This window comes from Streptococcus criceti HS-6 (genome assembly GCF_000187975.2).
Lineage (GTDB): Bacteria > Bacillota > Bacilli > Lactobacillales > Streptococcaceae > Streptococcus > Streptococcus criceti.
In genome coordinates this window covers 288,036-345,706 of sequence record NZ_AEUV02000002.1, presented here as the reverse complement: position 1 = coordinate 345,706, position 57,671 = coordinate 288,036, and the positions used below count along the sequence as shown (strand labels likewise).

Below are 57,671 nucleotides of genomic sequence, written 5' to 3'. Positions count from 1 at the left end.
ATAACTGAAAATTGCTCATTTTCTATAACAACTGCGGTCTGATTATCAATCGGTAGTAAGTCCAATTTTTTAGAGTAAGTCTGAATAGTTTCAGCGGTACTTTCTATGAAGGGAAATTCATTATTATGAGGGAGCAGATACTTATTCCAGAGATTGAGGCCAGTGTAATCTTTTAACGCAGTCGCACTACTTGGGTTATCCAAAAAGCGACTATATTCAATATCCTTGGAGGTGATAATTGCCCCAGCAGACTCTCCTATATATAGCATTCCTTCTCTTATTCTTTGTGTAATAAGTTCTACCAAACTCTTCTTCTCTAATTCCTGTAATAGATAGAAGGTGTTTCCACCTGCTATACAAAGACAGTCACAAGAGGCAATAGCAAAATCACAATCTTTCTTGCTTTCTTGAGCTATGTTTAAGATATCGAGAGTAAAACCAAGATTGTTAAGAGTTTTTATCCCTTCGTCAATATATCCTGTATATTCTTCCACATTGCCTGCAGTTGGAATAAATAGAATTCTTGAACTATAATCTTTCAAAAAATCTTTTAATTGCTTCTCTGTACCAGCTATGTAAGATGTTAGAAAAAATTTCATACGATAACCTCCATTTTTGGATACATTTATTGAAGATATTATAACACACATTTTGTCGTCTACTCTCAATCAGACAAAATTCCATTTTGAGCAGCAGAAAAAAACTAGAAACAGCGATTTTATGGCTTTTTGCTTCTGAAAAGAGCTTGGGACTGCTTTTGTCCCAAGCTCTTTATTCGTGTGAAATATTATTATTAAAACAATAGAATCTATAGTTAGTTTTTCTTAAACGCTCCTGCTTGTGCATAAAGCAACCAAGATAAAGCAATCATGATAGCTGCAAATATGGAAATTCCTGAGAATCCTGTAAAAGTTACAAAGAGAACTCCTCCAATAATGCCGGCAATTGTTTCTCCAAGGTACATAGCTGCATTTGACAATGAAGAGATAGTACTGCGTGCATTTTCGACAGTTCCTTGTAAAGTTGTCATGAATAATGGAAAGACAAAACCATTATTAACATAAATGATAGTTAATAAAATTTCAGCAGTCCAAAAATTCTGTGCGAATGGTAATATTAAATAAAGAATAGTGAGTGTAATTAGCTCTGTTCTGAATGTCTTTTGCAGACCGAAACGTTTAACGATTTGGCTGCCGAAAAGAGAGCCAAGTAAGTTCCCTGCCCCAATGGCAATAATAGCTGTACTGATGGTTGTCAGACTCATATGAAAATCATGTGTAAACCATGTTGAAATAAAGGTGATAGCTGTAAATGAACCTGTTTGGAATACAAAATAAGCAACAAGATAACTCACAGATTTTCTATTGGTTAAAATATTTTTATAGGCCTCTGTAAATGAAATTCTATTAGACTGACTGATTTCAAGTTTAGGCAGATAAACATGAATTAAAATGAGTAATATAAGAGAAGCTGCTGCAATAGTATAGAATGGTGTTTGCCAAGAAAAGCTGGCAAGATAACCGCCAATTGGGACACCAGCCATTTGAGAAACAGATAAACCTGCAGTCGCATAACCCATGACTTGAACAATATGACTTTTATCTACTACAATCGGAATAGATGCCCAAACCTGAGGAGTTACAAATGAAGCGCTGATGCCTGCAAATAAGCGGAAAAGAAGCATAAGAGAGAAGCTAGTTGCAAATCCACATAGAAATGTTGAGATAGCAAAAGCGGCTAATCCGTAAGTCATTACTTTCTTCCTATCTCTACCATCAGAAATAGGGCCTGAGATAAGCGCGAAAACAGCATAACCAATAGCGTATGCACTAACCATCCAACCTGAAATGGAGGAATCTATCCTGTACAATTTGGTTAGAGTTGGCAGCAAGGGAGATACTAAGAATGTATCTGTCCCAATGATGAACATGGTTAAAAAGAATAAAAGAGAGTATTTTTTCATGATTGACGACTCCGTTAAGACATTTTAAATTTAATAGTTAAAAAACTATTTAACCATCATGAGAATATTGTAGCATTGACAGATAGAAAATTCAATAGTAAAATAACCTTATGACTATTGAAAAACTATCTAAAAATCAAGATGAACAAAGAATCAAAATATTTAAAGCCTTGGCTGATCCTGCTCGACTAAATATTGTCAGACTTCTATACCAGAAACAAGACGAGTTGAATTGTGGTGAGATTGGTACTTTGCTGGCTATTAGCAAGTCGGCTGCCTCTTACCATTTTAGAACCCTGCGTGAAGCAGGTCTTACAAATACAAGGAAGGTGGGGCAAAATAAGTTTGTAAAATTAAATCAAAAAACGTTTGATATCTTATTGCCCGGCTTTCTGACTTCTCTTGAAGCTGAAGAATGAAAATGTGTAAGTTTATGGCTCATTGTCAAGTGTAGTGGGTGACTTATAGCTAAGCACGAGAGGAGACGAATTTCGTCTTCTCTTTTGTGATGTTCAAAACGAGGAAGATGTGTTTCTTGAAGTTGTCAAAGTTCCGAAATCCAAGTTTATTTAAAAACGAAGTCGATTTATATAAAAAAATCGACTTCCTTTATTGTCTTAATTATCATGATTTGAGAAATGTATCATTTCTTTTAAACTGACAATAACTAGAGCCAGTGTAATGCCCCAACCAATCCGAGTGGCTAATAAAAGATTATTAGACCAAAGGTTTAAGCAAGTTGAGCCAATAGCTGAACCAGCTGAAATGGCAACATTTTGTACCATTCGCTGTAAAGCTCCCGTGCTGCCTTGCATTTCCATAGGGCTAGCTTGCATGATACTAGCAATATTGGCAGGCTGGAAATAGCCGCCACCAATACCATAAATAAATAATCCTAAAGTTAAGAAGAAATAAGGTCAGCTAGGAGTGAGTAGCAAAAGGAAAAGCAAAGAAGCAATAATAATCCCGAGACCTAAATGACTAAAGGCTTTATTTTTGCTACCGTCATTGTACTTTCCTGATAGCCTTGAAAAGATTACTAATCCTGCTGGTGCGCCTAGCACAAGAAAGCCAGTCTGTCCCACTCCTAAATGGTACAATTGTTCAAAAATGAAGGGCGGAAGTAAAAATATCATGGCAGAGGCAAAACCAAAGGCAACTGTTTGAAAAAGATAAGAAATTACTTGTGGGTTGTTTTTTAATCCCTCAACATCAACAAGTGCCTGTTTATTCCTAAATTCAACATGGTAAAAGATAATTCCGAGGAACAGGCTGGATATGATTAAAATAAGGCTGACTAGTAATAGATGAGATTTGCTTAGCAAAGACAACCCTAATAAAAGAAAAACTAACATTAGAGCATTTATAAGAATTCCAAGATTATCCAATGTTCGTTCGCTAGTCTCCTCAGAGAGCTTATTAAGAAGATAATGGTTACATACTATTGCGAGGATTGCAAAAGGAACATTTAGCCAGAAGATAAAGCGCCAGAGATTTAAAGAAAGTAATATACCTCCTAAAGATGGGCCAAGGACAGGCCCTAGGCCAATCATAACACCTAAAATACTAATAGCACTGCTTTTCCGGTTTTCAGAAACTAAAGTAGTAATCAGAGCTGCTGAAGTAGCTTGTAGAGCGGCAGCCCCTATGCCTTGAAAAATCCGGCCAGCAATGAGCCAGCCAATACTATTGGCAAATCCACAAAATAACGAACTCAGTCCAAAAAGTACAAATCCTAAGTAGGAAATCTTTAACTTTCCAAATTTATCGCTTAATACTCCTAAAGGTAGGATAGAGATAGCCAATGCTAACGTATAGCCAGTTATTGTAAACGATGCTATATTAGTTGTCGTTTGAAATTGTCCCTTCAAAAAGGATAAGGCGACATTGATGATACCCGTGTCTAAAGTAGAAAGCAGCATTCCCATACCTGCGATAGCTGTTATCAGTGAATCTTGCAACCGTTTTGTCATTTTACTTCCCCCCTTTATCTCAAACTATGATACAATGAAGAAAAATTATAATCAATCAATTCTAAAAATATCGAATCGTTAGAAGGGAGTGTGCCCATGACTATTACCATTCAATTTAGCAATTATGCTCTAAAAACGGATGAGACCTTGACGCAAAGAATACAATTTGTCTATTCTCCCTTAAATGAGCTTTTTAGAAGTTTACATGTTTTATTGAATCCTCGTCACCATGGAACAAATATTGACTGGGTGATTGGGATACAAGACAGATTGACAGACGATTTCTATGAGAACCTTCACTATTTTCAACTCTTTTATGAACTCGGTGTTTCTCCTATCTTGCTTTGCAATTTTCGTTATCATGCGACAACGATTGAAGAAGAGATACAAAATCTAAAGAAATTTCTTAGTGAGCTGCCTGCTGCTCAGCTAATTGAGCATTTGGGAAAAGTAACTAGGGACCGAGAAAATTCCTTCATTCCGACATTAGCAAAGGGATTAGAATGGAAAGATTTTTCTTTGCATAAGGACAATCAGTTACTTAGTGACTTGAGAATGGATGCCTCCAGTGTTTACCAACATCTTTTTTCTTTTATTGATTGGTATAGACGAAAAATATTTGATAACACTTGGAAAGAGAAGGCTATTCAGCAGAAACTGCTAGATGAAATTCAGAAGCAATCTTCTTTTTTAAGAAAAAACGGTTTAATCGAAATGTTTAATCATTTACAGGTTGACCGCATCCATTGGAAAGAGGATGAGCTAGTCGTTATTAAGCCGTTTGAGCAAGAAATCCAACTGCAAGATAGTGATTCTATTATGTTGATCCCTAGTTATTTTATTTGGCCTCACCTCTTTGTTGAAACTTTCGACCAAGGGCTTGCCATTACTTATGATATTACTGAGCAGCCAAGTTACTATAACGCCACACCGGAAAATTTGATTACTATCTTTAAAGCTCTAAGTGATCCTGTCCGATTGCAAATTATGAATTATGTTATTAATAAACCAAGTACGACACAATCTTTGGCTCAAATTTTATTAATGAGTAATTCCAGTGTCTCCAGACATTTGCAAATTTTAAAGGAAGCTAACTTATTAACAACAACAAAAGCTAAAAAATTCGTTCTTTATGAGCCGACACAGCTCGTTACACAACTGATGCCAAACTTTTATCAATTCTTTAAGAATTGAAACTAATAGTCAACAAAAAAGCCTTTGAAATGTTGATTTCATAGGCTTTAAGTATACTCAATTATTTCACTTCAGTAAAAGTTAAATTATAACGCTGCAACTGTTGACTTTACAGCATATTTACAACTCTGTAAATATAAATGTAGAGTTACTGCTTATTCCCTAAATCCTCTTGTTTACTTTGAAATGTGCCAATTACTTCAAATTTTTATGTCGAGCTAACTCAGCATAGGTGTCCATAGTTGTAGTGATTGACTTATGCCTCATTCTGTCTTGGAGTTCTTACTGGTTTGTCTCAGCATTTAAAAGTAGAAGGGCAAGGAAAAAGCACTCAGTAATTACTCGCCACAGAGTGCTTTTGTTTTAAAAATGGAAAAGTTTTAAGATACGAGTGCCTAATCATCGTCATCGCTAGAAAACAAAGAAAGGATATCTAAGAAGAGGTTGATAAAATCAAGGTAGATATCAATAGAACTATCCAACGATAATGCCCACCAAGAAGCAAGACTATCAGGTATGTTGTCTCTATATTTATCCAGAAAACGTACTTTAATCATCTGATTGTCATACATGATATATAGAGTAAAAACAACGATATCAACAAGAGTCACGATGAAATCAAGTGTTGAATTATGAAAGTAACCTTGGAAAAGTCCTGCTACAATCAGACCCAAAAGTGCCCCGAACAAAGGAGGGCCCCATCCAGTTAGATTTTTTTTAGTAAATAATCCAAATAGCGCAGTTCCGATATAAATAGCTATAGTCACAGCTAGAGCTTTAAAGATAATCATCGGTTCATAAATGAAAGAAATTGAAGAGGATATGATACTAATTCCAGTTAGAAAGGCGAAAGCACTGATGCTTTTTATCAAAAGGTTTTCAGAAAAACCACAAATAATAATGCATAATAGCAGGAATCCCCACGATCCCCATATAGTCCAACTAGAATGGGTTATAAATTGTAAAATTTTTAAATAGAGGGAGGGGTGATAGTACAAAAACCAAATAATCCCACCCGTATAGACTAACATAAGGGCGAATATATTGTAGACCCGTGCTACATGTTTACGAAGAAAAGGTAGTTCTTCTTTAGTGGGTTCTATTTGAGATGCCTCTTTTGCAAATTTAGCCTTTTCCCAGTATGTAGCATCAGCTGAATCAGCATTCTCCATGGCTTTTTTCATTTGTCCAAGATTGATATTATTATTTTTATCCATTAGTTTTCCACTTCTAATTTTTTTTTCAAAAGCTTTACTACCTTCTTTGTAGTCAGTGCCCTTATTTACAGGCATTATACTAAAAATTCATTTCAAAATGAAGTCAACTTTCTCTTGATACTGGATAGCTGCTTTCTTTTTGTAAAACAAACGCAACCAAGCCGACTAAGCCGACTCAGTTATAGTAAGTACGATTCAGTGGATGAGTTGTGTCTGTCATTTTAATAGGCTATCAAATCAAAAAATGTAGAGAAAATATAGAGTTTGAATTTCATTTTTATGCATGATAGTAAAATTGGAAAAATAAAAAAACCCTGTAAAATCAGGGTTTCTGACGTTCACTGAATTGTAGTGAATGCCCTATTTAACTTCAGTGAACACGACATGTTTACGCAATTTTGGTGAGTATTTTTTCAATTGAAGACGATCTGGGGTATTACGTTTGTTTTTTGAAGTAAGGTACAAGCGTTCACCAGATTCTTTGTGTTCAAGTGTAATATTTACGCGCATGGTATCTCCCTTCTATTATTCCGCAGCGTTAGCTTTAGCGATTTTACGTCCTTTGTAGTAGCCTTTGAGGGATACACGGTGAGAACGTGAGTAATCTCCAGTAGTTTCATCAAATTTCACAGTTGGAGCTGTCAATTTGTAGTGTGTACGACGTTTATTTTTTTTCGCTTTTGACGTGCGACGTGCAGGTACTGCCATTTTTATGTTTCCTCCAATAGATTAATCTTGATTTTAAATCAACTCTAACAGTTTATCATATTATTTTTGTAAAGTAAAGTTACTTGACATTAACTCTTTAATTTTTTAAATGGAAGGAATAGCTGGCTAGGATTATATCCTGGTTCCATCTGAGAAAATAACGAAGACGAAGGTTCATCTGGTTGTGCAGTAGTGTTTGCCAACGCTTTCGTGGGACAAATTGTGGAATGATAACGGTCAAAGTATTGTTAGCAGCCTTGGCTTGCTTACTCATATCATTGACGAAATCAACAGTTGGCTTGATAATATCGCGATAATCGGAATAAATATTAATAAAGGTAGTATTTGGGAAATAGTGTTTGAATTCATCCCTAACCTCGTCATCTTTTATCTGTGTCTCGGCTGTTGAGACGTGCAAGGCGATAACATTTTTACTAAGAGAGTTAGCATAATTGATCGCTCCGACAGTGGCGTTAGTCATATTGCCGACGAGAACCAGAACCGTGTTACCAGAGTACTGGATAGATTTGGTTTGTTCAGAAATGCGTAACTGTCGCGCTACATTTTGATAGTGACGGTGAATCTTCTGAAACATAAGGATCAAGATGATGATAATTGGGAAAAAATACCAGATATCTGCTAAGCGGAAAAGTAAAAGAATGAGGATAATGCCATAACAAATGACAGCTCCTAACAGATTAGCCCAAGACCGCCTAAGGAAATGATCAAGCTTTTGTTTTTTCCAATAAGCCACCATACCAGTCTGTGCAAGAGCAAATGGAATAAACACCCCAATTGTATACAAGGGAATTAGCCGTTCGGTACTTCCCTTAAAGATAAAGAGCAGAAGAATGGCACCAAAGGCTAGGGTCATAATACCATTAGAATAACCAAGACGTGCCCCTTTTTCTAAATAAAGGTGGGGCATATATTTGTTTCTAGCCATATTGTAAGACAGTATTGGAAAGGCTGAGAATCCTGTATTAGCAGCTACAGCTAAGATTAGAGCGGTAGCAATTTGGAAAATATAAAATAGCACCTGACCGACCACACTAGCACCAAAAATTCTCTGAGCGATCTGAGACAAAATGGTTACACCAGATTGTGGAACTATGCCAAGCCAGTAGTTGAGGAAGGTAATGCCAACAAACATAAAACCAAGAATCATAGACATCATGACAAGGGTCTTAATAGCATTACTGATTTTTGGTTTTTTGAAAAATGGGACAGCGTTTGAAATGGCTTCAACTCCAGTCAAAGATGCCGAACCACTGGTAAAGGCCCGAAGGAGCAAGAATACGGTTAGTCCCGAAATAGGCTGACCGATATGGGCTGTTGCCGAGTAGTCTATATGGCCTGTGATGATTTGGAAAATACCAGAAATTAGCAGAAAAAGTGTGGAGATAATGAAGAGATAGACAGGTACAAAGAGCGCTGCCGCCGACTCTCTGAGTCCACGTAAATTCATAATCATCAGGATGAGGACAAGAGCAATAGAGATTTCCAAATTGAAGGCTCTCAGTATCGGGAAGGCTGATGTGATAGCATCAGCACCAGATGATACTGAAACAGCTACCGTCAGCATGTAATCGACTAAGAGGCTGCCGCCAGCCACCAGTCCTAGAGATGGTGACAAATTCTCAGTAGAGACCATATAAGCCCCGCCGCCGCTAGGATAAGCACGGATGACCTGACTGTAAGAAATGGTTAGACTGATTAAAAGAATCAGGACAGCTAGACCGATAGGTAGTGACCACCAGATAGCACCAGCTGATAGAGCAGTCAACACAAGAATAACCTGCTCAGGCCCGTAGGCAATTGACGACAGGGCATCGCTGGATAGCATAGCCAGAGCTTGTGATTTACCCAAAGAATGGTTATCCTCTTCTTCAGGATCAGATTTTAAAGGGGCCCCTAAAAGGAAATATTTGATATTAGAAAGCATCCCTTTCCTCCTCTAAATTTATTTGACAAGGCATTATAGTCCCATTTTTTTAGAAAATCAATAACTATCATCGAAAAAGCTAAATTGTAACCATTATTTAATTGAAAGCATGACCGTATATCTGTAAAAAACAGCCGCTTATCTTAAAAATATAGTCTCTCTGAAAAATATAGGTTATACTAAATTAAAAAAGAGGAGGAAAAGCAATGAAGCTCGAAATCATTAGAGACTCGCGGTTAGCGGAGACACTGATCAAAATTTATGCAACACATATTGACCGTAAGACCCAGCAGATTATCGACCTTGCTGAAGGGAAGTCAGACCATCTGCTTGGTGTATGGATGGAAAAAGTATACCTCTCAGCCCTTCCTGATATTATCCGTATTTACAGTGAGGATAAGAAAGTTTTCCTAGAGACAACAGATAAAGTCTATGCAACTAAATACCGGATTTATCAATTAGAGGAGCAGTTGACAAAAGATTTCATCAAGATTTCTCAAGGTGAGATCGTTAATATCAGTGCCATCTAAAAATTGGATCTCAGTATCAAAGGGACGATCAAGCTCACCTTGAAAACGGGCGGTGAGAGTTTTGTATCCCGACGCTCCCTCAAGACATTTAAAGAGAAATTAGGTTTGTGACGACTAGAAAAGGAGGAAATATCATGAAAGCACTTAAAAAGATGCTCGTTTATGCTTTAATGGGGCTAGGTATGGGAAGTTTAGCCACCTACCTTGCTAGCTTAGTGGTTGGTAGAGGTTTCTCACCAGCAGTCCCTGCCTTTATGGAACAATTTCAGTCTGATATCAGCGCGGTTGGTGTCCAACTTGCCATTTTTGCTGGTCTGGGCATAGCTCAGGGGATGGCTGGATCTGTCTTTCAACAGGCAGAAAAGTATTCCTTACTTTGGCTGACTTGCCTGCACTATAACCTCATTGTAGTACCGCTGCTAGCGGCGGGCTGGTATCTGAGATGGTTCCAATTTAGTGTGACAAGCCTGCTTGGCATGTTAGTTTTCATCAGCTTTCTTTATGCTGCTATCTATGTGTTTAATTATGTGATGATCAAAAGGGATATCGGCGCTATCAATACTAAACTGTAATAGTTTGATAAGGTTATTCAAGCTTCTGCTAAGGGGCTTTTGAAATGACTTAAACTGTTAGGGCAGCTGTTTTTATGGTAGAATAGAGGGAGCTATAAGTGTAAAGAAGAGCATTATAATCGATGCTGGTAGTGATACAGGCAGTGATTCAAGCTATCTTAAGAAATTGATTAAAATCTATGAAAGGAATTGAACACGGTCGAAAAGCTCGGAAAATAGACAAGTCAGTCTAGTTATCAGGAAGACTGACTGTCTTCCTGATTTCAGTCGCTTTCTTTTCGGCCTTTGTATCTTAATTATGAAACTTCAAAAACCAAAAGGGACTCAGGATATCCTGCCTGCTGAGAGTGCTAAATGGCAGTATGTGGAAGATGTTGCACGTGAAACATTTAAAAAGTATAACTACGGTGAAATTCGCACCCCCATGTTTGAGCACTATGAGGTAATTTCGCGCTCAGTTGGTGACACGACAGATATCGTGACCAAGGAAATGTACGACTTCCACGATAAGGGCGACCGTCATATCACTTTGCGTCCGGAAGGAACAGCTCCGGTTGTCCGCTCTTTTGTGGAAAATAAGCTCTTTGCGCCTGAAGTACAAAAGCCTGTCAAGATGTACTACATTGGTTCTATGTTTCGTTACGAACGCCCTCAGGCTGGACGCTTACGTGAGTTTCACCAAGTAGGGGTAGAGTGCTTTGGCTCCAGCAATCCAGCAATCGATGCAGAAACCATCGCTATGGCCTATCAGCTTTTTGATGAGCTGGGTATTAAGAATGTCACCCTGCACCTCAACAGCCTTGGTAATTCTGAGAGTCGCCTAACCTATCGTCAGGCCTTGATTGACTATTTGGAGCCCATGCGTGATCAGCTCTCAAAAGACAGTCAGCGACGATTGGATGAAAATCCTTTACGTGTGCTGGACTCTAAGGAAAAAGAGGATAAGGAAGCTGTTGAGCATGCGCCGTCGATCTTGGATTACTTGGATGAAGAGAGTCAAGCTCATTTTGACGCTGTCCGTCAGATGCTGGAGACCTTGAAAATTCCTTATGTGATTGACACAAACATGGTGCGCGGTCTGGATTACTATAACCACACTATTTTTGAGTTTATGGCTAAGGTTGGCGATTCTGATTTGACTATTTGTGCTGGCGGCCGTTATGATGGCTTAGTCGAGTATTTTGATGGTCCGCAAACGCCAGGATTTGGCTTTGGTCTTGGCTTAGAACGTCTGCTCTTAGTGCTGGACAAGCAGGGAATCGAACTGCCAATCGAAGAAGGTTTGGATGTTTATATCGCTGTTCTTGGCGATGGAGCTAACAAGAAGGCTTTAGAGTTGGTACAATCTTTACGTGTTCAAGGGTTTAAGGCTGAGCGTGACTATCTGGGCCGCAAGATCAAGGCTCAGTTTAAATCTGCAGATGCTTTCAAGGCTAAGGCAGTTATCACACTTGGTGAGAGCGAAGTTGAGAGCGGTAAAGCAGCTGTAAAAAATAATCAGACCCGCAAAGAAGTGATCGTCAGCCTCGAAGAAATCAGCACAGACTTTACTCGTGTTTTGGCTAAGATTGAAGGATAGAGCTTAGGCTTTTAGGAGAAAATTGTGACAAGTATTGAAGAGTTATTAAAAGAGGAGCAGACCTTTAGCCTGAGTTTTGATCGCAGCCAACCTATTTGCTTTCAAGAACAGTTTTGGAAGATGATTGCCTATTTGGATCGGCATGAAATCCCTTGGTTTAATGGTGAAAGGGCCGGCGACCACTTTATGTGTCAGCAGTTTCTCGGTCAGCAATGGGACCATGACTACCAAACAGTGGTCTTAGTTTTCAAGCCGACAGAGAGATTTCTTGGCTGGCAGTATGACGAGGAGACAGATGAATGGGGTATTTCTATTCAGGATGTCTATGGTTTTAGCTGGAATCATCTCGCTGATGAAGCGGATTATCGCTTTAACGAGATTGAAGAGTTTCAGGATGAATTTGTTGATACAAGTGATTTAGTCGCTCTTTTCGGCAGAAATAAGGATAGGTAGATTCTCTAAGTAGGAAAAATCGATAAAACCAGTGTGGATTTGTCTCAGACTAAATTCCGCTGGTTTTTAAAGTGGCTGATTTTAAGGCCCTTGTTTGTCTATTTCTAAAAAGTGTACACAAAAACACTCAATCTAAAGGCGTTTTAGACTAACTTCCCATTTGGTCATTCCATCGGAACTTACTTTGATAAATTTCAATTCAAATATTTTTACGAAAGCGTATACAAAAGATTAAAGCTATGTTACGATAATAGTGTAGATGAAGGTATGTCACTAATTTTCAAGGTTCCTACGTTACAATTTTTAAAAAGTAGAAGAAAGAATATTTTTGTCGATGCTTTGTACAAGTACGAAAGTTTTCCCGTGATGAAATATCAGGAGATTATCCGTGATTGTACTATCATTTGGATTTTAGTTTTATTGGCTGTTTTATTCTTCTCATACGCTTATTACTGCACATCGAGAGGGTATAACTTTACAGGAATGCTGAAATGGTCACCGACATTTGTTGAGATTGGATGCAGAAGGTAATGTTTAGTTTTTAGGTCCTTGAAAATTAGAATTGGGAGGCGCAGCCCTCCCTTTTTATATTTAGAAAGAGTTAAATAATGCTAAGGATACATAAAATTAATAAACGGTTTGGAAATAAATGTGTTTTAAAAGATTTATCAATAGAATTTTCCGATAAAGGAGTTGCTGTTATCGTTGGTTTGAACGGTTCTGGAAAATAGGATTACTGTCAAAAGATTCTGGAGAGATTACCCTAGATGGGAATGCATGTAGTTCGGTGTATTTTAAAGAAAGAATTTTTCTAATTCCTTCAGATTCTTTAATGCCAGAATATCTAACAGGAGAAGAGTATGCAGAATTTATCCTGTCACGTTATCCGAACTCATCCAGAGAACTGTATAATAGGCTAATTGATTTACTTGGAATGGATAAAGCTCAAAAAGAGGTTATGGAGTCCTATTCGTTTGGAATGAAAAAGAAAATTCAAATAGCAATTGCACTATCATTAAATATTGATTATTTGCTAGCTGATGAAATTTTTAGCGGTTTAGATTTTGAAACCGTTATACTGGTTCAGGAAATCATAAAACTTATCTCTAAAAGACACAAAATGATATTAGTGTCTCATGAGGAAAACATTATTAATTGCTTTCCAGACGAAATATATTTAATGAAAAACGGAAAGTTAAAGAGGTTTTCGGGGAATGCACAGAAATTATCTAAACTTCTAATACAGGAGGGTAGAGTACATGAAAGAGTCAATACGATTAAAGAATTTATATAGCCTACTCCATTACTATTTTAACGATATTCTAAAAGGAGCACTTGAGAGAGGTTTTCTAAAGAAAAGAATTAATCGTTATTCTTTATTTCTAGTCTGTTTTATTTCTTACTTTGCCTACTTTATTTCCAATATGAGAGCGACAGGGCAATTGGTGAAGACGGCCAATAACATATCAAACGGAACGGAGGCTTTGAAGCTATTAAAAATAACTATTATGAGTTATGCTGATATGTATATTATTTTATCAGTTGCCTTCTTTATTTTTCTAAATTCCACTATATCGCTTACTCAAAGCTCGCATTACATTACAAATATTCTTCCCTTTTCAAAAAAAGAAATTCTTATAGCACAAAAAGTATATAAACTTTTCATAGGAATAATACTTTTTGAAGGGGTACAACTTCTGGTCTTTCCGTTTTTAGGAAGCATTACCATTCTTACGATGATGGAAAAGTTTGCTCTGCTACTGTTATTTCATGTTGAGTATGTTGCTGTTTTCTTTTTGTTAGACACGATATACCAGATAATCTTATCAAGAATGGCAAACACGATAAAAGCTATTATTACTTGGCTTTTAGATATATTGCTTATTGTTTTTGCTGGATCCTATTTTTATATTTTTAGGTTTAAAGTTGAAAAATTAGTTGGGGAGGCAGATTATTCCGTACAAATAATAATTGGTACCCTATTAATATTTTTCGCCTTACTATTTATTATAAATTTTGTCTTAATGTTGAAATGCGATAATATTACAGTTGCTCAAAACCGGCAGACTTATATATTTAATAGGGTTCCTGCTTTACGATTGAATCTAGTAACAACTTTCCCGGTTTTTTATAGACACAAAAATTTTATATATAACCTATCCATGATTTTATTTTTGTCTGTAATAATGTATAGCCAAGGAGGGAGAAGGTTGGCTATGCAAACATTCTCAATTTATTACTTTGTCATACCTCTCGTGAGTATGTACTATGCAGATGCAACATCTGGTGTTAGGAAAATGTACAATTTTTTAAGAGTTAGCTTGTATAGGGAAATGAGTTCTCTTTTGTTGAGTTTAGCAATTATTCTATTGCCCCAGATTGTCGTTTGTTATTTGTTTGTTGGCCATTATGAAACCGTTCAATTGAGTATATTAGTCTTTGTGACTGCGTTACTCATGGGACTGCTATTTCCAAAATCGAGAGGTAATATAAATGAAGCTGTATCAAGCATATTAGTATTTCTAGTTATTATATTAGCTTATGCAGTCTTTAAAATTAATGACTTAATTTATCCAACAGTAGGACTATTTCTTTTAATAACTAGCATAGTATTAAGGCAAGAAAGGAGAAGGTAACTATGGCAATGATGGAAGTTTTTAGCTCTTTAAGACGCACAATCATTGGTTTCTTGGTTTTATTTACATTAGATCTCTTAGTTGAGCTATTTCAAATCAATCAGTCGGGTAAAGTTATTACACTGTTTGGTGTGGTTATCAAAAGCAAATTTACAAACACAGAATTACGACAAACATTCTCACTTCATTACCGAATGGTATTAGCTTTTCTTGTAATTCTCTTTCTAAATTTAATCTATACTTGGATTATACATCACCGTAAAATAAGCAAGAAAGGGAAAGAATAATGACATTAAATCCAGCAAGTGTTTTAATCCAAGTAATTTTACTCAGCACTTCTCTAGTTATACACGAATTGTGTCATTATCTAGCAGCCAGACTTCTAGGCTATCAGGCAAAATTTAATTTCGAAAGCTACCTTTATCCGACAATATCTTATGTAAATAAAGGAAATGCTGTAAAAAACATAATTATATCAGCTTCAGCACCGGTCGTTTTACTTTTTATTGGTCTGATGATTCCCAATAAATTATGATTCTCTCGCTATTTAAAATTGCCTGTTTATTAAATGTTTTTCATTTATTGCCCTTTTGCAATGATGGCCAAGTTATACTTGTGTCACTGCTTAGTCTAATAAAAAGAGGTGTAAAACAATGAAATACAAATTTTTTACCTACCTTGTTTTATAATTATATGTAGCTTCATATTTGGGTATTTTTATTTTGTTCCCTCTAATCAAACGCCCAACAATATCAATACAGAACAATATTATTACAAGGCTTCACCGCATGAAGTTATTTCTAAGCTTACCGACAATAAAAAGGGTGTATACTATTTTGGATTCCCATCATGTCCATGGTGTGCAGAAATTAGACCAGTTTTTAATGATGTACTAAAGGAATGTGCACAAAAATCATATACGGTTGATACAAAATCAAAGGAATTGAGTTCTCAGGATTATAAGAAACTTGAAACTTTTTATCATAGATTTTATAAGGATGAATTCACCGTACCTTTCATTGTCTCAATAAATAGTAGAGGGGAGGTTGTAACACATGTAGGAACATTAGAAGAACATAATGCTACAACTCGTAAGCTAACCAGAAAAGAGACAAAGAAACTTCGTAAATTACTGGTGAATCTAGTTAAACATACAAAAAATTAAGCCTACATAATATAGTATTGAATAAATGGCGAAAGCTTAAATAAGAGAAGTCCTAAAAAACTCCTCCCGAATGGGTGGGGTTTTAGTGTGCTTTTTGCTATAATAATAGGGAATGTAAAAACTCAGATAGAGAAAGGATAAAGCCCCCATTGGGCTTGGTATCTCAAGTATGAAACGTAGTATGTATGCTGGTCGCGTTCGCCGTGATCATGTTGGCCGTCAGTTGACGTTGAAGGGCTGGGTAGCTCGCCGCCGTGACCTTGGTGGTTTGATCTTTATTGATTTGCGTGATCGTGAAGGAATCATGCAGTTGGTCATCAATCCTGAAGCTGTTTCTAACGAAGTGATGGCAACAGCTGAGAGCCTTCGCAGCGAGTACGTCATTGAAGTGACTGGTACCGTTCAAGCGCGTGAACAAGTCAACGATAAGATTCCTACCGGTCAAGTTGAACTTCATGTCAGCGAGTTAACCGTTCTTAATACAGCCAAGACTACACCTTTTGAAATCAAAGATGATGCGGAAATGACGGACGATAATCGTCTGCGCTACCGCTACTTGGACTTGCGTCGCCCCAGCATGTTGGGAAACCTCAAGCTGCGTGCTAAAGTGACCCACAGTGTTCGTAATTATCTAGATGAGCTTGAGTTTATTGATGTAGAAACACCAATGTTGACCAAGTCCACACCAGAAGGGGCGCGTGATTATCTGGTACCATCACGTGTCAGTCAGGGACATTTCTATGCTTTACCTCAAAGTCCGCAAATCACCAAGCAACTTTTGATGAATGCTGGTTTTGATCGCTACTACCAAATTGTTAAGTGTTTCCGTGATGAAGACTTACGTGGAGATCGTCAACCTGAGTTTACACAGATTGATTTGGAAACATCCTTCCTTGACGATCAAGAAATTCAAGATATCACAGAAGGCCTCATTGCATGTGTTATGAAAGAAACTAAAGGCATCGATGTGACGCTTCCCTTTCCACGCATGAGCTATGACGATGCCATGAACAACTATGGTTCAGATAAGCCAGATACTCGCTTTGAGATGCTTTTACAAGACTTGACAGATCTTGTCAAGGGAATTGAATTCAAAGTATTCTCTCAAGCACCAGTTGTTAAGGCTATCGTGGTGAAAAATGCGGCTGATAAATACTCGCGCAAAGATATTGATAAGCTGACAGAAGTGGCTAAGCAATACGGTGCCAAAGGTCTCGCCTGGGTTAAGGTTGCCGCCGGTGAGTTGACAGGGCCTGTAGCCAAGTTTTTGACAGAGATTGCCACCAAGTTGACAGATCGTTTACAACTAGTTGATAATGATTTAGTGCTCTTTGTTGCTGATACGCTTGAAGTTGCTAATGCAACACTCGGTGGTCTGCGTACGCGTCTGGCCAAGGATCTTGACATGGTTGACAACTCTGCCTTCAATTTTCTTTGGGTAGTTGATTGGCCAATGTTTGAATGGTCAGAAGAAGAAGGGCGTTATATGTCAGCCCACCATCCTTTTACACTGCCAACGGAAGAGACTGCAGCTGAGCTTGAAGGTGATCTATCCAAGGTTCGTGCGGTAGCTTACGATATTGTCTTGAATGGTTACGAACTAGGCGGCGGTAGTCTGCGTATCAATCAAAAAGACTTACAAGAGCGTATGCTCAAGGCTCTTGGGTTTAGCCAAGAATCAGCTAAGGAGCAATTTGGCTTCTTGCTAGAAGCTATGGATTATGGCTTCCCACCACATGGAGGTCTGGCTATTGGCTTGGACCGCTTTGTGATGATTTTAGCAGGGGAAGACAATATTCGTGAAGTCATTGCTTTTCCTAAAAATAACAAGGCATCAGATCCCATGACTCAAGCTCCAAGCTTGGTCGCTGACAAACAATTGGAAGAACTAGCTCTGCAAGTGCAAGACCATGACTAAAAAAACACAGCCTAAGCGGCAAATCAAATATGCTGTTGGTAAGGCGGCTAAGAAGGTCGGCTTGCTCCATACAGTTCGCAGTATTTCCCGCGAGAAGTATGCTGAGAAGATTTCGGCTTCGCTCTTTTACGGAATTCTTTCTAGTATTGCGGTTAACTTCTTTTTTCAACCGGGACATGTGTACTCAAGCGGGGCAACTGGCCTGGCTCAAGTCTTATCGGCACTCAGTGACCGTTTGGTCGGTTTTGTCATTCCGGTTTCGGTAACCTTTTACGCCATCAACATTCCCTTGATGATCTTGGCCTGGTTCAATCTAGGCCACCGTTTTACTATCTTTACCTTTATTACGGTAACTATCAGTTCCTTCTTTATCCAAATCATGCCCCAGATTACCTTGACTAGCGATCCCTTAATTAATGCCATCTTTGGTGGCTTGGTTATGGGAACCGGGATTGGTTATGGCTTGCGGTCGCGGATTTCTAGCGGGGGGACGGACATTGTCAGCCTCTATATTCGCAAGAAGACAGGGCGTGCTGTTGGGAGTATCTCTCTCATGGTCAATGGGACCATCATGATATTTGCAGGTTTGCTTTTTGGCTGGCAGTATGCCCTCTATTCCATGGTGACTATCTTTGTTTCTAGTCAAATGACAGATGCTATTTTTACCAAGCAAAAGAAGATGCAGGCCACTATTATTACCAGCAAGCCTGACCGAGTGACCAAGCAAATTCATAAGCGGCTCCACCGGGGAGTGACTCAGATCAATGATGCCGAAGGTACCTATAATCATGAGAAAAAAGTGGTGCTGATTACCATCATCACCCGAGAAGAATTCAATGATTTCAAATATGTCATGTACAAGGCTGATCCCAAAGCTTTCGTTTCCATTGCTGAGGATGTTCACATCTTGGGACGTTTTGTAGAGGACGATTAGAATACTAATAAGACCATCGGATTTTCGATGGTCTTATTAGTTTTTATCAATTTACATTTCATCTGGTGCATCCACACCTAGAAGACGCAGAGCTTCTTTGAGGACCAGCGCTGTTGTATAGCTAAGGGCTAGACGGCTGTCACGCTCGGGACTTTGGTCCAAAATACGGTTATGGGCGTAGTACTTATTGAAAGCTTGGGCCAGACTGATGGCAAACTTGGCGATAATAGATGGTTCAAAATTATCGGCCGCTCGCTTGATGGTGGCTGGGAAATTTTGAATCAATTTGATAATTTCCCAGCTTTCAGCATCATCTAAGGAATAGCCAGCCGCTGGATCGGCTTTGAAATCCGCCTTGCGGAGGATGGATTGAATCCGAGCATAGGCATATTGGACATAGGGACCGGTTTCTCCCTCAAAGGAAACCATGGCATCGAGGTCGAAGTCGTAACCATTGAGACGGTCGGTCTTGAGGTCATAGAACTTGATAGCCCCGATACCAACTGTGTGAGCAACGACACCTTTATTTGGCAAATCAGGGTTCTTAGCATCAATTTGGTCACCAGCCCGTTTGATGGCTTCAGCAATGGTTGGTTCCAAGAGAATGACATTCCCCTTGCGAGTTGAGAGTTTCTTACCGTCCTTGGTGACTAGCCCGAAGGGGACATGGACGATGTCATCTGCCCAGTCGTAATTCATCTCTTTAAGGACAGCCTTGAGTTGCTTAAAATGAGCAGCTTGTTCGTTGCCGACCACGTAGATAGACTTAGCAAAATCGTAGGTCTGCTTGCGGTAGAGAGCCGCAGCCAAATCCCGTGTAATGTAGAGAGTAGCTCCGTCTGATTTCTTAATCAGGGCAGGGTTTTCAATGCCGTATTTATCCAGCTTAACCACTTGGGCTCCTTGAGATTCCTGCAAGAGTCCCTTGTTTTCTAGGATAGCAACGACCTCATCCATCTTGTCATTGTAGAAGGCTTCCCCGTTATAGCTATCGAATTGGACCCCTAGTTGGTCGTAGAGGCGGTTGAATTCAATCAGGCTCTCATCGCGGAACCATTGCCAGAGGCTAATAGCCTCGTCGTCACCAGCTTCTAGCTTACGGAACCAGTCTCTAGCTTCTTCATCTAATTCAGGCTGGGTTTGAGCTTCTTTATTGATACGGACGTAAAGCTGAAGCAGTTCATCAATGGGATTAGCTCGGACAGCTTCCTCCTCGCCCCATTTTTTATAAGCCACAATCAGCATACCGAACTGTTTGCCCCAGTCACCCAAGTGATTGATTTTAATAGGCTTGTAGCCGATTTTTTCAAAAATCTTATCTAAGCTGTCACCGATAACAGTCGAGCGCAGGTGACCGATAGAAAAGGGCTTAGCGATATTAGGACTGGACATATCAATGGTAATGTGTCGTCCTTGGCCGAGATCCTGTTTGGCATAGTCACTACCTTGAGCAAGGACATCTGCCAGAACGCTTTGGGAAATCTCTTTCTTGTTGAGGAAGAAGTTAATATAGGGGCCGACCGCTTGGACCCTATCGAATTTATCCGTGTTAATTTTTTCAACGAGTTGGCTGGCAATGGCTTGGGGGGCCTTACGCAATATCTTGGCCAAAGAAAAAGCAGGGAAGGCTAAGTCCCCCATCGTAGTGTTCTTAGGGATTTCTAATAGATTAACAATCGCATCAAGGTCCATATCAGGTAGGACAGCCTTGAGCTCCTGAGCGATAATGAGTTTACTATCCATGTGTCTCTCCTGTGAAAGTATTCATTTCATTGTAACATAAATAGGAGGATTTTGCTGAGCCATTTGCCAGTACCTAAGAGAAAATGAATGGGCTGTAAGAGCCTGAAAATCCCCATGAGAGCTCTCTTCTCACCCATATAATATTGTAATCCCTGAAGATGAGGTATAAAATTAAAGAGCCAAGAAGATCAGAGCTTTATCTAGGGATTTCTGATAGGTCACCTTTAAAATGATAGTACTTTGCTGGTTCAGATGCCCCCCCTCTCTTTGATGATGGCGTTTGTTATAATTAGGAGTGCTCAGTAGTGGCGAACCTCATCAGCTGCTTGGATTCTTTCAATCACAGGTTTGGCTTGCTCACTCAAAAAATAGTCTAGGCTGCTCTGAGGTAGGAGTCTTTCCAAGAGCTTCCAATTTCCCTCTTTAATCGCCTGCCGGGCCGTAGAGGCACTGATAACCTGTCCCTCAGCAGTTTCTTTACGGGGAAGGGTAATGCAGTCAATACCAGCCTTGGGTAAATCCTCCTGCATAATTTGATTATAAAGACTAGTAACAAGACTTGTTGGTTCCTCTCCAACATAGCGTCGTGAAATATCCAACTCTTTAGCAATCTGAATAAAGATAGTAAGATCAATCCTAGCCTGACTTTCAATCACTTGTTCTTTATCCCTTAGGAAATAACTAGGAAAAGTGGAACGGCTGATAATGTAGTCACCAGTATCATGATAGATAATATTCTTGAGGTGGGCTGTCCCTGCCTGAACTAGCTGTTTGCGAATGGAGAAGGGGACTAGGCTGCTATCTTCGCTGACAATAAAAAGATGGAGCCAATCATTCTCTGCAGCAGCCTGTTCAATTAAATATTGGTGTCCCAAAGTGAAAGGGTTGGCGTTTAAAACGAGAGCTGCTGTCCGCGGGCCTGTCCAAGGATTTTTTGCCAACTTTGATAGATATGTTTGGAAGCCACTCTTTTTATTTTCCATGAAAGAAATTTTCTTGGGGAGTCTGACGATTTCATAAAAACCTAAGTCGGTAAAGTATTTAGCTGTACAGGGCTTGGTATAGAGGAAAATATGACTGTTGCCCCGCTCAAACTGAAGATTAACGAGATGGCTAACAATCTTATTGAGTAGCCCCTCTCCTTGATAATCCTGCCTGACACCCAAGCAGCGCAGGGTATTGCCAAAGCAGCTGCCAGTGGCGATAACATTGAGGTCCTCATCAAAGATTGCACAGGTATAATCAAGATTGTCATCACGGCGAATCCCCTCTTGTTCTAAGAGTTGATCAATCTTTTTGAAACTGGCTACATCGGATGGAAAAATTTTGGAAATAGAATAGGCTGACATGGTTTCCTCCGCTTTTTAATGTCATTGTAGCACTAAAAGTGCACCCTATCATCAAGGGTCACCCATTAAAAACACTTTTAATACAATAGTTTGCTTTATAAGAGATACTAAATGTGCCATAATTAAAGAAAAAGTCACTGGCACTAAGGTTTCTAAGTTAAAATTTAGATGGCAAGAAAGATTTTTAGCTTATGATATTATCAATTTTCTTAACTCTTTTTATTGGTTTGGCAGGTGGCTGGTTGGCAAGACGCCTGAGAATCCCGGCCCCTTTTATGGTCGGCAGTATGATAGCTGTGGCCCTGGTATCGATTTTAACAGGCCAGATGGTTACAGAGCCAAGCATGAAAATTTTTGCGCAGGTTATCAGCGGTGCCTATATTGGTCAACAGATTTCTAAAAGAGATATTGTGAGTTTTCCCAAGTTGGCCAAGGCTATTGCAGGATTAATGAGTTTGTTTACCCTCAATATGATAGCAATGGGACTGCTGTTTCGACATTTCTTTGCTTTAGATTTAGTAACTGCCCTACTCAGTTGTCTTCCGGGAGGAATTGTAGATGTTTCTCTGATGAGCATTGATATGGGGGCAAGATCGGATATTGTAGCGACTCTACAGTCAGCTCGTCTGATTGGGATTTTGTTGCTCTTGCCGGCCTGGGTGGCCTTTCTAACAAAAAAATTTAGCCCTAAAGGTGTTCAAACGACAAGGCAACAAGGACAGAATGATCGGCCTTCTTCTTTACCGCAGCAAAGGCAGGCCAAGCTAAGTGGCAAAAAACAGTGGGTCAATAACGGTTTAATTCTGATTGTTGCTAGCTTGGGCGGCCTCATTGGGATGGAGTTGAGAATTCCTGTAGGGGCCTTGATTTTCTCTCTGATTTTTTCATCCGTTTTAAAAATTACTAGAAACACCCAACAGCTTTCTATTTCTCTGAGATATTTAGCACAAATTGTTGCGGGTTCCTTAATTGGAACGAATTTCACGCAAACCAGCCTGCTGCGGATGGTCCATCTCATTATCCCTATCGTTTTACTGTTGACGAGTTACCTCATCATCAATGCTTTCTTTGGCTTTATTATGTACCGCAGCGGCCTGCTCGATCTCCAATCTGCTCTTTTTGCTTCCTCACCCGCTGGAGCGACAGATATTTCGCTTTTGGCTGGGGAACTTGGCGGAGATATGCCCAAGATTGCAGGCATTCAAATCAGTCGAACCGTTTATACTGTAGTGGTCATGCCCTTGCTTGTTAAAGCCCTAGCTAGTATGTTCTCATGTTCTAGTCTAGCCAATGTTCTACTAAATCAGCTGGCAGAATACTTATAGCAGCTTCTCTAAGAAGGCAAAATAGAAGGTTAGGCTTAGAAAATCGGCACTGCCGCCAGGGCTGAGATAGCGCTGAATCAATATCTGATTGTAGGCGGTCAGCTGCTGTTTGAGTTCTGACTTGCTAAAATCACTATTCAGGAGGCTCCGAGCCTCTTTTTTAATCCTTTGCCAAGCTGGCAAACCTCCTCGGTGAATAAGATTGGCATCTTCAACGGAGCCCATCAGATAAAGCAGTAGCCGCCATTGACAAAATTCTTTGTCCTGTCTCTTGTTAAGCTCTTGCCGGAAAAAAGGGAGGGCATGGGCGACGACTGTGGGGAAGCCTGCAGCTGCCTCTCCGCGAGGGCCTTTAATGCCGTATGTAAGATAGAGCTTTTCACCGTGGCTAAGATCCGCCTTTGTCTCCAGTTGGCTGAGATCTGCCTGAATGATATGGGCCGCTAGTTGTTGGGCCAGTTGGCAGATGGCCAGGCTATCTTGGGGAGTTAAGGGCTTATTATAATTAGCAGTTGTGGTTCTCTTGGATAAATAAATGCCAGTAGCTCCAAGAACTAGGGCTAAGGAAAAGTTAATGCCCTTATGAGTGTTGACACCTTTGGTGGCCTGAAACATAGTTTGTTCAGCTTGAATGCCAATTTTCCTGAGTTCTTCAAAAATCAGCTGGGGTTTTTGCCCAGCCAGCCGCCAGCCTACTTCAAGATAGCGTAAGAAAAAGGGATTGAGAGCCTCAATACTGGTAAGGAAGGTTTCGTAGGTCATATCCTTGTGAGCCCCAGCATCCAAGCGATCGACTAGGCCTGGCTTGGGGCTAAGATCCAGCTCATAGAGCAAGGATCTTGAGGCCAGCTCGGCATAATTCTCTAAAGAAATGCTATTGGCCATGCTGCCTTCTTTCCATTTCTTGTTTGATAAATTCGAGGGAAGCATTGAGGTGTTCATGAGTAATCAAGGTAATCTGCTCAGTATCCTTGTTTTTCATACCTCGGTAAATAATCCAGTGTTCAGATAGAGCGCGTTTCCGTCTTTCGAGGGAGCCTATAGAAATCTCCCGAAAATATCTAAGATAAGTTTGCAATTCCATGACAATCTCACGCAGGCGGAGCATCTGACTTTTTTCATAGATTAGCTCATTAAATTGATTAAAGTTTTGCAGTATTTGCTGGATGTCTCCATCTTCAATCATTGCTTCACAGTCAGTCAATATTTTTTTCATATCTGCGAAGTCTTCCTCAGTCATCAAATGCATAGCTTTGATGGAAGCCAGTGTATCAAGCGCTTTGCGAATGTCAAAAATTTCGATAGCATCTTTTAAGCTGATACCACGGACAATAATCCCTTTTTTGGGAATGTGCTCCACCAACTTTTCTTCCTTCAAAACACCCAGAGCATAGCGGATGGGTGTACGGCTGATGTTAAGAGTTTCAGCGAGTTCTTTTTCATTGATGTGACTGCCGGCTGGAATTTCGCTCATAATAATGGTCTTCTTAAGAGCTTCATAAAAAGAGACTTTCAGGGGCACATTCTGTGATAAATCTAAGTTATTTTTAATAGCCTGAGTAATTTGTGACATGATTCCTCCTTGAAAATTTTAGTAACTATTATAACTATAACGAAGTCTCTCAAAAAAAGTAAATAACTTATTTTTTATAAAAAAAGCCTTGCCAGTTAGCAGGGCTTTTGAATGGGTATCGCTTTTGCTTATTGAGGAATATAAAGCGGGACATGGCCCATCACAAGGACGGTGACAACGAAAATCAGGAAGATTACAGCTGCATACTTGGCAGACTCTCTCTGCCATTCCCCCATATCCAAGCCGGTCAAGCGCAGGAGTAAGTAGATAAAGGCAACCAGAGGACTCAGCAAGTGGAAGGCTTGTCCCATCAAAGATGCAAGAGCCATAGCCATGTTGCTGAAACCATATTGGGCACCGGTTTGCGCTAAGACTGGCATAATACCATAGTAGAAGCCATCGTTCGACAGGAAGAAGGTACCAGGAGCAGAGATGAGGGCAATAACCAGACCCCAGAAACCAGCTAGTTGCTTAGGAATAATGGTTGTAAAACTAGACGCAAGAGCATTGGCCATACCACTACCTTGGAAGAGTCCCATAAAGATACCGGCAGCAAAGACTAAGATAACGACTTGAACAGCATCACCGGCGTTGTCACTAATGCGTTTTGTTTGGTCCTTCAGTCTAGGGTAATTGACCATCAGGGCGATACAGGTACCGACACCAAAGAGCAGAAGTGAAGGGACTTCGATAGCTGGAACAAAAGAACTAGCGACCAGCCAAACAATCAGAATAATCGTTAAAATAGCATTAAAAATAAAGTTTTTAGGACGGCGGATATCCAAAACTTTCGGATCGGTAACCTTGGTTAACTCGGTAATCTCTTTATCGGAGAGTTCACTAACACCTAAACGCTGGCGTTCTTTTTTACCCATGCTTCTTGCCACAAAGAAGATGACATAGAGGATAGAAAGAATCATACCAGGTGCCAAATAACTTAAAATCTCAGAACCAACGTTAAGAACCGACATAGCCCGAGCAGTAGGTCCGCCCCAAGGCAGTAGATTCATGATGGTGTTTTGCAAAATAATCAGGACACCAAGATTCATGATTCTCATATTTAGTTTTTTGTAAATCGGTAAAAAGGCCGAGCAACAAATCAAGGTTGTTGTAGTACCGTCACCATTGAGAGAAACGGCAGCTGCAACAACAGCTGTGGCCACAAGCACTTTCAGAGGATCGCCCTTAGCGAAACGGATCATCCTTTCGGTTATAGGGTCAAAAAGGCCTGCATCCAACATAATTGAGAAATAGAGAATGGCAAAGAGCAACATAATACCCGTTTTGGCGGTATTGTTGATACCATACATAATCATTGGGCCGATGGCTGTTAACCCTTTTCCCATCCCATCTTCGGCAGCAAAGTCAACAAAGGCCTTATCTGCAGTCAGATTAGCCGATCCAGTTAGGATAGCGATAACAGCCGCTATCAATGGAATCATAACCAGTGCCGTGAGGGGAGACATTTTTTTCTTCATGACAACATACATGAAGACGATAATCATCGCATAAGCTAGTAATGTTAATAACATAAGCTTCTCCTTTATTAATTTAGAAATATGAAAGCTTGAAGTATCTTACTATCAGTGTATATGAAAGCGTTTCAAAAATAAATAGTGCCTTTCCGAAAGAACACAAAAAAAACACAGATTGCCTGATAGTTGAAAGAACACAAAAAATGCATGCTTGAAGACTTTTATCGTTATATAATTAAAGAGTAACGGCTATTAGGAAGCTTAATACACAAGCATCACTTCGAAAGGAGGAAAATATGGGGATTTTTCAACGTTTATTTGGCAAGGCCAGTAAGGCTGAACCTATCAGCACAGAAGAGCCTGACAGTATAGAAAGTTCAACAGACTCTGATTGGGAGCAGCTCCCAGCCTTTATTCCGGCAGCTCCTCAAGATGTTGAGCGAGTCAGTGTCATCGCAACAGCTATAGCTGCTGGCGACAGGCCGAACAGTAAGTTTCTTGTTAAAAGAGTCTTACAAAGGAACCCAGAGGTTAAAACGATTTCTATCATAGCTGCAAGTATTGCAGCCGGCACAAAAACTGATAGCCAGTTGTCCATAAAAAATATTTACAAAAAGAAAAACTGAAACAAAAGGAGGCATTTTATGTTGCGTAAATTTAAAATCTCAGTTGACGGGAAAGAATACCTAGTGGAAATGGAAGAAATCGGTGCTCCGGCAACTCCAACACCCGCTCCCGCACCAGTGGCCGCATCGGCAGCTCCCGCACCAGCACCAACTGCAGAAGCACCTCAACCTGCCCCAGCTCCAGAGCCAAGCCCAGCTGCATCGTCACCGGCAGGTGCGGATGCTATGCCAGCTCCAATGCCAGGGACAATCCTGAAAATTTTGGTTAATTCAGGCGATACCGTTTCGGAAAATCAACCCCTCATGATTTTGGAAGCCATGAAAATGGAGAATGAAATTGTGGCTAGCCATGCGGGCACAATCTCTGCCATTCATGTTAAAGAAGGACAAGTGGTTAATGCAGGCGATGGCCTGATTACAATCGCTTAATGAGACATTAGAAAGGAAGTAAGCTTGTGGATACTTTAATCTCAGGAATTACCTCTATCACTATTCCGCAAATCATTATGATGTTAATTGGGGCTGTACTCATGTATCTAGGGATTAAAAAGGAATATGAGCCCACTCTCTTAGTTCCGATGGGTCTTGGGACCATCTTGGTGAATTTCCCTGGAACAGGAGTCTTGACACAAGTTGTCAATGGTGTCCATCAAGAAGGGGTTTTGGATGTCCTCTTCAAGATTGGGATTAATACCGAACTCTTTCCCCTCCTGATTTTTATCGGAATTGGTGCCATGATTGACTTTGGTCCTCTGTTACAGAACCCTTTTATGTTGCTCTTTGGTGCTGCAGCCCAGTTTGGGATTTTCTTTGTTGTCGTCGTTGCGGTCTTGGCAGGCTTCGATATCAAGGAAGCGGCTTCGATCGGAATTATTGGGGCTGCTGATGGTCCAACTTCAATCTTTGTCGCCAACCAGCTGGCACCTAAGTTACTAGGACCGATAACAGTTGCAGCCTATTCCTATATGGCACTGGTTCCTATTATCCAGCCTTTTGCTATCAAATTGGTTACAACTAAAAAGGAACGTCGGATTCGTATGACTTACAAGGCCGAAGATGTTTCTAAGCTGACCAAGATTCTTTTCCCAATTGTTATTACCATTGTCGCAGGCTTCATCGCACCTATCTCTCTACCTCTTGTTGGTTTCTTGATGTTTGGGAATCTCTTGCGTGAATGTGGTGTTTTAGATCGCTTATCGCAAACAGCCCAAAATGAGTTGGTCAATATCGTCAGCATCCTCTTGGGTCTAACGATTTCAGTTAAGATGCAGGCTGATCAATTCTTAAATCTCCAAACCCTCATGATTATTCTCTTTGGTTTGGTGGCCTTCATTATGGACTCTGTCGGAGGGGTTGTTTTTGCCAAGATTTTAAATATTTTCCGCCGCAAGAAAATCAACCCTATGATTGGCGCTGCAGGGATTTCAGCCTTCCCAATGTCCAGTCGTGTTATCCAAAAAATGGCAACGGATGAAGATCCGCAAAACTTTATTTTGATGTACGCAGTTGGTGCCAATGTATCAGGGCAAATTGCTTCCGTAATCGCAGGTGGCTTGCTGCTGTCATTCTTTAGCTAAAAAGGTGAGGAGAAAAAATTATGCCAATGAATGATTTGATTCAAGCCTTTGAACTGATGGGCTTAGGTATGGCTGGTGTTTTTATCGTCTTGGGAATTCTCTATGCGGTAGCTGAATTGTTACTCAGGATCTTTCCAGTCAAAAAATAAGTTAGTTATCACACGCGACACTCGTGGGATTGTCTCACCTGCGCCGCATATTAATTTAATATAGTAATGTGAGGTGAATTATGAAAATTAAACAATCTGCTGTCGCGGGCTCGTTAGAGTCCAGTGACATTATGGTGACAGTTAATCCAAGCAATGATGGTATTTCTATCGAATTAGAAAGCAGCGTCGAAAAACAATTTGGTCAACAAATTAGGACACTTATCCAAGAAACACTGGAAAACTTGGGTGTTCAGTCTGCTGCTATCCAAGCCGTAGATAAGGGAGCTTTGGATTGTACCATTCAAGCACGTACGCTTGCTGCAGTTCACAGAGCGGCAGAAGTAGAGCAGTACAACTGGAAGGAGATTGACGCATGGAACGCTTAAGAAGAACAATGATGTTTGTCCCCGGAGCCAATGCAGCCATGCTTAGGGATGCTCCGCTGTATGGTGCAGACTCCATTATGTTTGACTTAGAAGACTCGGTTTCCTTAAAAGAAAAGGACACTTCTAGAGCTTTGGTACACTTTGCCCTCAAGACTTTTGACTACAGCCAAGTAGAGACGGTTGTTCGGGTGAATGGTCTGGATACCTGTGGCGCACTTGATGTTGAGGCCGTCGTTCTTGCTGGCGTCGATGTAGTCCGTCTACCTAAAACGGAAACGGCCCAAGATATCATTGATGTCGAAGCAGTTATCGAAAAAGTTGAGCGCGATAACGGTATTGAGATTGGGCGTACTAAGATGATGGCTGCTATCGAGTCTGCCGAAGGTGTTCTCAATGCTCCAGCCATTGCCAAGGCTTCTCAACGTTTAATTGGTATCGCCCTCGGTGCCGAAGACTATGTGACTAATATGAAAACGCGTCGCTACCCTGACGGCCAAGAGCTTTTCTTTGCTCGCAGCATGATTCTTCATGCAGCGCGTGCGGCCGGTATTGCAGCGATTGATACGGTCTACTCTGATGTCAATAACCCCGAAGGTTTCCAAAACGAAGTGCGTTTAATTAAGCAACTGGGATTCGATGGAAAATCCGTTATCAACCCTCGCCAAATTCCTTTGGTTAACGAAATCTATACACCAACGGAAAAAGAAATTCAAAATGCCAAAGAAGTTGTTTGGGCAATTCGTGAGGCAGAAAGCAAAGGGTCTGGTGTTATTTCGCTCAAGGGTAAAATGGTTGATAAGCCTATTGTTGAGCGCGCCGAACGTGTTATTGCCTTGGCCAAGGCAGCTGGCGTGTTAAGCGAGGAGGATATTTAAGATGGTAGAAAATAAATTAGGTCGTGATATTCCTCAAGAATATGCTGAACGCTATGGTGTATTTGAAGGGGAATTGGCACATATTAAAGATTATCAAGAATCCAGTCGGCGGGTGAAACCAGTGAAACCCGCTGATGACAAGCTCTTGTCTTCTATTCGTGAAGCGATTGAAAAAACAGGGCTAAAAGATGGTATGACTATCTCCTTCCATCACCATTTCCGTGAGGGAGACTATGTGATGAATATGGTCTTGGATGAGATTGCTAAGATGGGGATTAAAGATATCTCTATCGCTCCCAGCTCTATTGCCAACGTCCATGCCCCTTTGATCGATCACATCAAAAATGGCGTTGTTACTAATATCACATCCAGTGGGCTGCGCGATAAAGTTGGGGCTGCAATTTCAGAAGGAATCATGGAAAATCCTGTTGTCATCCGCTCCCACGGGGGACGTGCCCGTGCGATTGCAGCCGATGACATTCATATTGATGTCGCTTTCTTAGGAGCTCCGAGCTCTGACGCTTACGGCAATGCTAATGGGACAAAAGGAAAGGCAACCTGTGGTTCACTAGGCTACGCCATGATTGACGCTAAGTATGCAGACCAAGTAGTCATCATCACAGATACCTTGGTGCCTTACCCTAATACGCCGATCAGTATTCCGCAAACAGATGTCGATTATGTCGTTGTTGTAGATGCGATCGGGGATCCCGAAGGTATTGCTAAGGGTGCAACTCGTTATACCAAGAATCCTAAAGAATTGCTCATTGCCGAGTATGCGGCTAAGGTTATCACCGGTTCTCCTTACTATAAAGAAGGGTTCTCTTTCCAAACAGGAACGGGTGGAGCCTCATTAGCTGTTACACGTTTTATGCGTGAGCAGATGCTTAAAGATGGCATCAAAGCTAACTTTGCTCTCGGTGGTATCACCAATGCCATGGTAGAATTGCTGGAAGAAGGTCTGGTTGACAAGATTATGGACGTTCAAGACTTCGACCATCCTTCGGCCGTATCGCTTGACAGTAATGCCGAAAAGCATTATGAAATTGATGCTAATATGTATGCCTCACCGCTCAGCAAGGGTTCTGTGATCAACCAATTAGATACCTGTGTGCTCTCGGCCTTAGAAGTGGATACAGACTTCAATGTCAATGTCATGACAGGCTCGGATGGTGTTATTCGCGGAGCATCAGGCGGCCATTGTGACACGGCCTTCGCAGCCAAAATGAGTTTAGTCATTTCACCTCTTGTGCGCGGACGCATTCCTACCTTTGTTGATAAGGTTAACACCGTCATTACGCCGGGAACCAGTGTTGATGTCATTGTGACAGAAGTTGGTATTGCTATCAATCCTAACCGTCCTGATTTGATAGAACACTTTAAGGACCTGAAAGTACCGCAATTTACAATTGAAGAGTTGAAAGAAAAAGCTTATGCGATTGTCGGTAATCCAGATCCTATTCAATATGGAGACAAGGTTGTGGCTCTTATTGAGTATCGTGATGGCAGCTTGATTGATGTTGTCCGTAATGTCTGAACAACTAAGTGTCCCAACCGTCTTTGACGGACCGCAAGTAACCCTAGAGGATATGCTGGCTGCGCGTGAAGACCGCAGCCGTAAACAGACAGAACTGCTGAAAACGTATAAGTCTCATTCCCTGCTTTGTGCAACCATGAATATTCCCGGGCCCATCAAGAACTCAGTTCTATTAAGCCGGGCCTTTGAAAGGGTTATTAAGCAGGTCAAAGGAACTTTAGCAGGACATATTAATTTTGAAAAAGAAATTGTTAAAAAAACGGGCTGTGAGTATTATCTGATTTCAGATTTAGCAGCTAACGATTTAAAAAAATCGATGATAGAGATTGAAACAAGCACCCCTTTGGGTCGCCTGATGGACTTGGATGTTTTGCAATTGATTGAAAACTATCCCAAACCAATTAGCCGTCAGGAGCTCGGTTTCCCTAAGCGACGCTGCTTTATCTGTCAGGGAGAGGCCAAGTCCTGTGCCAGGTCTCGAAAACACAATGTGGAAACGATGCAAGCCAAGCTTGCCCAAATTATTAGTGAAAATTTATAGAGGAGGGAAGTCATGTCGGAAATCCGCCTTACGGAGACAGTCTTGCGAGATGGACAACAGAGTCAAATCGCAACACGAATGACAACAACAGAGATGCTGCCGGTTCTGGAAACCTTGGACGAGGCAGGCTATCACGCTTTGGAGGTCTGGGGTGGCGCTACCTTTGATTCCTGCTTGCGCTATTTGAATGAGGATCCCTGGGAAAGGCTGAGGACCATTCGTAAACACGTTAAAAAGACGAAATTGCAAATGCTCCTGCGTGGTCAAAATTTACTGGGCTATCGCAATTATGCCGATGATGTTGTGACCTCCTTTATTCAAAAATCAATCGAGAATGGGATTGATATTATTCGTATCTTTGATGCCCTCAATGATCCTCGCAATCTGCAAACAGCTGTATCAGTTACTAAAGCAGCAGGTGGTCATGCCCAAGTTGCTATTTCTTACACTACTAGCCCCATCCATACAGTGGATTACTTTGTTAATCTCGCCAAACAGTACGCTCAAATTGGGGCAGATTCCATCTGTATCAAGGATATGGCCGGTGTTTTAACACCGCAGACCGGTTATGAGTTAGTAAAGCGGATCAAGGAGGGTGTAAATCTGCCTCTTGAAGTCCATACCCACGCGACCAGTGGCATTTCTGAGATGACCTATCTCAAGGTCGCTGAAGCGGGAGCTGATATTATTGATACAGCAGTCTCATCCTTTGCAGGAGGAACTAGTCAGCCTGCGACAGAATCTCTAGTCATTGCTCTTGAAGAGCTTGGTTTTCACACGGGTATTGATTTAAAAAAGGTCGAAGAAGTAGCTGCCCACATGAATACTGTTCGTGACCACTATCGAGCAGAAGGAATTTTGAATCCTAAGGTCAAGGATGTTGAGCCCAAAACCCTAATCTATCAAGTTCCAGGAGGGATGTTATCAAACCTGCTCAGTCAATTAACAGAACAGGGGTTGGCCGATCGATATGAAGAAGTTCTGGCTGAGGTTCCTCGCGTTAGAGCCGACCTTGGCTATCCACCGCTGGTAACGCCTTTATCACAGATGGTAGGAACCCAATCGCTAATGAATATTATCACAGGTGAGCGCTATAAGGTCGTTCCAAATGAGATTAAGGATTATGTCCGTGGCCTTTACGGCCGTCCACCAGCAGCTATTGATGACAAAATCAAACAACTCATTATCGGTGATGAGGAGCCTATCACGGTTCGGCCAGCTGATTTGATTGAACCGCAACTACCAAGTTTGCGTCAAGAAATTGCAGACTATGCCAAGAGTGAAGAAGATGTACTCAGCTATGCTTCCTTCCCTCAGCAAGCGAAAGATTTCTTGGGCCGCCGTGACGATCCTTTCTATGATGTTCCCGTCCAAACCGTTTCTGTTGATATTGATTTTTAAGCCCTTAAATAATGGGCAACATGGAGATTAAGAAACTCTATAAGGGAGAAGACTAACCAAGTTTTCTCCTTTTAATTTGTAGTAGATGACTATAATTAAAGGGCTCTTTGTCAACTGTAGTGGGTAGATGAAAAGCTAAATCCGAGAGAGGACCAAATTGGTCTTCTCTTTTCAACTATTGTAACGTTGTCAAAACGTTTAAAAATATCAGAAAATTGTTTAGGATCTTAGCATTCTAACGAAAGATGGGCAGAAGAACTTGATTAAGAAGAGTTTAGGTGATACTATAGCAACCATAAAAATGAAAGGATAAACTATATGGAATCAATTGTGTTCGACAAATTCGAATCTGTTCAAGTAAACGACTTGTCTGAACAGATAGGTGGAACTATCAATGTTGGTTATTACTGGGGATTTAGGTTAGGTAATCTTTTTAACGGTGGATTCTCAGGAGGGATCACAGGTATTGTTAATGGTCAGGGAGATGGAGGTTTTTGGTAATATCGAAAACCTGTATATTCACTCCATTGAATAAATTGAATATGAAAGAAGATTTTATTTTATGCCAAAGCTCCCAACTATTTTAGTATTATTTTGTATTTTACTACTACCTATTATTGCCAATCGCATTAAAAGTCCTGCTGTAAAAATTACTTGCTTTGTCATTATTTTGATTTTGGGTGTTTATAGCTCGGCAGAAGTCGTATATGCACTTTTACATTAGAGTTACATAATTTTCAAAGTCGCATTATACATCCCAAGATTCATAATAGACTTTCCATTTTTTTAGAAAAGGCAAGACATTCTTGAGGGCACCCCGAAAAACTCAAGATTTTCTATATTTGAATACTTGTAAATACTGATATATCAGCATCGAGAATGTTTTGCAAGAGACTTGTAGAACTTCTCTTGAATGAATTTCGACAAAATATCCTAGAAATTTTGGTGCTTCTACTTGCTTTGCAAGTTCTATCGCAACTTTGAAAGAGGTTCATTGCTACTAAAGAACTTATAAAGTGTGCAAGGGTAAGACTTCTAGGCTTAGCCAACAAGTCTTACTCCCAACCACCGCGCAAAAGAATTCGCAAAAAGAAGCCATAAAGGAACGCAATAAGCGTCTGGACAAAATAGAAGAGAAAAAAGAAAAGAAGACCAAGAAAAAAACAAAAAGCTCTCTAAAAAGGCCAGAAAAAAAGCTGAAAAAAAGGCTAAAAAGAAAAAAGATGCCAGAAAGAAAAAGCGCAATGAGAAAGATAAAAGAGAAAAAGAGAAACCGATCATATCTCCCTCTTTGCGCCGGATAATGGCATTATCCATACCAATCCTAAATATGAAGGGGCTCATGTCATTCCTCAATGGTCAGAAATTGCCCAAATTTATCCTGATATCCAAAAGACCAAGATGGTATTGATTACCTACTACGTGTCATCAGACGATGTGGTCTCAATGGAAGAAGGACAAAAGACACGGCTTGACAGTTGAGAAAAAAGGCAATGACAAAATGATGATTGAAGGTAAGATTACAAAGGTTGCTTCTTCAGCCACGTCCACTAAAAAGGGAAATCTCTTTAAGGTGACGGCCAAGGCTAAGCTCTCCAAAAAGGACAGCAAGCTCGTCAAATACGGCATGACTGGTAAGACCGTTACGGTAATTGATAAGAAGACCTACTTTGACTACTTTAAAGACAAACTTCTGCATAAAATGGAGAATTAGGCCCAATTCACAATCCGACTCAAACAGAGTTGGATTTTTTATGGAGCTACATAGTTTATGAGAGCGAATCAATGTCAAAGCCTTGTTGACTTTAGCTGACCAAAGTACGCTTGCACCTCGTCGCCTTGTCTATTTTGCTTGCCTTTTAATGCTAGAGACGAGCTAATGCGAACTTGCTACTTTGTGAATAATTACTCTTTTCAAGAAAGACTTCCTTATTTTAATCTTTCCTAAGGCCAGTGGTGAAAAAACTAGGCCTTTTTGTTATAATGTGTAAGGTATAAATTGAGAGAAAATAGAGGCTAGCATGAATAAAATTGAGCGACAACATAAAATAAAAACCATCATTCAAGAGGAGCGGGTGGGAACGCAGGAAGAAATCAAGAGCAGCCTAGCTAAGCAAGGCATTGCCGTGACTCAAGCTACCTTGTCACGGGATTTGCGGGAGATTGGCCTTCTCAAACGTCGTGATGAGACTGGCAGGCTCTATTACAGCCTGTCAACTCAGGAAGACTCTCACCTGTCTGATGCTGTTCGAGACTATATTAAAAGGGTCTCTCGGGCTGGTTTTATCTTGGTTCTCAGCACCGAGTTGGGAGAAGCTGATGTTCTGGCTAATATTATTGACCGAGAAGGACGCAGTGGCATCCTTGGAACAGTAGCTGGCGCCGATACCCTTTTGGTTATTTGCCAAGACGAAGTCAAGGCTCAGGTCATTGAGGAAGAATTACATAAATGACTGACTTAAATCAAGCCCTTAAAGACTTACAGAATTTATTGGCTCATCATGAGAGTGTTCAAGCTTTTAAAGCCGTTCAAGCCAAGGTAAAGGAACGGCCAACTTTGAATCAACTGGCCCACGATATGAAGGCCTACCAACAAGAGGCAGTCTTGTTTGAAAAATTAGAAGAAAATCAGGCAGCCGACCAGTTAGGTCAGGCTGCTGATCGCTTAAATCAGGAACTTTCTGATCTGCCTCTAGTCCAAGACTACCGTGCTAAAATGCAGGACGCCAGTGACCTTTTACAATATGTCACCAAGAGCCTAGAAGAAAAGATTAATGAAGGATTAGCTAATGGCAAAAGATAAAATTTCCCCAGGAATGCAGCAATATTTAGACATCAAAGAATCCTATCCGGATGCTTTTTTGCTTTTCCGGATGGGGGATTTCTATGAACTTTTCTATGATGATGCGGTTAAAGCAGCCCAGATTTTAGAAATCAGTCTGACCAGTCGTAACAAGAACGCTGACCATCCCATTCCTATGGCTGGTGTCCCTTATCATTCAGCTCAGCAGTACATTGATGTACTGGTCGATTTGGGTTACAAGGTAGCCATTGCCGAGCAGATGGAGGACCCTAAAAAGGCTGTTGGTGTAGTTAAGCGTGAGGTTGTTCAGGTTATTACTCCGGGAACTGTCGTCGATTCGAGTAAACCTGATAGCAGTAATAATTTCTTAGTTGCTATCGACTGTCTGGATGGAGAGTACGGCCTCTCTTACATGGACCTCTCAACTGGTGAATTTTATGCAACCAGTTTGAGTGACTTTACAGCAGTCTGCAGCGAAATTCAAAACCTTAAAGCTAGGGAAGTTGTCCTTGGTTTTGAACTCAACGATAAGCAGACAGAAAGCTTGACCAAGCAGATGAACCTTCTCTTATCACCTGAAAAGGAAATTTATGACGATGTTCAGTTGATTGGCACAGATTTAAGGCCAGTAGAATCTCAAGCTGCAGGTAAGCTCCTCCAATACGTCCACACGACCCAGAAGCGGGAGCTCAGTCACCTGCAAAGTCTAGTGCACTATGAAATCAAAGATTTCCTGCAGATGACTTATGCCACCAAGACCAGTCTGGACCTTTTGGAAAACGCCAGAACCACCAAGAAACACGGCAGTCTCTTCTGGCTTTTGGATTCCACCAAAACAGCTATGGGAATGCGTCTCTTGCGGAGCTGGATTGATCGCCCTCTGGTCAGTCGGGAGAAGATTCTGGAGCGGCAGGAGATTGTTCAGACCTTTTTGGATAACTTTTTTGAACGCAGCGACTTGACTGACAGTCTCAAAGGAGTCTATGATATTGAGCGTCTGGCCAGTAGGGTTTCCTTTGGCAAGGCTAATCCTAAGGACCTCTTGCAGCTGGGGCATACCTTGGCTCAGGTTCCTAAAATCAAGGGTGTGCTGGCCAGCTTTGCCAGCCCTGTTTTAGACCGATTAAATGAAGCTATTGATGCTCTGCCTGAATTGGAAAGCCTGATTGCCTCTGCCATTGACCAAGATGCCCCAGCGACCATTACCGAAGGGGGCATGATTAAAACAGGCTTTGATCAGCAACTGGATCACTATCGTCAGGTCATGCGAGAAGGGACCACTTGGATTGCTGAAATAGAAGCTAAGGAGCGGGCTGCCAGTGGCATTTCGACTTTGAAGATTGATTATAATCGCAAGGATGGCTACTATTTTCACGTGACCAATTCCAATCTATCCCTTGTGCCAGACCATTTCTTCCGCAAGGCGACCCTGAAAAATTCTGAGCGTTTTGGAACAGCCGAATTAGCTAAAATTGAAGGGGATATGTTGGAAGCTAGGGAGCAGTCAGCGACCTTGGAATACGATATCTTTATGACCGTCCGTAATCAAGTTGAGAAATATATCCAGCGTTTGCAGGATTTGGCAAAAAATATTGCCACAGTCGATACTCTGCAAAGTTTAGCCGTAGTGGCTGAGTATAACCACTATGTCCGACCTCAATTCAATGACCAGCAAGTCATTGATATCCAAGATGGCCGTCACGCTGTTGTCGAGAAGGTCATGGGGACTCAGGAATACATTCCCAACACCATCACCTTGGATCAGGCGACCGCTATTCAGCTGATTACAGGGCCTAATATGAGCGGGAAATCAACCTATATGCGACAGCTAGCCCTGACTGTAGTCATGGCACAGATCGGCTCCTTTGTTGCTGCTGAGTCGGCTAATCTGCCGATTTTCGATGCTATTTACACGCGGATTGGAGCAGCCGACGATCTGATTTCTGGCCAGTCAACCTTCATGGTTGAGATGATGGAGGCAAATATGGCCATCCAGCGGGCCAGCAAACGGTCTTTGATACTTTTTGATGAATTGGGGCGTGGGACTGCTACCTATGATGGCATGGCCCTTGCTCAAGCTATCATCGAACATATTCATGACAGGGTGGGCGCTAAGACCCTCTTTGCCACCCACTATCATGAGTTGACAGAACTATCAACTACCTTGACACACTTGGTCAATGTCCATGTGGCAACCTTGGAGAAGGATGGTGATGTTACCTTCCTTCACAAAATAACAGATGGCCCAGCTGACAAATCTTACGGTGTTCATGTTGCAAAGATTGCAGGCCTCCCTAGAGATCTACTTCAACGAGCAACTAGTATTTTAACAGATTTAGAAGCTCATTCTGTCAGTTTGACTAGTCAAGAGAAAGCGGAGAAACTTGACACCCCTGTCAAGCAGGAGACAAGCAGTCAACAAATGTCCCTCTTTGAAATGACAGAATCTAATGATAAATTGACACAAGCCCTTCAAGCTCTTGATGTAGTCAATATGACCCCAATGCAAGCCATGAATGCCCTCTTTGAATTAAAGAAATTACTGTAAACCTAGGGGGAGTGGGATCAACTCAAAAATTGTAAATTTTGGTCCGAATTTTCACCCTTGTTCAGCTCAAAAGATCTAGGGGACCTTTTGAGGTTGGACATAAAATAAATGATGGTCATCACATTCGTTTAAGCTTTACACTTTGGTCTTGTGACAAAAGGAAAAACAGCCAGCAGTGGAGTCTGGGACAAAAGCCCAGACTCGTTAGCATTGTTCTAGATTTACCAGATTGACACAGTGGTTGATGGCGGTTCTTACCTTGGGATGCAGTCCCATTTTCAGGCATCCCCTTTAAACAGTCCATCGGACTGTTTAACTACCATGCAAGTGATAGCGGCCAACCTAAGCAACTGTGCGGAAGGGGGGGACGACGAGGTCAATTTTTTATATAAATTGACCTCTGTCCCATTCTCTGTGCAGGGGAAGACTGGTTGGCATGGCCAACCAGTCTTGCTCCCAACCACTGCCCCAATAGTTTATTCCAAAAGAGGAATGCTGGACGAGTTTTTGCCCAACCTTTGATGATAAAAAATGAAAAGATAATGGTAATTTGTTAGCTCCCTTCCTAGACTCTAAATTAAGAACGAGATTCGGGCAAGGAAGGCTTATCTCTAGTCTCAGATGTGCAGGGGCTACCTCTTCTATGCTATAATAAAACCATTAGTAGCTCCGAAAAATTAAGGGGATTAAGCCCCCCATCTATCTTACTTTTTGAGTAGCGGTGAGGAATTATGTCAAAAATTATTGAATTGCCAGAAGTGCTGGCCAATCAGATAGCAGCTGGTGAGGTTGTTGAGCGGCCCAGCAGCGTTGTTAAAGAATTAGTCGAGAATGCTATTGATGCGGGCAGCACACAAATTACAGTCGAAATCGAAGAATCAGGCCTCAAGAAAATTCAGGTAACTGATAATGGCCAAGGGATTGAAAATGATGATGTAGTCCTCAGCCTGCGTCGCCACGCCACCAGTAAAATTAAAAATCAGGCAGATCTTTTTCGGATCCGTACCCTTGGGTTTCGTGGTGAAGCTCTCCCTTCTATCGCCTCTATCAGTGATTTGACCGTTAAAACAGCTGTCAAGGGTGCGGAATATGGGACTCTTCTAGTCGCCAAAGGCGGAGAAATTATCTCTCAGGAGCCTGTCAGCACACCTGTCGGGACCAAGATTACAGTTGAGGACCTTTTCTTTAACACCCCAGCTCGCCTCAAGTACATGAAATCCCTCCAAGCAGAATTAGGCCACATTGTCGATGTCATCAACCGCCAAAGTTTGGGCCACCCTGAGATTGCCTTTACCCTTATCAATGATGGGCGTGAGCTGACCAAGACAGCAGGGACGGGTGATCTGCGCCAGACTATCGCTGGTATTTACGGTCTCAACACTGCCAAGAAAATGGTTGAAATTTCCGCTAGTGATTTAGATTTTGAGGTATCGGGCTATATCAGTTTGCCCGAATTAACGAGGGCTAATCGCAACTATATCACCATCCTCATCAACGGTCGTTACATCAAAAATTTCCTGCTCAATCGGGCTATTTTAGATGGCTATGGCTCCAAACTCATGGTTGGACGCTTCCCTTTAGCTGTGATTGATATTCAGATTGACCCTTATTTGGCTGATGTCAATGTCCATCCAACCAAACAAGAAGTCCGCATCTCTAAGGAAAAGGAACTCATGCAGCTGATTCGAGAGGCTATTGCTGAGAGCCTAAAGGAGCAAGACCTGATTCCAGATGCCTTAGAAAATCTGGCTAAGTCTAGTGTCCGTCAGGCTGACAAACCTGTTCAGACCAGCTTGCCCCTCAAGCAGACCAACCTCTATTATGACCAGTCTCGTCAAGATTTCTTTCTCAAATCGGATAATCAAGTAGCAGAAAGTCAGTCAAATCAAGCTTCTGAGCCTGTCAATCAAATTGACAAGGCTGTCAAGTCCACCGGCTCTGTCAGACAGGCCCAAAGACCTGAATCTAATGTGTCAGACCAGGAACACCCTGATATTGACTTCTCCAAAAGGGCCCAAACCCACAAGCTGATGGATCGCCTGGATCAGGAAGAAAGCTCAGCTTTCCCTGAGTTAGACTATTTTGGTCAGATGCAGGGCACCTATCTCTTTGCCCAAGGTCAAGGAGGGCTCTATATTATCGACCAGCATGCCGCCCAAGAGCGGGTCAAATATGAATATTATCGTGAAAAAATTGGTGATGTTGACAGTTCTTTGCAGCAATTGCTAGTCCCCTATCTCTTTGAGTTTCGGGCGGAAGATTTCATTAACCTTCAAGAAAAAATGCCCCTCCTCAATCAGGTGGGTATCTATCTTGAACCCTACGGGAATAATACCTTTATCCTGCGGGAACACCCCATCTGGATGAAGGAGGAAGAGATCGAATCAGGTGTTTACGAGATGTGCGACATGCTCCTCTTAACGGATGAGGTTTCGGTCAAGGTCTATCGGGCTGAGCTGGCCATTATGATGAGCTGCAAACGATCGATCAAGGCTAACCACGCCCTAGATGATTATTCAGCCCGCAATCTTCTGGTCCAATTATCCCAATGCAAAAATCCTTATAACTGCCCCCATGGCCGACCCGTCTTAGTTAATTTCACTCAATCCGATATGGAAAAAATGTTCCGTCGGATTCAGGAAAATCATACGAGTCTGCGTGAGTTAGGGAAATATTAGGAGGGAGGTTTAATGCTTTTTTTAAAGTCTCACCATGCGGCCTTTGTGTTGGTCTACCTTATATGTTTTCTACTTGATCCCTTCCGCTTTTTGTCAGTAGCAGGAGATATTCACCAACTGTTAAACTTTACCCTATATATTCTAGTAGCAATTTTTGGGATTTGGCTCTTCCAAGATGATTTGAAAGATTCCTATTCAAAATTCAAACAGCATATTTGGCGGTCATTGGGCATCTTACTGCTTTCAACTATCCTTGTGTTTGTGGGGCAAATACTGGCTACCCTTTTGATGGGCATTCTTTATCAAGTTTTTGAACTTGCCAAAGAAAAAGGCATCAACCAGGCCTCGGTAGAGCAATTGTTACAAGGTCGCAGGCTAATCGTTTTAGCAGTCTTTTCCATTGCGTTGACGGGTCCTCTTGTTGAAGAATTAGTTTTTCGTAAGTCCCTGATAGATATGGGGAAAAAGCATCTACGACTATTCATCATCTTACAAGCTCTTTTATTCGCTGGTATCCATATGCACGCCCTACAAGTTTCAGAATTTATTAGTGTTATTCCTCAGTTGATAACCGCCTTCACCTTTGGTGTAATCTATGCTAAGTCAAAGCAGATTCTTTATCCGATTATTGTGCATATATTGTTCAACACACTGGCTATCATCTTCCTTCTCATATAGAGTATAGAGAGAATTAGAAAGTAAGACAGAAATCGGTAATTGTCGTGAATAGCACTTTCGTTTTTCATTGCTTTTTTATTGAAAGAGGGGGCTTATCCTAAACTGTCAATTCTACTGGAACATACTTCTGCACAATTTAATTAAGATACGGCAGGACCTTGCTATCTCCATGCTCTGAACTCGATAACAAACGCCACTCACTATAGCGACGTGCCTCTCTTACTAGTGTCGCAATACCAAGTAAGATAGCATTGTAGATGTATTTAATTATTAGTTCAAGCAGTTCAATTAAAGCCACCATCTGTATATTTGTTAAACAGTCCAATAGGCTGGTTGATAGGGAACCGGAAAAAGTGAATGTGCTCCAGATAAGGATTCGATCAGCATCGACATATCGGCACCAAAGCATCTCATAACTTGAGCAGCAGCAAGACTGTTGGCTCAGCTAACAAGTTTTCCTCCCAACTACTATGTCAATTGTTCTATCTAAAATAATTAACACAAGCTAGGAATTTTCACACTCAGAATTACAATGTTCTGTGGGTGATGGTAACCTCTAAAGGGCTATCTATACCAGCCACTTTTCTTAAAATCCTTTTCTCCGAAATCTGATAATTATGCTATACTGGTTAGGATATTGAAGGACCATGAAGAAAAGATGGAACCCTTACTAGTATTGTCAGGGAGACTCCCACTCAGGGTGTGGCTGACTAAGAGAGGATTTTCATGTACGACTATCTCAAAGGAATACTAACAAAAATTACGGCAAAGTATATTGTGGTTGAGGCTGGTGGCCTCGGCTACATGGTTAATGTTGCCAACCCTTATTCTTTCTCTGATCAGATGAATCAAGCTATCCAGATTTATCTCCATCATGTAGTGAGAGAAGATGCTCAGCTTCTCTACGGCTTTCATACCGAAGAGGAAAAGGCTGTTTTTCTCAATTTGATTTCTGTTTCTGGCATCGGCCCGACGACTGCTCTAGCGATTATTGCCGTAGATGATAACGAAGGCTTGGTTAGAGCTATTGATAACAGTGATATCAAGTATTTGACCAAATTTCCAAAAATTGGAAAAAAGACAGCCCAACAAATGGTTTTGGATCTGGCTGGTAAATTTGTTGAACTACCCCAAGCAGGTGGCAAGGCTAGTCCGCGAGATCAAAGTACGAATCAAAATCTGGATGAAGCAATGGAAGCTCTTCTGGCTCTTGGTTACAAAGCCAGCGAACTCAAGAAGGTTCGTGCCTTCTTTGAGGGAACCGACGAAACAGCTGAAAATTATATCAAATCAGCCCTCAAGATGCTGATGAAATGAGAAGCTGTCAGTCTTTTAACCCCCTTGAAAGTTTTAGAAGGGGAAGCTTATGCACTCCTCAATACAAATCAATTCAGTTGAGCGCATCGGCTCTCTAGTTAAAGTCAGATTTTTACTCTCTGAACTCACTATCTAACGATAACAAGTCAAGAATAGAAAGGGAAATATGAATCGTTGCGGCTGGGTCAAAATGACCAATCCTTTATATATTGCTTATCACGACCAGGAGTGGGGAAAGCCCCTACACGATGAGCGCGCTCTTTTTGAGTTGCTTTGTCTAGAAGGCTATCAGGCTGGACTGTCTTGGGAAACTATCCTCAACAAACGTCAAGCCTTCAAAAGGGCCTTCCATAACTATGATATCGATCGAGTAGCTAAGATGAGTGACCAAGAGCTTGACAGCTTGCTGAACAATACCGAGATTATTCGCCACAAGGCTAAGCTCTATGCCACTCGGGCCAATGCTCAGGCTTTTCAGGCTATCCAAAAGGAATTTGGGTCTTTTGACCATTATATTTGGGCTTTCGTTGACTTTACACCACATGTCAACCAAGTTGACAGCTACAAGAATGTACCAGCACAAACAGAGCTGTCGCAACGAATTGCCAAAGATTTAAAAAAACGTGGCTGTAAATTTGTTGGTCCAACAACCATTTATTCCTTCTTGGAGGCAGCCGGTCTTATCAATGACCATGAAAATACCTGTGAATTTAAGGAAAAATGAAACAGGCCTCGCTGAATGGGAGGCCTGTTTATTCTTTTTAGTCTGAATTCTCCTTTTGTGGAGAAATAATTTTATTTCGTAGGTCAGAGCATTAGGAAACCCAACATAAAAATGTTATGGACAGCGGGGCAAAGCAAGCAATATACAAGACGGTGGCAAGGAGATAGGCTAGAATGCTGTCGTAGTACCATTGCTAATCTAATTATTAAAAATAACCTTCTCCTTTCTTGGTCATCTTTAATTAGCTGATCTAAGCTGATGTCAAAAGTTTTGCTAATGCCTATTTTAAATTAGCCATATCAGGAAAGTCCGATTTCAGACTCCTACCGAGCGATGGCTGATCGGGAAACATGAAGCTTCTGAGCCAACCACTGCGCCAAGCCAAGAGTTTATTCTCAAGCAGGAATACTGGACGAGTTTTTGAATAAACTCAGATAGTTATTCACTAGCCAAGGCATCTATCGGGTTCAATCTAGCGGCTTTGCTGGATGGTGCCAAGCTGGCAATCAAGGCAATCAGTAAGCCAATGATTACAGTAGAAATAGTAGTTGCTAAGGAAACTTGGATGATGTCAAACTTGATAGTCGAGTAAACCAATTTGTTGACCAAAAGTTGAACCAAAAGAGCTGTGATTACGGCTAAGATATTAGCAGAAAGTCCCAGCAGTAAACTTTCATTGACGAAAAGACGTCGAATATCTTTGCGTCTAGCCCCCATAGCGCGTAAAACACCAATCTCTTTAGTCCTTTCGGTAACACTCATATAGGTTGTAGCCACAATCATTAAGATACTGACGAGGAGAGAAATTCCAGCGACTAAAGCTAGAACAACACCGACAATATAAGTAATTTCCACAATAGAGTTCAAGGTTGCTCCAAGACCTGTGATACTGTAGACCGTTTTTCCATTTTGTTTAATGGCACGAGCATCGTTTTGTGCTTGCTTAGTATTATTCAGATTATCAACCTTTGCTGTCACAAAATTAGGTTTTAATGTAGCCCCTTGTTTAGCTGCAGCCTTTTCTAGACTAGCCATAGAAACGAGATTCATCTGATCTGTTGTCCCAGAAATAGTATATTCTTTGGTAATGGTAATAGGTTTTCCAGATTCATCCAAAGCGGTTAGTCCGATGGTCACCTTCTTACCAACAGCCTTTTTAACATTCTTAGAGATATTTTTCTTGGCATAATCCTTTGAAATAACAATTTGGTCCCCTTTAGGCATTTTTTTGCTTGAAATACTCTTTTTCACAATAGTATCGTTTGTTGTCTGTAAAATCCTATTTTGTACCGGTTTGCCCTTATAGCTAATAGTAAAGGTTGGGGTGTAGTAGCCGTATTCCGTTTTAGTGACATGCTTAATGTTACTAATCTTCTTTTTATCTTTGCCAGTCATACCTGTATTGGTGAGTGCATCGGTATTTTTTAGAGTCACTTGGAAGGCCTGAGGATTAGCGATATCGTTGATGAAGCTGTTCATATAACCTTTGGCACCATTACCCAAACCCAAGAAAAACATAACGGAGAAAAGTCCGATGGCCATCCCGATTGTAATAATAAGATTTTGCTTCCAAGCATTTTCGAAGTGTGCCCAAGCCATCTTCCAACTGGCGCCTCGAGTTAAAGGCTTATCAGCTAATTCAATTAAATTATCCCTTGCAGAGAAGGGTTCTCGTAATCGTTGATCATCTGTAATACGGCCATCAGTCAGAGAGACAATCCGTGTCCCAGCATTAGCAACTTCTTGCGAGTGGGTAACAACGATAACAGTCTTACCTGATTTAGCAATATCTTGAAGAAGGGTGAGTACTTCAGCAGTGTTCTTGCTGTCCAGGGCACCCGTAGGTTCATCGGCTATAATAATTTCAGGATTGCTAGCTAGCGCACGAGCAATAGCCACGCGCTGTTTTTGTCCTCCTGATAATTGTGCTGGTTTTTTCTTACGATGTTCATAAAGCCCAACTTGTTTCAGCAATTTTTCAGCCTCTTCAACTTGCTTTTTATGACTAAGACGAGTCATTTTAAGGCTAACTAAGACATTATCTAAAACGTTCAGATAGTTAACAAGATTAAAAGATTGGAAAATAAACCCAATAACTTGCCGTCGGTATTCATCCATAGCAGTCTCGTGTTTATCCTTTTGCCGGCGACCATTGACAATAACATCGCCTTGATACTCACGATCTAGTCCACCAATAATATTCATAAGAGTGGATTTACCGCCTCCCGACTCACCTAGAATACTGATGAAATCTCCAGAGTCAACAGTAAGGTTAATCCCCTTTAGGACAGAAAATTCTTCCTTACCTAAATAGTAGGATTTATAGATGTTCTGCAATTCTAATAAACTCATTCTAATCTCCTTTTGCTTTTGTAATGCTCTAACAATACAGATTTTCCTCCCTACTGTCAAGAACTTACTGTTCCTAAAGACAATGCCTTAATTTTTAGTATCAAAAAAAAACAGCTACATAAACGCTCAATTTTTTAGTTGTCAACTCGTGAAAATTGGTCCACTGGACTAATTTTTTGATAAAATAAGATGACTTTACGAATAGATAAGTAGGTGACCATATATAATGAAAGCTGAAATAATTGCCGTCGGAACAGAAATTTTAACAGGGCAAATCGTCAATACCAATGCACAATTCCTCTCAGAAAAATTTGCTGAGCTGGGAATTGATGTTTACTTTCAGACAGCTGTTGGTGATAATGAGGAACGTCTCTTATCCCTTCTTGACCTCGCCAGCCAACGAAGTGACATGATTGTGCTCTGTGGAGGTTTGGGACCAACGGATGATGATTTAACCAAACAAACCCTAGCCAAGTTTCTCAAGCGGCCCTTAGTTTTTGATGATCAGGCTATGGACAAGCTGAATCGTTTCTTTGCAGCCCGCCCTGCAGTCTTGCGGACGTCCAATAATGAACGTCAGGCTCAAACCATAGAAGGAGCGCTTCCGCTTCAAAACCGCACAGGTCTTGCAGTTGGAGGTCTGATTGAAGTTGAGGAAAAGACCTACATCGTCCTACCTGGTCCGCCGAGCGAACTCAAGCCTATGGTTCAGGAGCAACTCTTGCCACTGATTGATCGAGATCATCAGCAGCTTTATTCTCGCGTTTTGCGTTTCTTTGGAATCGGTGAAAGCCAGTTAGTGACGGTTATTGATGATTTCATTAAAAACCAAACTGACCCTACCATCGCTCCTTATGCAAAGACAGGGGAAGTCACTTTGCGTCTTTCTACCAAGGCCCGGAGTCAAGAAGAAGCAGAGCAAAAATTAGATCAGCTCGAAGCAGCCCTAATGGCGGTTCAATCGCTAGAAAATCAATCTCTATCTAGCTATTTTTATGGTTATGGAGATGATAATTCTCTAGCCCAAGTTACCTTTGATTTGCTCAAGAGCTCTGGTAAGACGATCACGGCAGCAGAAAGTCTGACAGCGGGCCTCTTCCAAGCCAGTTTAGCAGACTTTTCTGGGGCTTCAACTGTTTTCAACGGTGGCTTTGTCACCTACAGTATGGAAGAAAAATCCAGAATGCTAGGTATTCCTCTGGTCGACCTACAAGCCCATGGCGTTGTTTCAGCTTTTACAGCAGAAGCTATGGCTGCTGGTGCCAGAAGCAAGACGGGAGCAGACTTGGCCATTTCACTGACTGGTGTTGCGGGACCTGATAGCTTGGAAGGTCAACCAGCAGGAACAGTCTTCATTGGCTTAGCTACAGCTGACAGTTTAGAAAGTCACCTTGTAAAAATAAGCGGCCGTTCTCGCAGCGATGTGCGTGAGATTGCAGTCTTGCATGCCTTTAATCTGGTACGAAAAGCTTTATTAAAGGAGAAAAATTTAGTATAATAACTAATACACATTAAAAATAGGAGAAAACAAGTGGCAAAAAAAGCAAAAAAAACTGATGAAATCACTAAGAAATTTGGTGATGAACGCAAAAAAGCCTTGGATGATGCCTTGAAAACTATCGAAAAAGATTTTGGTAAAGGGGCTATCATGAAGCTGGGTGAAAGAGCTGATCAAAAGGTACAAGTCATGAGCTCAGGCAGCCTAGCTTTAGACATCGCCCTCGGTGTTGGTGGTTATCCTAAGGGACGGATTATTGAAATCTATGGACCTGAAAGTTCTGGTAAGACGACTGTTGCCTTGCATGCCGTTTCTCAGGCTCAAAAAGAAGGTGGTATCGCGGCTTTCATTGATGCAGAACACGCTCTTGATCCAAGTTATGCCGCAGCTTTGGGTGTCAATATTGATGAATTGCTGCTGTCTCAACCAGACTCAGGTGAACAAGGACTGGAAATTGCTGGTAAATTGATTGATTCAGGTGCTGTTGATTTAGTGGTTGTTGACTCTGTTGCAGCCCTAGTTCCTCGTGCCGAAATTGATGGTGATATTGGTGACAGCCATGTTGGCCTCCAAGCTCGGATGATGAGTCAAGCCATGCGTAAGCTTTCGGCTTCTATTAACAAAACCAAGACCATTGCTATCTTTATCAACCAATTGCGCGAAAAAGTCGGGGTCATGTTTGGTAATCCAGAAACGACTCCCGGTGGCCGTGCCCTGAAATTCTACTCATCTGTTCGCCTTGACGTTCGTGGTAACACCCAAATCAAGGGAACGGGAGAACAGAAGGATAGCAGCATCGGTAAGGAAACCAAGATTAAGGTCGTCAAGAACAAGGTAGCTCCTCCGTTTAAGGTTGCCCAAGTTGAAATCATGTATGGAGAAGGTATTTCTCAGACCGGTGAGCTAGTCAAAATTGCAACAGATCTCGACATTATTCAAAAAGCCGGAGCTTGGTATTCTTATAATGGTGAAAAGATTGGTCAAGGGTCGGAAAATGCTAAGAAATATTTGGCCGATCATCCAGAAGTCTTTGATGAAATTGATAAGAAGGTTCGCATCAAGTACGGTCTCATTGAAGATGATCAGGTTGCAGAAAGACAACCAGATCAAGTAGCAGCTAAGGAAGATCCAGAAGAATTATCCCTTGATCTCGACGCCATCGAGATTGAAGAATAAAATAATCTGATGGACTGTCTCATCACCGATCTTAGCAATAGAGAGCCTGATAATCTGACAGCCAATCGAATTTAAGTATGCCATCAGAAATTATCCTTGAAAAAGAAGTTTTATCGGGCTTCTTTTTTTCTTGAACTCCATTTTTGTGTCAAGTTGGTTAGATGATCTCTAGAAATAGCCTTAAGATTAAGCAAAGATGACAGAAAGCTTGTGCAAAACTTAAAATATTAAGAGTTTAAGTTTTTTAGTTGACAATTTCAAAAATAGGTCCCAAGACCTATGTTCTGTTTTAGAGAGCTATGCTAGAATATAGGTATCATGTGATAGAAAGAGAGAAGTGACATGATTAAGATTTATACTATTTCTAGTTGTACTAGTTGTAAAAAAGCAAAAACTTGGTTGAACAATCATCAATTACCATATAAAGAACAAAATCTAGGCAAAGAAGGTCTGACTAAGGAAGAAATTCTCAATATCCTTTCTAAGACGGAAAACGGAGTTGAGAGTATCGTTTCCTCAAAGAATCGCTATGCTCGTGCTCTGGAGTTTGACATTGACGAATTAAGTCTCAGTCAGGTAGTTGATTTGATTCAAGAAAATCCACGGATTCTTAAGAGTCCGATCCTTATTGATGACAAACGTCTGCAAGTCGGTTACAAGGAAGATGATATCCGTGCCTTCTTGCCTCGTGCTATTCGTGAAGTTGAGAATAATCAAGCAAGAATGCGGGCCGTTTTGTAAGGCATTGATTGATGGATTTGTCGCAGGTCGGTATGACTTGAAGCTGGTTGAACCATTTGATAAAAAATTGAAAAGAAGGGCGAAAGCCCTTTTTTTTAATCTTAAAATAAGCTATAATATTGCTATGGGCAAAAATCGCTTCCAAGCCTTGTCAGAAGCGGACTTGAGCCACCACACGAAAAATTAGTCAACCAAGGAGAAATCATGAAAAGAAAAATCTATACACTTATAGCAACTTCCCTTTTGGTATTCAGTTTGACCGCCTGCTCAAATACAAGCCGGCCTAGCTCCAATTCAAAGTCTGATTCGACGAGCCAAAGTAACAAGAAGGAGTCTTCGCATGAGGTAAAAAATATTACGGGAACTAAAGCCATGCAAATCAAGATTCCTGATGGGACGGATGGTGAGTCAACTGTAACGGAGACCATTGGTTATGATGGTGACGATTTCACTTCGCTTAAGATTGAAGTCCTTCAGCCACTTCCTAAACAGATTAAGGATGAAATTGGTGGTCGCTCTATCGACGAAGTCAAGGGGCAGTTGATTGAAGCTATGGGACGATTGGATATTGTTCAAAATCTCAAAAAGGTAAATGGCACCAAGGTTGACTTGGATGTGACGGAGGATTCCCAAATGAAATTCGTTTTCACTTTTGATATGAAAACAGTTGACAAATCAGCTCTATCACAAGCAAGCGCTGGCCGCTTTAATCTGGATAAACTCGATAGCACTACACCGATGGAATATATTTTGGATTTAGCACAGGCAGGTGCCAAACCAGTAGCTGTTAAGTAGCAGATTTAAGAAAATATCAGTATCGGCCAAAGAAATTGAAAGAGGTCTCACTTTCAATAAAATGTCTGATCTTATTTTAGCCAAATCAGTAGGAAAATCATGCTTGTTTAGTGAATTTTCATTGAAAAGATAAGGGAAATAGGATATAATAGCACAAATTGCTCATAATAGAAAGAGGGTGCAAGCATGGGATTTACAGATGAAACAGTCCGTTTCAATCTTGATGATGGCAGTAAACAAGAAATTAGTGATACTTTAACGGCCGTTTACCGTTCGCTAAATGATAAAGGATATAATCCAATCAACCAGATTGTTGGTTATGTATTGAGCGGGGACCCAGCTTATGTCCCTCGTTATAATGATGCCCGTAATAAAATCCGTAAATATGAACGCGATGAAATTGTTGAAGAATTGGTTCGCTTCTATCTCAAGGGAAATGGAATAGATGTCTAATGAGATTGATGGGATTAGACGTTGGATCTAAGACGGTCGGCGTTGCTATCAGCGATCCACTTGGTTTTACGGCTCAGGGCCTGGAAATTATTCCAATCAATGAAGCTAAGGAAGAATTTGGTTTCGAGCGCTTGGAAGAACTGGTCAAACAATATAAGGTAGAGAAGTTTGTTGTTGGCTTGCCTAAGAATATGAATAATACCAGCGGTCCCCGCGTTGAAGCTAGCCAGATTTATGGAAAAAAGATTGCTGACTTATTTGGCCTTCCAGTGGAGTATCAGGATGAACGCCTAACAACTGTTCAGGCAGAGCGGATGCTGGTTGAGCAGGCCGATGTCAGCCGAGGCAAGCGTAAAAAAGTTATCGATAAACTGGCAGCCCAGCTGATTCTACAAAATTATTTAGATCGTATGTTTTAGAGGAGAGAAGAGATATGGCACACGAACACAATCATGATCACGAGGTAATCACCCTTGTTGATGAACAAGGAAACGAAACCTTGTTTGAAATTCTTTTGACCATTGATGGCCGTGAAGAATTTGGTAAAAACTATGTTCTTTTGGTACCAGCCGGCGCACAAGAGGATGACAATGGTGAAATTGAAATTCAAGCTTACTCATTCACAGAAAATGAAGATGGTACAGAAGGTGACCTACAACCAATCCCAGAAGAATCTGATGCTGAGTGGGATATGATTGAAGAAGTCTTTAATAGTTTTCTTGATGAAGAATAAGTATCTTGATGACTGTAGTAATAAATGGGGCAGCCTTTAATGGTTGGCCCTATTGTTTTACCTTGAAAATTCCTCTACCTTTACGGATAAATAGGTGGAGGAAAATCATGCAAGTGAGAGATTTGACACAGGCAGAGCGGGAATTTTTAGCCACCTATCAAGAGAGCAAATTGCATCGTTTTAGGGATATCTTGGTCTACGTTCGTATCCTTAGAAAATTGACTAAAGAGTAAATTCTGATATACTAGAAAGAAAAGTAAACTGACTTGGGCCTTGAGTATAGGACTTTAGAGATATCTGCTTCCTAGTAAAGCAGTTAGGATTCATTCAGGAGAGTCCCTTTCTAACTAAACTTTCTCGACTGTTCTGATTTTTAGATGCCCTCGTAGAAATAAAAAGGAGATCTCTAGTGGCAGAAAAACAAGACCAAGAGTTACCAAAGTACAGCCGCCGGCAGCCGGTAGATGCCAAAGAAGTAGAAACGCGCACCAGCCAAGATAACCAAACTTATAAAATTGACGTGGATGGGTCGCATCGCTTTTACATTTTGACCTTGAGTGTAATAATGGCTTTAAGTTCTGTTGCCAATCCCTTGCTGACGAATTTTGCTAATCCAACTCAGATGGTTCATCTCTATACTGGACAGATGATGAGTCAAGGGCATCTCCCTTACCTAGATACGTTTGCGACAGGTGGCTTCCTCTTCTATGTCATTATTGCCCTCAGTTACTTTCTTGGCTCAAGTTTCTGGCTAATGATTATCGAGTTTTTGGCCTTCTATATGTCCGGGATTTATTTCTATAAAATTATCAGTTTCTTGACAGAAAAAAGGGATTTGGGGATAACAGTCACCTTGATCTTTTACCTACTAAATTTAGCGCTCGGTTTCGGTGGCCTCTATCCAATTCAGTGGGCCTATCCCTTTATTCTCAATGCCCTGTGGTTTCTCACCAAATATTTCGCAGGTCATATCAATGATGAAGCCTTTATCATTTATGGTTTTTTTGGCACCTTAGCCGCCTTAATTGACCCTCGCAGTTTAATTTTTTGGGTGCTATCCTTTATTATTATTGGTATTTATAATCTGCTTCAGCGCCACTTTGCGCGTGGTATCTACCAGTTACTCTGTATGATTTTTGGAGCTATTCTGGTTTACTACACAGTTGGCTATTTTGTCCTCAATATGGGAAACCTGCCAGCTTATATTTCCCAAGCCCTCTTCTATAACTTTAAAGCTTTTGCCTTGGCTAAGAACTCCCTCTTAATAACCCTTCCTTATCAAATCTTGATTCTATCAGCTTCAGGCTTGCTCCTAGGGCTCTTTGGCTTTTTTGGACACCTAGGGCGTGTTCTGCAGTTTAAAACGGTGAAATGGTTGGTTTTCTTCAATCTCATTTTAACCTTACTAATTGGCATTTTTGCGCAGACCTATTACGTTTTCTCTCTCCTTTTAGCTCTGCCTTTTGGTCTGATTTTAACAGCTTTAGTGATCAGTGATACGATTAATGAGCAGGCTAATCAAGAAACTAAGAGCACAAGGGGGGCTCATCGCCGTAAACGCAACCGTGAGTCAACAGGGAGCTATTGGAGTGTTTTTACCAAACGTCACTTCCAGTTACCAATCCTAGTTATGGTAGCTGGTATCTTTACCCCGATTTTCCTTGGTGTCTTATCACTAGGTATGAACAGAGAGCGCAGTGCGATTTCTCGTTACTTGCAGGAAAATTCTAGCAGTAAGACTAGCATTTATGTTTGGGACCAATCTTCTAAAATTTATTTGGATACTGGATTACAATCAGCCTCACAATTTCCTAACCCAACAGTAAATACTGTTGGAGGTGACAATAGTCAGAAGCGAAATGATGATATTCTACAAGCCCAGGCCAAATTTATTGTGGTGGATAAATCTCAGGAGCTGCCCAAGGAAATTTCACGACTGTTGAAGTCCAGTTATAAGCAAGTGTCCCTAGAAAATGCAGATCATTTCATGCTTTATCAGAAGAAGTAATTTTATTCATAAAATCAATATGTTGTGTCTACCTAAAAAATACACCACAACATATTGATTTTTTTTTGCCTTGTGTTATAATGGACTGCGAGGTGGAAATAATGATTACATTGGAAAAAGAATTTATCGTAACAGATCCTGAAATCACAGTTATTAAACGTGATGGCCGCCGTGTTCAGTTCGACAGTGATAAGATTTATCAGGCACTGCTCAAAGCTAGTCAAAATGTTTCAGAACTGTCACCATTGATGGAGGCAAAATTAAAAGGCATTTGTGACCGCATCGTAGCAGAAATTGCTAGTCGTTTCATGGCTGATATCAAGATTTACGAGATTCAGAGCATTGTTGAGCATGAACTGCTCAATGCCAACGAATATGCGATTGCTCAAGAGTACATTAATTACCGTACCCAAAGGGATTTCGCCCGTTCGCAAGCGACAGATATCAACTTTACTATTGATAAGTTGATCAATAAGGACCAAACAGTTGTCAATGAAAATGCTAATAAGGACAGTGATGTTTTTAATACGCAAAGAGATTTGACAGCTGGGATTGTTGGAAAGTCCATTGGTCTGAAAATGTTGCCGCCTCATGTCGCCAATGCTCATCAAAAAGGGGATATCCATTTCCACGATTTGGACTATAGCCCTTATACGCCAATGACCAACTGCTGCTTGATTGACTTCAAGGGCATGTTGGCCAATGGCTTTAAGATTGGGAATGCTGAAGTTGAAAGTCCTAAATCTATCCAGACAGCGACTGCTCAAATTTCTCAAATCATTGCTAATGTCGCTTCTAGTCAATATGGAGGCTGTACAGCTGACCGAATTGATGAATTTTTAGCCCCTTATGCTCAGCTCAACTACCAAAAACATCTCAAGGATGCCAAAGAATGGGTGGCTGAGGGCAAGCAAGAAGATTATGCTCGGACCAAGACCAAGAAGGACATCTACGATGCCATGCAAAGTCTTGAATATGAAATCAATACGCTCTTTACATCAAACGGGCAAACACCGTTTACATCGTTAGGCTTCGGTTTAGGAACGAATTGGTTTGAACGAGAAATTCAAAAGGCTATCTTGCAAATCCGCATCAAGGGCCTGGGAAGTGAACACCGCACAGCCATTTTTCCTAAGCTGATTTTCACCCTCAAGCGAGGTCTCAACTTAGAACCAGGCACACCTAACTACGATATTAAACAACTAGCTCTGGAATGTGCCACTAAACGTATGTATCCAGATGTTCTGTCCTACGATAAAATCATTGATTTGACAGGGTCCTTCAAGGCTCCTATGGGGTGTCGTTCTTTCCTTCAAGGATGGAAGGACGAAAATGGCCAAGAAGTGAATTCTGGCCGGATGAACCTGGGTGTGGTTACGGTGAACCTGCCAAGGATTGCCTTAGAATCCCAAGGAGATATGGATAAGTTCTGGGATATTTTTGCAGAACGGATGCAGATTGCTAAGGATGCTCTGGTTTACCGTGTAGAGCGAGTTAAAGAAGCCAGTCCAGCTAATGCTCCAATCCTCTACCAATATGGTGCTTTTGGCAAGCGTTTGAGTAAGACTGGCAATGTTGATGACCTCTTCAAGCATCGCAGAGCAACTGTTTCTCTAGGTTATATCGGTCTTTATGAAGTGGCAACTGTATTCTACGGTGGTCAGTGGGAAGGTAATCCAGAAGCTAAAGAATTCACTAAGAATATTATTCGACAAATGAAACAGTTGGTTGAGGCTTGGTCAGATGAATATGATTATCATTTTTCAATCTATTCAACCCCATCAGAAAGCTTGACTGACCGCTTCTGCCGCTTGGATACTGAGAAATTTGGCAAGGTCAAGGATATTACCGATAAGGAATACTATACCAACTCTTTCCACTATGACGTTCGTAAGAACCCCACTCCATTTGAAAAATTAGATTTTGAAAAAGACTACCCAGAACTGGGAGCCTCTGGCGGTTTCATTCACTACTGTGAGTATCCCGTTTTGCAACAAAACCCTAAAGCTTTAGAAGCCGTTTGGGACTACGCCTATGACCGTGTGGGTTATCTTGGTACTAATACTCCAATCGATAAGTGCTATGAATGCGGATTTGAAGGGGATTTTACCCCAACAGAACGCGGTTTTATGTGTCCAAATTGTGGCAATACCGATCCTAAGACTGTCGATGTCGTTAAACGGACTTGTGGTTACCTAGGAAACCCTCAAGCTCGACCAATGGTTAATGGACGCCATAAGGAAATTTCCGCCCGTGTTAAACACATGAATGGTTCGACTATTCAAAACCCTGGTCGACACAAGGATTAATAATAGATAAAAGGAGTAAAGTTAGGATGGCAGAAGACAAGAATTTTACCACTGATACAGTTCTATTCAAGTTAGATGAGGATACTAATACCTTAAAGGATGACCTGATCATGGTCTCTCGCGCGCTTAATGAGATTGGCTATGATGCCGTTAATCAAATTGTCGGCTATATTCTCAGTGGTGATCCAGCTTATATTCCTCGTCATAATAACGCCCGCAATAATATTCGGCGCCACCATCCTGATGAAATTGTTGATGAGTTAGTACGTTATTATTTACAGGAAAAATCACTGATTTCAGAATAAGGAAAGGTAAGAAACCTGGATATGGGAAAGTATCAGCTAGACTATAAGGGTCAGGCTCTGGTGGAGCGTTACCACGAGAAAAATTCTAGGGGAGGACAGGTGAACCGTAAAGAACACCTCCAATCCCTGCTGAAGCGGGCTCAAAAAGGAAGAAAATAGATAACTAAGGAGTTGGGACTGCCCAGCTCTTTACTCTTCCAAAGGAGAAGGGAAATCTTATGGAGTTGAGACGACCTAGATTAGAAGATAAAGTGGCAATTTTAAATCTAATGGCAGAATTTGAAAAAGAGCACTCTCCCCATGCGGGTAGTTTTTGGGATAGTCAGAACTTTGACTATGAAGCTTGGCTTGAGCAAAATCAGGCAACTGAGTTAGGGTTGAACCTGACAGACGATCGGGTACCGGCTATCCAATTTGTAGCCTTTTCCGATGCGGGGCAAGCTCTAGGTTTTCTCAATCTTCGCCTACGGCTAAATGATACCTTGATGAAGATTGGTGGTCACATTGGTTATTCTGTTAGACCCAGCCAGAGGGGCAAAGGATATGCCAAAGAGATGTTGACAAAAGCTTTACAGGTCTGTCAATCTAAGAATATCAAGCAAGCCTTGGTAACCTGTTATAGTGACAATCCAGCCAGCCGAGCAGTTATTCTGGCTAATGGTGGTATTCTGGACACTATAGTTGATGGCGTGGAGCGCTATTGGATAGAAGTAGGGAGAAAATAGAGATGAATAATCCAAAACCGCAGGAATGGAAAGCTGAGGAACTGAGTCAAGGACGGATTATTGACTATAAGGCTTTTAACTTTGTTGATGGCGAGGGGGTCAGAAATTCCCTCTATGTCAGTGGCTGTATGTTTCATTGTGAGGGCTGCTATAATGCGGCTACTTGGTCATTTAAGGCAGGTATTCCATACACACAAGAGCTTGAAGAACAGATTATGGCTGATCTAGCCCAGCCTTATGTACAGGGCCTAACTTTGCTCGGTGGAGAACCCTTCCTCAATACAGGAATTTTACTGCCCTTGGTCAAGCGAATTCGCAAGGAGTTACCAGAAAAAGATATCTGGTCTTGGACAGGCTATACCTGGGAAGAACTCATGCTGGAAACACCGGATAAGTTAGAATTGTTGAATCTTATTGATATCTTGGTAGATGGCCGTTTCGATATCACGAAGAAGAATTTAATGCTTCAGTTCCGAGGTTCTTC

Annotated in this window: 56 protein-coding genes and 4 pseudogenes (2 of these 60 cut by a window edge); 47 read left to right on the top strand and 13 right to left on the bottom strand. The window is 41.1% G+C overall.

All coding sequences use genetic code 11. The features are described 5' to 3' along the window. Both STRCR_RS01675 and STRCR_RS01670 read right to left on the bottom strand, forming a co-directional pair. On the bottom strand, positions 1 to 599 hold the 5' portion of the coding sequence (locus tag STRCR_RS01675) for a Type 1 glutamine amidotransferase-like domain-containing protein (RefSeq protein ID WP_004227088.1). Its footprint begins 7 nt before the window's first position; 599 of the gene's 606 nt are visible here — the first part of the coding sequence; the start codon lies at positions 597 to 599; its stop codon lies off the left edge, out of view. Between the two features lie 215 nt (positions 600 to 814). Continuing rightward, positions 815 to 1,963, bottom strand: a complete 1,149-nt coding sequence (locus tag STRCR_RS01670) for an MFS transporter (protein ID WP_004225928.1) — start codon at positions 1,961 to 1,963, stop codon at positions 815 to 817. A gap of 110 nt (positions 1,964 to 2,073) precedes the next feature. On the opposite strand from STRCR_RS01670, the gene STRCR_RS01665 reads away from it, so the two are divergent. Continuing rightward, positions 2,074 to 2,382: an ArsR/SmtB family transcription factor gene (locus STRCR_RS01665; protein WP_004227729.1), complete on the top strand. Its 309-nt coding sequence runs from the start codon at positions 2,074 to 2,076 to the stop codon at positions 2,380 to 2,382. Between the two features lie 198 nt (positions 2,383 to 2,580). Here STRCR_RS01665 and STRCR_RS01660 read toward each other — a convergent pair. Continuing rightward, a pseudogene (locus STRCR_RS01660) lies at positions 2,581 to 3,936 on the bottom strand (MFS transporter). Positions 3,937 to 4,032: 96 nt separating this feature from the next. Between STRCR_RS01660 and STRCR_RS01655 the strand changes: the two are divergent. Next, positions 4,033 to 5,130 (top strand): ArsR/SmtB family transcription factor, encoded by a 1,098-nt coding sequence (locus tag STRCR_RS01655; protein WP_004227006.1) that lies wholly within the window; start codon positions 4,033 to 4,035, stop codon positions 5,128 to 5,130. Between the two features lie 395 nt (positions 5,131 to 5,525). Here the strand turns inward: STRCR_RS01655 and STRCR_RS01650 are convergent, their stop codons facing one another. The 4 genes from STRCR_RS01650 to STRCR_RS01635 all read right to left on the bottom strand — a co-directional run bounded on the left by STRCR_RS01650 (position 5,526) and on the right by STRCR_RS01635 (position 9,000). Then, entirely contained in the window at positions 5,526 to 6,422 is an 897-nt protein-coding gene (locus tag STRCR_RS01650) for a Bax inhibitor-1/YccA family protein (RefSeq protein WP_004225900.1), read from the bottom strand. A gap of 285 nt (positions 6,423 to 6,707) precedes the next feature. Next, positions 6,708 to 6,857 (bottom strand): 50S ribosomal protein L33, encoded by a 150-nt coding sequence (gene rpmG / locus STRCR_RS01645; protein WP_001265622.1) that lies wholly within the window; start codon positions 6,855 to 6,857, stop codon positions 6,708 to 6,710. Positions 6,858 to 6,872: 15 nt separating this feature from the next. After that, the gene (gene rpmF, locus STRCR_RS01640) at positions 6,873 to 7,055 is read right to left on the bottom strand and encodes a 50S ribosomal protein L32 (protein ID WP_004225572.1); all 183 of its coding nucleotides are present in this window, start codon (positions 7,053 to 7,055) and stop codon (positions 6,873 to 6,875) included. A 97-nt stretch (positions 7,056 to 7,152) separates the two neighbouring features. Continuing rightward, positions 7,153 to 9,000, bottom strand: a complete 1,848-nt coding sequence (locus tag STRCR_RS01635; protein ID WP_004228819.1) for an APC family permease — start codon at positions 8,998 to 9,000, stop codon at positions 7,153 to 7,155. 206 nt (positions 9,001 to 9,206) lie between these two features. Here STRCR_RS01635 and STRCR_RS01630 point away from each other — a divergent pair, with 206 nt between their 5' ends. From STRCR_RS01630 to STRCR_RS01585, 12 genes and pseudogenes are all read left to right on the top strand, one after another. Next, a complete protein-coding gene (locus STRCR_RS01630; protein ID WP_004229058.1) occupies positions 9,207 to 9,530 on the top strand; it encodes a LytTR family DNA-binding domain-containing protein in 324 nt (107 codons plus the stop codon). 134 nt (positions 9,531 to 9,664) lie between these two features. After that, complete coding sequence (locus STRCR_RS01625; protein ID WP_004227833.1) at positions 9,665 to 10,102, top strand: DUF3021 domain-containing protein; 438 nt, start codon at positions 9,665 to 9,667, stop codon at positions 10,100 to 10,102. A gap of 298 nt (positions 10,103 to 10,400) precedes the next feature. After that, a complete protein-coding gene (gene hisS, locus STRCR_RS01620; protein ID WP_004227283.1) occupies positions 10,401 to 11,681 on the top strand; it encodes a histidine--tRNA ligase in 1,281 nt (426 codons plus the stop codon). Between the two features lie 24 nt (positions 11,682 to 11,705). Further along, positions 11,706 to 12,134: a hypothetical protein gene (locus STRCR_RS01615; protein ID WP_004226259.1), complete on the top strand. Its 429-nt coding sequence runs from the start codon at positions 11,706 to 11,708 to the stop codon at positions 12,132 to 12,134. Between the two features lie 324 nt (positions 12,135 to 12,458). Further along, entirely contained in the window at positions 12,459 to 12,665 is a 207-nt protein-coding gene (locus tag STRCR_RS12270; protein WP_081478767.1) for a hypothetical protein, read from the top strand. 77 nt (positions 12,666 to 12,742) lie between these two features. After that, a pseudogene (locus tag STRCR_RS01610) lies at positions 12,743 to 13,428 on the top strand (ATP-binding cassette domain-containing protein). Beyond that, positions 13,394 to 14,770: a hypothetical protein gene (locus STRCR_RS01605; RefSeq protein WP_004228556.1), complete on the top strand. Its 1,377-nt coding sequence runs from the start codon at positions 13,394 to 13,396 to the stop codon at positions 14,768 to 14,770. The pseudogene STRCR_RS01610 and the gene STRCR_RS01605 overlap by 35 nt, the downstream one beginning before the upstream one ends. 2 nt (positions 14,771 to 14,772) lie before the next feature. Beyond that, complete coding sequence (locus tag STRCR_RS01600) at positions 14,773 to 15,057, top strand: hypothetical protein (protein ID WP_040804340.1); 285 nt, start codon at positions 14,773 to 14,775, stop codon at positions 15,055 to 15,057. Continuing rightward, a pseudogene (locus STRCR_RS12265) lies at positions 15,057 to 15,427 on the top strand (metalloprotease family protein). The gene STRCR_RS01600 and the pseudogene STRCR_RS12265 overlap by 1 nt, the downstream one beginning before the upstream one ends. Before the next feature lies 1 nt (position 15,428). Next, positions 15,429 to 15,935, top strand: coding sequence for a transporter accessory protein (locus STRCR_RS11480; RefSeq protein ID WP_081478738.1), 507 nt, complete (start codon positions 15,429 to 15,431; stop codon positions 15,933 to 15,935). Between the two features lie 169 nt (positions 15,936 to 16,104). Further along, the gene (gene aspS / locus STRCR_RS01590; RefSeq protein ID WP_004225453.1) at positions 16,105 to 17,853 is read left to right on the top strand and encodes an aspartate--tRNA ligase; all 1,749 of its coding nucleotides are present in this window, start codon (positions 16,105 to 16,107) and stop codon (positions 17,851 to 17,853) included. Further along, complete coding sequence (locus tag STRCR_RS01585) at positions 17,846 to 18,787, top strand: YitT family protein (protein ID WP_004229441.1); 942 nt, start codon at positions 17,846 to 17,848, stop codon at positions 18,785 to 18,787. The genes aspS and STRCR_RS01585 overlap by 8 nt, the downstream gene beginning before the upstream one ends. A 51-nt stretch (positions 18,788 to 18,838) precedes the next feature. Here the strand turns inward: STRCR_RS01585 and argS are convergent, their stop codons facing one another. Next, positions 18,839 to 20,530 carry an arginine--tRNA ligase gene (gene argS / locus STRCR_RS01580; protein WP_003048887.1) on the bottom strand — a complete coding sequence of 564 codons (1,692 nt, stop codon included), beginning with the start codon at positions 20,528 to 20,530 and terminating at the stop codon, positions 18,839 to 18,841. Positions 20,531 to 20,829: 299 nt separating this feature from the next. Continuing rightward, on the bottom strand, positions 20,830 to 21,879 hold the full coding sequence (gene citC / locus STRCR_RS01575) for a [citrate (pro-3S)-lyase] ligase (RefSeq protein WP_004229194.1): 1,050 nt from the start codon (positions 21,877 to 21,879) through the stop codon (positions 20,830 to 20,832). Between the two features lie 191 nt (positions 21,880 to 22,070). On the opposite strand from citC, the gene STRCR_RS01570 reads away from it, so the two are divergent. Continuing rightward, entirely contained in the window at positions 22,071 to 23,204 is a 1,134-nt protein-coding gene (locus STRCR_RS01570) for an AbrB family transcriptional regulator (RefSeq protein WP_004225587.1), read from the top strand. Here STRCR_RS01570 and citG read toward each other — a convergent pair. From citG to STRCR_RS01555, 3 genes are all read right to left on the bottom strand, one after another. After that, a complete protein-coding gene (gene citG / locus STRCR_RS01565; protein ID WP_004226838.1) occupies positions 23,199 to 24,089 on the bottom strand; it encodes a triphosphoribosyl-dephospho-CoA synthase CitG in 891 nt (296 codons plus the stop codon). The genes STRCR_RS01570 and citG overlap by 6 nt on opposite strands. Beyond that, positions 24,079 to 24,777, bottom strand: a complete 699-nt coding sequence (locus STRCR_RS01560) for a GntR family transcriptional regulator (RefSeq protein WP_004229077.1) — start codon at positions 24,775 to 24,777, stop codon at positions 24,079 to 24,081. Before STRCR_RS01560 ends, citG begins: the two co-directional genes overlap by 11 nt. Positions 24,778 to 24,905: 128 nt before the next feature. Continuing rightward, positions 24,906 to 26,309 (bottom strand): CitMHS family transporter, encoded by a 1,404-nt coding sequence (locus STRCR_RS01555; protein ID WP_004227792.1) that lies wholly within the window; start codon positions 26,307 to 26,309, stop codon positions 24,906 to 24,908. Positions 26,310 to 26,548: 239 nt separating this feature from the next. Between STRCR_RS01555 and STRCR_RS01550 the strand changes: the two genes are divergently transcribed. From STRCR_RS01550 to STRCR_RS01465, 18 genes and pseudogenes are all read left to right on the top strand, one after another. Continuing rightward, a complete protein-coding gene (locus STRCR_RS01550; protein ID WP_004227326.1) occupies positions 26,549 to 26,878 on the top strand; it encodes a hypothetical protein in 330 nt (109 codons plus the stop codon). Between the two features lie 18 nt (positions 26,879 to 26,896). Further along, a complete protein-coding gene (locus tag STRCR_RS01545; RefSeq protein WP_004226313.1) occupies positions 26,897 to 27,307 on the top strand; it encodes an acetyl-CoA carboxylase biotin carboxyl carrier protein subunit in 411 nt (136 codons plus the stop codon). A 26-nt stretch (positions 27,308 to 27,333) separates the two neighbouring features. Further along, positions 27,334 to 28,455 carry a sodium ion-translocating decarboxylase subunit beta gene (locus tag STRCR_RS01540; RefSeq protein ID WP_004229665.1) on the top strand — a complete coding sequence of 374 codons (1,122 nt, stop codon included), beginning with the start codon at positions 27,334 to 27,336 and terminating at the stop codon, positions 28,453 to 28,455. Between the two features lie 20 nt (positions 28,456 to 28,475). After that, entirely contained in the window at positions 28,476 to 28,604 is a 129-nt protein-coding gene (locus STRCR_RS12410) for an OadG-related small transporter subunit (protein ID WP_004228587.1), read from the top strand. An 80-nt stretch (positions 28,605 to 28,684) separates the two neighbouring features. Then, positions 28,685 to 28,990 carry a citrate lyase acyl carrier protein gene (citD, locus tag STRCR_RS01530; RefSeq protein ID WP_004225282.1) on the top strand — a complete coding sequence of 102 codons (306 nt, stop codon included), beginning with the start codon at positions 28,685 to 28,687 and terminating at the stop codon, positions 28,988 to 28,990. Beyond that, on the top strand, positions 28,978 to 29,865 hold the full coding sequence (citE, locus tag STRCR_RS01525; protein WP_004226354.1) for a citrate (pro-3S)-lyase subunit beta: 888 nt from the start codon (positions 28,978 to 28,980) through the stop codon (positions 29,863 to 29,865). The genes citD and citE overlap by 13 nt, the downstream gene beginning before the upstream one ends. Position 29,866: 1 nt before the next feature. Next, positions 29,867 to 31,402 (top strand): citrate lyase subunit alpha, encoded by a 1,536-nt coding sequence (gene citF / locus STRCR_RS01520; RefSeq protein ID WP_004225894.1) that lies wholly within the window; start codon positions 29,867 to 29,869, stop codon positions 31,400 to 31,402. After that, positions 31,395 to 31,943, top strand: a complete 549-nt coding sequence (gene citX / locus STRCR_RS01515; RefSeq protein ID WP_004229879.1) for a citrate lyase holo-[acyl-carrier protein] synthase — start codon at positions 31,395 to 31,397, stop codon at positions 31,941 to 31,943. Before citF ends, citX begins: the two co-directional genes overlap by 8 nt. A 12-nt stretch (positions 31,944 to 31,955) precedes the next feature. Further along, positions 31,956 to 33,344, top strand: a complete 1,389-nt coding sequence (locus STRCR_RS01510; RefSeq protein WP_004226831.1) for an oxaloacetate decarboxylase subunit alpha — start codon at positions 31,956 to 31,958, stop codon at positions 33,342 to 33,344. A 318-nt stretch (positions 33,345 to 33,662) separates the two neighbouring features. Continuing rightward, positions 33,663 to 33,845 carry a hypothetical protein gene (locus STRCR_RS01505; RefSeq protein WP_004225734.1) on the top strand — a complete coding sequence of 61 codons (183 nt, stop codon included), beginning with the start codon at positions 33,663 to 33,665 and terminating at the stop codon, positions 33,843 to 33,845. A 572-nt stretch (positions 33,846 to 34,417) separates the two neighbouring features. Beyond that, positions 34,418 to 35,058: pseudogene (locus tag STRCR_RS01500) on the top strand (HlyD family efflux transporter periplasmic adaptor subunit); the annotation flags it as partial. Positions 35,059 to 35,365: 307 nt separating this feature from the next. Then, positions 35,366 to 35,797 (top strand): arginine repressor, encoded by a 432-nt coding sequence (gene argR, locus STRCR_RS01495; protein ID WP_004227786.1) that lies wholly within the window; start codon positions 35,366 to 35,368, stop codon positions 35,795 to 35,797. Further along, positions 35,794 to 36,147, top strand: a complete 354-nt coding sequence (locus STRCR_RS01490) for a YlbF family regulator (protein WP_004227532.1) — start codon at positions 35,794 to 35,796, stop codon at positions 36,145 to 36,147. The genes argR and STRCR_RS01490 overlap by 4 nt, the downstream gene beginning before the upstream one ends. Beyond that, complete coding sequence (gene mutS / locus STRCR_RS01485) at positions 36,134 to 38,695, top strand: DNA mismatch repair protein MutS (protein WP_004225926.1); 2,562 nt, start codon at positions 36,134 to 36,136, stop codon at positions 38,693 to 38,695. Before STRCR_RS01490 ends, mutS begins: the two co-directional genes overlap by 14 nt. A 731-nt stretch (positions 38,696 to 39,426) precedes the next feature. Continuing rightward, a complete protein-coding gene (gene mutL, locus STRCR_RS01480; RefSeq protein WP_004229691.1) occupies positions 39,427 to 41,373 on the top strand; it encodes a DNA mismatch repair endonuclease MutL in 1,947 nt (648 codons plus the stop codon). Positions 41,374 to 41,385: 12 nt separating this feature from the next. Further along, on the top strand, positions 41,386 to 42,051 hold the full coding sequence (locus tag STRCR_RS12260; RefSeq protein ID WP_004226962.1) for a CPBP family intramembrane glutamic endopeptidase: 666 nt from the start codon (positions 41,386 to 41,388) through the stop codon (positions 42,049 to 42,051). A 726-nt stretch (positions 42,052 to 42,777) separates the two neighbouring features. After that, positions 42,778 to 43,368, top strand: coding sequence for a Holliday junction branch migration protein RuvA (gene ruvA, locus STRCR_RS01470; RefSeq protein ID WP_004228570.1), 591 nt, complete (start codon positions 42,778 to 42,780; stop codon positions 43,366 to 43,368). 166 nt (positions 43,369 to 43,534) lie between these two features. Beyond that, positions 43,535 to 44,092: a DNA-3-methyladenine glycosylase I gene (locus STRCR_RS01465; RefSeq protein WP_004227431.1), complete on the top strand. Its 558-nt coding sequence runs from the start codon at positions 43,535 to 43,537 to the stop codon at positions 44,090 to 44,092. Positions 44,093 to 44,530: 438 nt separating this feature from the next. Here the strand turns inward: STRCR_RS01465 and STRCR_RS01460 are convergent, their stop codons facing one another. After that, complete coding sequence (locus STRCR_RS01460) at positions 44,531 to 46,444, bottom strand: ABC transporter ATP-binding protein/permease (protein ID WP_004225620.1); 1,914 nt, start codon at positions 46,442 to 46,444, stop codon at positions 44,531 to 44,533. 226 nt (positions 46,445 to 46,670) lie between these two features. Between STRCR_RS01460 and STRCR_RS01455 the strand changes: the two genes are divergently transcribed. The 14 genes from STRCR_RS01455 to nrdG all read left to right on the top strand — a co-directional run. After that, positions 46,671 to 47,942 carry a competence/damage-inducible protein A gene (locus tag STRCR_RS01455; RefSeq protein ID WP_004229644.1) on the top strand — a complete coding sequence of 424 codons (1,272 nt, stop codon included), beginning with the start codon at positions 46,671 to 46,673 and terminating at the stop codon, positions 47,940 to 47,942. Positions 47,943 to 47,975: 33 nt separating this feature from the next. Then, positions 47,976 to 49,118: a recombinase RecA gene (recA, locus tag STRCR_RS01450; RefSeq protein ID WP_004227168.1), complete on the top strand. Its 1,143-nt coding sequence runs from the start codon at positions 47,976 to 47,978 to the stop codon at positions 49,116 to 49,118. Positions 49,119 to 49,460: 342 nt separating this feature from the next. Beyond that, positions 49,461 to 49,859, top strand: coding sequence for a transcriptional regulator Spx (gene spx, locus STRCR_RS01445; RefSeq protein WP_002999521.1), 399 nt, complete (start codon positions 49,461 to 49,463; stop codon positions 49,857 to 49,859). Positions 49,860 to 50,063: 204 nt separating this feature from the next. Beyond that, positions 50,064 to 50,654 (top strand): SP0191 family lipoprotein, encoded by a 591-nt coding sequence (locus STRCR_RS01435; RefSeq protein WP_004225395.1) that lies wholly within the window; start codon positions 50,064 to 50,066, stop codon positions 50,652 to 50,654. 186 nt (positions 50,655 to 50,840) lie between these two features. Continuing rightward, positions 50,841 to 51,107, top strand: coding sequence for an IreB family regulatory phosphoprotein (locus STRCR_RS01430; protein WP_002960554.1), 267 nt, complete (start codon positions 50,841 to 50,843; stop codon positions 51,105 to 51,107). Next, positions 51,107 to 51,526 (top strand): Holliday junction resolvase RuvX, encoded by a 420-nt coding sequence (ruvX, locus tag STRCR_RS01425; protein ID WP_004226676.1) that lies wholly within the window; start codon positions 51,107 to 51,109, stop codon positions 51,524 to 51,526. The genes STRCR_RS01430 and ruvX overlap by 1 nt, the downstream gene beginning before the upstream one ends. A gap of 14 nt (positions 51,527 to 51,540) precedes the next feature. Beyond that, a complete protein-coding gene (locus STRCR_RS01420) occupies positions 51,541 to 51,840 on the top strand; it encodes a DUF1292 domain-containing protein (RefSeq protein WP_004227756.1) in 300 nt (99 codons plus the stop codon). A 107-nt stretch (positions 51,841 to 51,947) separates the two neighbouring features. Further along, positions 51,948 to 52,073 (top strand): hypothetical protein, encoded by a 126-nt coding sequence (locus STRCR_RS12405; protein ID WP_004226289.1) that lies wholly within the window; start codon positions 51,948 to 51,950, stop codon positions 52,071 to 52,073. A gap of 176 nt (positions 52,074 to 52,249) precedes the next feature. Further along, on the top strand, positions 52,250 to 53,848 hold the full coding sequence (locus STRCR_RS01415) for a hypothetical protein (RefSeq protein ID WP_004227401.1): 1,599 nt from the start codon (positions 52,250 to 52,252) through the stop codon (positions 53,846 to 53,848). 101 nt (positions 53,849 to 53,949) lie between these two features. After that, on the top strand, positions 53,950 to 56,157 hold the full coding sequence (nrdD, locus tag STRCR_RS01410; protein ID WP_004228648.1) for an anaerobic ribonucleoside-triphosphate reductase: 2,208 nt from the start codon (positions 53,950 to 53,952) through the stop codon (positions 56,155 to 56,157). A 26-nt stretch (positions 56,158 to 56,183) separates the two neighbouring features. Beyond that, on the top strand, positions 56,184 to 56,462 hold the full coding sequence (locus tag STRCR_RS01405; RefSeq protein WP_004229710.1) for an IreB family regulatory phosphoprotein: 279 nt from the start codon (positions 56,184 to 56,186) through the stop codon (positions 56,460 to 56,462). A 21-nt stretch (positions 56,463 to 56,483) separates the two neighbouring features. Further along, positions 56,484 to 56,621, top strand: a complete 138-nt coding sequence (locus tag STRCR_RS12190; protein ID WP_004225792.1) for a hypothetical protein — start codon at positions 56,484 to 56,486, stop codon at positions 56,619 to 56,621. A 59-nt stretch (positions 56,622 to 56,680) separates the two neighbouring features. Next, complete coding sequence (locus STRCR_RS01400; protein ID WP_004226744.1) at positions 56,681 to 57,187, top strand: GNAT family N-acetyltransferase; 507 nt, start codon at positions 56,681 to 56,683, stop codon at positions 57,185 to 57,187. Positions 57,188 to 57,189: 2 nt separating this feature from the next. Then, positions 57,190 to 57,671: the 5' portion of an anaerobic ribonucleoside-triphosphate reductase activating protein gene (nrdG, locus tag STRCR_RS01395; RefSeq protein ID WP_004229883.1), read on the top strand. Its footprint extends 118 nt past the window's final position; 482 of the gene's 600 nt are visible here — the first part of the coding sequence; the start codon lies at positions 57,190 to 57,192; the stop codon falls past the right edge of the window.

Coding starts and splice junctions, on each gene's coding strand:
- STRCR_RS01465 (WP_004227431.1), top strand. CDS start 43,535: ATGAATCGTTGCGGCTGGGTCAAAATGACCAATCCTTTATATATTGCT.
- STRCR_RS01665 (WP_004227729.1), top strand. CDS start 2,074: ATGACTATTGAAAAACTATCTAAAAATCAAGATGAACAAAGAATCAAA.
- STRCR_RS01560 (WP_004229077.1), bottom strand. CDS start 24,777: ATGTCACAAATTACTCAGGCTATTAAAAATAACTTAGATTTATCACAG.
- STRCR_RS12405 (WP_004226289.1), top strand. CDS start 51,948: ATGCAAGTGAGAGATTTGACACAGGCAGAGCGGGAATTTTTAGCCACC.
- ruvA (WP_004228570.1), top strand. CDS start 42,778: ATGTACGACTATCTCAAAGGAATACTAACAAAAATTACGGCAAAGTAT.
- ruvX (WP_004226676.1), top strand. CDS start 51,107: ATGAGATTGATGGGATTAGACGTTGGATCTAAGACGGTCGGCGTTGCT.
- STRCR_RS01490 (WP_004227532.1), top strand. CDS start 35,794: ATGACTGACTTAAATCAAGCCCTTAAAGACTTACAGAATTTATTGGCT.
- STRCR_RS12190 (WP_004225792.1), top strand. CDS start 56,484: ATGGGAAAGTATCAGCTAGACTATAAGGGTCAGGCTCTGGTGGAGCGT.
- STRCR_RS01600 (WP_040804340.1), top strand. CDS start 14,773: ATGGCAATGATGGAAGTTTTTAGCTCTTTAAGACGCACAATCATTGGT.
- argS (WP_003048887.1), bottom strand. CDS start 20,530: ATGGATAGTAAACTCATTATCGCTCAGGAGCTCAAGGCTGTCCTACCT.
- aspS (WP_004225453.1), top strand. CDS start 16,105: ATGAAACGTAGTATGTATGCTGGTCGCGTTCGCCGTGATCATGTTGGC.
- spx (WP_002999521.1), top strand. CDS start 49,461: ATGATTAAGATTTATACTATTTCTAGTTGTACTAGTTGTAAAAAAGCA.
- mutL (WP_004229691.1), top strand. CDS start 39,427: ATGTCAAAAATTATTGAATTGCCAGAAGTGCTGGCCAATCAGATAGCA.
- STRCR_RS01435 (WP_004225395.1), top strand. CDS start 50,064: ATGAAAAGAAAAATCTATACACTTATAGCAACTTCCCTTTTGGTATTC.
- citF (WP_004225894.1), top strand. CDS start 29,867: ATGGTAGAAAATAAATTAGGTCGTGATATTCCTCAAGAATATGCTGAA.
- STRCR_RS01420 (WP_004227756.1), top strand. CDS start 51,541: ATGGCACACGAACACAATCATGATCACGAGGTAATCACCCTTGTTGAT.
- STRCR_RS01570 (WP_004225587.1), top strand. CDS start 22,071: ATGATATTATCAATTTTCTTAACTCTTTTTATTGGTTTGGCAGGTGGC.
- citX (WP_004229879.1), top strand. CDS start 31,395: ATGTCTGAACAACTAAGTGTCCCAACCGTCTTTGACGGACCGCAAGTA.
- citG (WP_004226838.1), bottom strand. CDS start 24,089: ATGGCCAATAGCATTTCTTTAGAGAATTATGCCGAGCTGGCCTCAAGA.
- STRCR_RS01400 (WP_004226744.1), top strand. CDS start 56,681: ATGGAGTTGAGACGACCTAGATTAGAAGATAAAGTGGCAATTTTAAAT.
- STRCR_RS01630 (WP_004229058.1), top strand. CDS start 9,207: ATGAAGCTCGAAATCATTAGAGACTCGCGGTTAGCGGAGACACTGATC.
- argR (WP_004227786.1), top strand. CDS start 35,366: ATGAATAAAATTGAGCGACAACATAAAATAAAAACCATCATTCAAGAG.
- STRCR_RS01545 (WP_004226313.1), top strand. CDS start 26,897: ATGTTGCGTAAATTTAAAATCTCAGTTGACGGGAAAGAATACCTAGTG.
- rpmG (WP_001265622.1), bottom strand. CDS start 6,857: ATGCGCGTAAATATTACACTTGAACACAAAGAATCTGGTGAACGCTTG.
- STRCR_RS01405 (WP_004229710.1), top strand. CDS start 56,184: ATGGCAGAAGACAAGAATTTTACCACTGATACAGTTCTATTCAAGTTA.
- STRCR_RS01605 (WP_004228556.1), top strand. CDS start 13,394: ATGAAAGAGTCAATACGATTAAAGAATTTATATAGCCTACTCCATTAC.
- STRCR_RS01510 (WP_004226831.1), top strand. CDS start 31,956: ATGTCGGAAATCCGCCTTACGGAGACAGTCTTGCGAGATGGACAACAG.
- STRCR_RS12410 (WP_004228587.1), top strand. CDS start 28,476: ATGCCAATGAATGATTTGATTCAAGCCTTTGAACTGATGGGCTTAGGT.
- citE (WP_004226354.1), top strand. CDS start 28,978: ATGGAACGCTTAAGAAGAACAATGATGTTTGTCCCCGGAGCCAATGCA.
- STRCR_RS01670 (WP_004225928.1), bottom strand. CDS start 1,963: ATGAAAAAATACTCTCTTTTATTCTTTTTAACCATGTTCATCATTGGG.
- STRCR_RS01455 (WP_004229644.1), top strand. CDS start 46,671: ATGAAAGCTGAAATAATTGCCGTCGGAACAGAAATTTTAACAGGGCAA.
- rpmF (WP_004225572.1), bottom strand. CDS start 7,055: ATGGCAGTACCTGCACGTCGCACGTCAAAAGCGAAAAAAAATAAACGT.
- STRCR_RS01555 (WP_004227792.1), bottom strand. CDS start 26,309: ATGTTATTAACATTACTAGCTTATGCGATGATTATCGTCTTCATGTAT.
- mutS (WP_004225926.1), top strand. CDS start 36,134: ATGGCAAAAGATAAAATTTCCCCAGGAATGCAGCAATATTTAGACATC.
- STRCR_RS01635 (WP_004228819.1), bottom strand. CDS start 9,000: ATGCTTTCTAATATCAAATATTTCCTTTTAGGGGCCCCTTTAAAATCT.
- STRCR_RS01430 (WP_002960554.1), top strand. CDS start 50,841: ATGGGATTTACAGATGAAACAGTCCGTTTCAATCTTGATGATGGCAGT.
- STRCR_RS01505 (WP_004225734.1), top strand. CDS start 33,663: ATGGAATCAATTGTGTTCGACAAATTCGAATCTGTTCAAGTAAACGAC.
- citC (WP_004229194.1), bottom strand. CDS start 21,879: ATGTCAGCCTATTCTATTTCCAAAATTTTTCCATCCGATGTAGCCAGT.
- STRCR_RS01585 (WP_004229441.1), top strand. CDS start 17,846: ATGACTAAAAAAACACAGCCTAAGCGGCAAATCAAATATGCTGTTGGT.
- STRCR_RS01460 (WP_004225620.1), bottom strand. CDS start 46,444: ATGAGTTTATTAGAATTGCAGAACATCTATAAATCCTACTATTTAGGT.
- nrdD (WP_004228648.1), top strand. CDS start 53,950: ATGATTACATTGGAAAAAGAATTTATCGTAACAGATCCTGAAATCACA.
- STRCR_RS01625 (WP_004227833.1), top strand. CDS start 9,665: ATGAAAGCACTTAAAAAGATGCTCGTTTATGCTTTAATGGGGCTAGGT.
- STRCR_RS01550 (WP_004227326.1), top strand. CDS start 26,549: ATGGGGATTTTTCAACGTTTATTTGGCAAGGCCAGTAAGGCTGAACCT.
- citD (WP_004225282.1), top strand. CDS start 28,685: ATGAAAATTAAACAATCTGCTGTCGCGGGCTCGTTAGAGTCCAGTGAC.
- hisS (WP_004227283.1), top strand. CDS start 10,401: ATGAAACTTCAAAAACCAAAAGGGACTCAGGATATCCTGCCTGCTGAG.
- STRCR_RS12260 (WP_004226962.1), top strand. CDS start 41,386: ATGCTTTTTTTAAAGTCTCACCATGCGGCCTTTGTGTTGGTCTACCTT.
- STRCR_RS01650 (WP_004225900.1), bottom strand. CDS start 6,422: ATGCCTGTAAATAAGGGCACTGACTACAAAGAAGGTAGTAAAGCTTTT.
- STRCR_RS01655 (WP_004227006.1), top strand. CDS start 4,033: ATGACTATTACCATTCAATTTAGCAATTATGCTCTAAAAACGGATGAG.